The sequence below is a fragment of the Cereibacter sediminicola genome, assembly GCF_007668225.1.
In the GTDB taxonomy this organism is placed as follows: domain Bacteria; phylum Pseudomonadota; class Alphaproteobacteria; order Rhodobacterales; family Rhodobacteraceae; genus Cereibacter_A; species Cereibacter_A azotoformans.
In genome coordinates this window covers 1-56,801 of record NZ_VDEK01000008.1, presented here as the reverse complement: position 1 = coordinate 56,801, position 56,801 = coordinate 1, and the positions used below count along the sequence as shown (strand labels likewise).

Genomic DNA, 56,801 nt, shown 5'->3' with positions numbered 1-56,801 from the left:
TCCGTGGCGCACCATCGCCGGCAACATCCGCCTGCCGCTGGAGATCATGGGCTTCAGCCGTGCCGAGCAGGAGCGGCGCGTGAAGGACGTACTGCAACTGGTTGAACTGGAAGGGTTCGGCAAGAAGTATCCCTGGCAGCTGTCGGGGGGGATGCAGCAGCGCGCCTCGATCGCGCGGGCGCTGGCCTTCGATGCCGACATCCTCTTGATGGACGAGCCCTTCGGCGCGCTGGACGAGATCGTGCGCGACCGTCTGAACGAGGCGCTGCTGAAGCTCTGGGCGCAGACCGGCAAGACCATCGGCTTCGTGACCCATTCGATCCCCGAGGCGGTCTATCTGTCGACGAAGATCGTGGTCATGTCGCCCCGCCCGGGCCGGATCACCGACGTGATCGAGAGCCCCCTGCCGCGCGAGCGTCCGCTCGACATCCGCGACAGCGCCGAATTCATCGCCATCGCCCACCGTGTCCGCGAGGGCCTGCGCGCGGGGCACTCCTATGACGATTGAGGCGCGCGCATGAGGTCCATCCTGCCGGTCCTGACGGTCGTCGCGGTGATCGTTGCGCTCTGGTATGCCGCGGCGGTCGCCATGAACGCGACATGGGTGCGCGATCAGGCGGCGCGCGCGGGCACCGAGGTGAGTTTCGTGGAACTTGTCCCCCGCACGCTGGCGCTGGATCGCCCGGTGCTGCCGGCCCCGCATCAGGTGGCCAAGGGCCTGTGGGACGGGTGGGCCGGGCAGGCGATCACCTCGCGGCGCAGCCTTGTCTATCACGCCTGGATCACGCTGTCGGCCACGCTGGTGGGCTTTGGCATCGGCACGGGGCTTGGCATCCTGCTGGCGGTGGGCATCATCCACAACCGTGCAATGGACCAGAGCGTGATGCCCTGGGCCATTGCCAGCCAGACCATCCCGATCCTCGCCATCGCGCCGATGATCATCGTGGTGATGAACTCGATCGGGGTCTCGGGGCTGCTGCCGAAGGCGATCATCTCGGCCTATCTCAGCTTCTTCCCGGTCGTGGTCGGCATGGTGACGGGCCTGCGCAGCCCCGACCGGATGCAGCTGGACCTGCTCTCGACCTACAACGCCAGCCGCGGTCAGACCTTCTGGAAACTGCGGCTGCCGGCCTCGATGCCCTACCTCTTCGCCTCGCTGAAGGTGGGGATCGCGGCCAGCCTCGTCGGCGCCATCGTGGGCGAGCTGCCGACCGGCGCGGTCGCGGGCCTTGGCGCGCGGCTCCTGCAGGGCAGCTATTACGGGCAGACCATCCAGATCTGGGCCGCGCTCTTCACCGCCGCCATCGTCGCGGCGGCGCTGGTGGGGATCGTGGGGGCGGTGCAGGCCGTGGTGCTCAAGCGGATGGGGATGGCGCGATGAACCTCGTCCTTCTCGCGCTGGTCTTCTGGGTCGCCACGCTGGCGCTGAACATCCGCATCTCGCATTCGCGCGTTTCCGAGACGCGGGCCGGGCGGCTGGTGGTGCCGGCGATCTTCGGCCTGACCGTGCTGGTGGTGTGGGAGCTGATGGTGCGCGGCCTTCAGGTCTCGCCCATCATCCTGCCGCCGCCGACCGCCATCGGGGCGCGGATCTCGACAAGCCTGCCGATCCTTTGGGGCGATTTCGTCCAGACCTTCGTCAAGGGCGCGCTGACCGGCTGGCTGATCGGCTGCGGCGCGGCGGTGCTGACCGCCATCGCCATCGACCGCTCGCCCTTCCTTCAGCGGGGCCTCATGCCGGTGGGCAACTTCGTGGCGGCGCTGCCCATCGTGGGGATCGCGCCGATCCTGGTGATGTGGTTTGGCTTTGACTGGCAGTCGAAGGCGGCGGTGGTGGTGGTGATGGTCTTCTTCCCGGTGCTGGTGAACACGGTGGCGGGCCTCGCCGCGACCGAGGCCATGCAGCGCGACCTGATGAAGACCTATTCGGCCAGCTACGCCCAGACACTCCTGAAGCTGCGCCTGCCGGCCGCCATGCCCTTCATCTTCAACGGGCTGAAGATCGCCACCACGCTGGCGCTGATCGGGGCCATCGTTGCCGAGTTTTTCGGCAGCCCCATCCGCGGCATGGGCTTTCGCATCTCGACCGAGGTGGGCCGGCTCGGCCTCGACATGGTCTGGGCCGAGATAACGGTTGCCGCACTGGCGGGCTCGGCCTTCTATGGGGTGGTGGCGCTGGTCGAGCGGGGGGTGACCTTCTGGCACCCGTCCCAGAGACGTCAACGATAGCCCGAACGGGCTCAACACGGAGGTAAGGATGAAAGGACTTCTGACCGGAGCGGCGCTTCTCGCGCTCGCCGCGGGAACGGCCTCGGCCGAGGATGTGACGCTGCAGCTGAAATGGGTGACGCAGGCCCAGTTCGCGGGCTACTACGTCGCCAAGGACCAGGGCTTCTACGAGGAAGAGGGGCTGAACGTCACGATCAAGCCGGGCGGGCCCGACATCGCGCCGGTGCAGGTGCTGCTGGGCGGGGGCGCCGACGTGATGGTGGACTGGATGCCCTCGGCCTTGGCCGCGCGCGAGCAGGGGGCCGACATCGTCAACATCGCCCAGCCCTTCAAGTCGTCGGGCATGATGCTGACTTGCCTCAAGGATTCCGGCGTGGCGAGCCCCGAGGACTTCAAGGGCAAGACGCTGGGCGTCTGGTTCGGCGGCAACGAATATCCGTTCCTGAACTGGATGTCGAAGCTGGGCCTGCCCACCGACGGCTCGCCCGAGGGGGTGACGGTGCTGAAGCAGGGCTTCAACGTCGATCCGCTCTTGCAGAAGCAGGCGGCCTGCATCTCGACCATGACCTACAACGAATACTGGCAGGTGATCGACGCGGGCCTTTCGCCCGACGACCTCGTGACCTTCAAGTATGAGGATCAGGGCGTGGCGACGCTCGAGGACGGGCTTTACGTCATGGCGCCCAAGCTGCAGGACCCCGCCTTCGTCGAGACGATGGCCAAGTTCGTGCGCGCCTCGATGAAGGGCTGGAAATGGGCCGAGGAGAACCCCGACGACGCCGCGATGATCGTGCTGGAGAATGACGACACCGGCGCGCAGACGGAAGAGCACCAGAAGCGGATGATGGGCGAGATCGCCAAGCTCACGGCGGGCTCGAACGGCGCGCTGGACGAGGCCGACTACCAGCGCACCGTCGAGGCGCTGCTCGGCGGCGGCTCGGACCCGGTGATCTCGAAGGAGCCCGAGGGCGCCTGGACCGCAGAGGTCAGCGACAAGGCGCTGAACTGACGGCAGCCCGCGGGGCGCGCACAGGCGGCGCGCCCTTGCCGCAGCCTCCGGCTCCGATCCCGTATCGCGGGATCGGGGCCTTGTCCTCGGCGGCCCCAGCCCCCAAGCTGAGGGTTCGCGACAGGAGGCCTCAGAACGATGACCGACACCCGGGCCAGAAGGCGGTTCCGCTCGCAGGAGTGGTTCGACAATCCCGACAACCCCGGCATGACCGCGCTCTATGTCGAGCGATACCAGAACCAGGGGTTCACGCGGCGCGAATTGCAGGGCGACCGGCCGATCATCGGCATCGCGCAATCGGGGTCGGACCTCGCACCCTGCAACAAGATCCACCTGTTCCTGGCCGACCGGGTCAAGGCGGGGATCCGCGACGCGGGCGGGGTACCGATGGAGTTTCCCGTCCATCCGATCCAGGAGACCGGGCGGCGCCCGACGGCGGCGCTCGACCGCAACCTGGCCTATCTGGGTCTGGTCGAGGTGCTGCACGGCTATCCGATCGACGGGGTGGTGCTGACCACGGGTTGCGACAAGACCACGCCCGCGCAGCTGATGGCGGCGGCCACGGTGGACATTCCCGCGATCGTCCTCTCGGGCGGGCCGATGCTGGACGGCTGGTGGGAGGGCAAGCTCGCCGGGTCGGGCACGATCATCTGGGAGAGCCGCCGGCTCCTGGCCGAGGGCGAGATCGACTATGCCGAGTTCATGGAGCGCGCCTGCGCCTCGGCCCCCTCGCTCGGCCATTGCAACACGATGGGCACCGCCTCGACGCTGAACGCGCTGGCCGAGGCGCTCGGCATGTCGCTGCCGGGTTGCTCGGCCATTCCCGCGCCGTTCCGCGAGCGGATGAACATGGCCTATGCCACGGGGCGGCGGATCGTCGAGATGGTGCTCGAGGATCTCAAGCCCTCGGACATCCTCACCCGCAGGGCCTTCGAGAACGCCATCCGGGTCAATTCGGCGATCGGCGGCTCGACCAACGCGCCGCCGCACCTGCAGGCCATCGCGCGCCATGTCGGGGTCGAGCTTGCGGTGCAGGACTGGCAGGAGGTCGGGTTCGACGTGCCGCTGCTGGTGAACATGCAGCCCGCGGGCGAGTATCTGGGCGAGAGCTTCTTTCGCGCGGGCGGGGTTCCGGCCGTGATGGGAGAGTTGATCGCCGCGGGGCTTCTGCATGAGGATGCGCTGACGGTCACCGGGCAAAGCGTGGGCCACAACCTCCGGGGCGAGCGCAGCCGCGACCGGCGCGTGATCCGCCCCGTCGATGAGCCGCTGCGCGAAAAGGCCGGATTTCTTGTGCTTTCGGGCAATCTCTTCGAGTCGGCTCTGATGAAGACCTCGGTGATCTCGGCCGAATTCCGGCACCGCTTCCTCGCACGACCGGGACAGGAGGGCATCCACGAGGCCCGCGCCGTGGTCTTCGAGGGGCCCGAGGATTATCACGCCCGCATCAACGACCCCGCGTTGGGGATCGACGAGACGACGATCCTCTTCATCCGCGGCGTGGGCTGCATCGGCTACCCCGGATCGGCCGAGGTGGTGAACATGCAGCCGCCCGACGCGCTGCTGCGCGAGGGCGTCACGCATCTGCCGACGGTGGGCGACGGGCGGCAGTCGGGCACCTCGGAAAGCCCCTCGATCCTCAACGCCTCACCCGAGGCGGTGGCCGGCGGCGGTCTTGCGCTTCTGCGGACCGGCGACCGGGTGCGGCTCGACCTCAACCGCTGTCGGCTCGACGCGCTGGTGGACGAGGCCGAATGGGAGGCGCGGCGGGCCGCATGGCAGCCGCCCGAGCTGCACAACCAGACCCCGTGGCAGGAGATCTATCGCCGCCTCTCGGGGCAGCTGGCCGACGGGGGCTGCATCGAGCTGGCCACCGCCTACCGCCGCGTGGCGCGCGATCTTCCGCGGGACAACCACTGAAACAGCGGGTTACACGGCGAGGTTCATGTTCCGCATGAACCTCGCCCTGCGCGCCAAAGGCGCCGCGTTCAGGCGACGGGGGTCAGCAGTGGCTCGCCGGTCAGGAAGGCGCGGATGTTGGCGCGTTGCAGCTCTCCCATCGCGCGGCGCGTCTCGACCGTGCCCGAGCCCTGGTGCGGTTGCAGCAGCACGTTGGGCAGCGACAGGAACCTCGGGTCGATGTCGGGCTCGTTGCGGAAGACGTCGAGCGCCGCCCCGATCCGCCCGGCCTCCAGCGCCTCGATGAGGGCGGCCTCGTCCACCGTCGTGCCGCGCGAGATGTTCACCAGCACCGCGTCCTGCGGCATGCAGGCGATGACCTCGGCCGAGACGTAGTTTTCGGTGGCCGCTCCGCCGACCAGGGCCACCACCAGCCAGTCCACCTCGGCCGCCAGCCCCTCGGGGGTGGCGTGAAAGATCCAGCCGGCGGGCACCTCCTTGGCGCTGCGCGAATGGTAGTGGATCTCCATGCCGAAGGCCACGAGGCGATCAGCGATGACCCGCCCGATGCGCCCCAGCCCCATGATGCCGGCCCGCCCGCCCGAGAACTTGCGGTTCAGCGGAAAGTCCTCCTTTGGCCACCGCCCGTCGCGCACGAAGCGGTCTCCGTCCGGGATGCGGCGGCAGAGGGCGAGCATCATGGCCAGCGCCGTATCGGCCACGTCGTCGTTCAGAACATCGGGCGTGTTGGTCACGCGGATTCCGCGGGCGCGGGCGGCCTCAAGGTCGATGGCGTCGTAGCCCACGCCAAAGTTCGCGATCACCCCGAGGGATGGCAACAGGTCCATCGTCTCGGCCCCGAAGGGCGTGCCGCCCTTGTAGGCCACCGCGATGGCCTCGTGCCGGAGAGAGGGATCGAGGTCGGCCAGATCCGCAAGCCGCGCGACCGTGGTGAGGGCAAAGCTCTGCGCCATCGCCTCGCTGTCCCATTCGGGGTAGGAGCCCACTGCGATCACCCGTTGCCGTTTCATCCCGTCTCCTTTCGGTCCGTTGCCTGCGGCCCCGGGGGCCGCGGCGAAAGGCTGGCATATCACGAACGGATCGGCCAGCCTGCCGAGCATCATCCCGTCTCAGCCAGAAGTTCCTCTTGCGCGCCCTTCGATCAGCCGGCCCTTTTGCGCCGGCAAGGCTTGTTCTCGCATCGGGAATGCTCTTTGCTGAGGCCGAACAGGAAGCGGAGGAGACCATGGGCTCAGGCCGGCTGACCGGAAAGCGCGCGCTGGTCACGGCGGCGGGTCAGGGGATCGGCAGGGCCTCGGCCCTCGTCATGGCGCGCGAAGGGGCGCGGGTGCTGGCGACCGACGTGAACGCGGCCGCACTCGAAAGCCTCGCCGCCGAGGGGCTGGAGGTGCGCCGTCTGGACGTGCGCGATCCGGCCTTGATCGCAGACGCCGTCGAGGCGGCGGGGCCGCTCGACGTGCTCTTCAACTGCGCGGGATTCGTCGCCTCGGGCACGATCCTCGACTGCGACGAGGAGAGCTGGGAGTTCTCGGTCGGGTTGAACCTGACGGGCATGTATCGCATGTGCCGCGCCTTCCTGCCCGGCATGATCGCGGGCGGCGGCGGGTCGATCATCAACATGGCCTCGGTCGTCTCGGCGGCCATCGCAGCCCCGAACCGCTTCGTCTATGGCACCACCAAGGCGGGCGTCGTGGGGCTGACCAAATCCATCGCGGCCGACTTCATCGGTCAGGGCATCCGCTGCAACGCGATCTGCCCCGGCACGGTCGAGAGCCCCTCGCTCGAAGAGCGGCTCCGCGCGACCGGCGACTACGAGGCCGCGCGGCGCGCCTTCGTGGCGCGCCAGCCCATCGGCCGCATCGGCCGCCCCGAGGAGATCGCGGCGCTCGTCGTCTATCTCGCCTCGGACGAATCCGCCTACACCACCGGGGTCGCCCACGTCATCGACGGGGGCTGGTCCAATATCTGAGGAGACACCATGAAACTGCTGCGCCATGGGCCCGCCGGGGCCGAACGACCCGGGCTCGTCTGGACCGACGGCACCATCCGCGACCTCTCGGGCATCGTGCCGGACGTGGCGGGCGACGTCCTGTCGGACGAGGGGCTGGCCGGGCTGCGCGGGATCGACGGCGCGGGCCTGCCGGTCGTGGCCGAAGATGCGCGCCTCGGCCCCTGCGTGGGCGGGATCGGCAAGTTCATCTGCATCGGCCTGAACTATTCCGACCATGCGGCCGAGACCGGCGCGCAGGTCCCGCCCGAGCCGATCATCTTCATGAAGGCCAATTCGGCGATCTGCGGTCCGAACGATCCGATCATCATTCCGCGCGGGTCGGTCAAGACCGACTGGGAGGTGGAGCTGGCCGTCATCATCGGGCGGAAGGCCAAGTATGTCTCCGAGGCCGAGGCGCTGAACCATGTCGCGGGCTATGCGGTGGCCAACGATGTCTCCGAGCGGGCCTTTCAGGCCGAGCGGTCGGGCCAGTGGACCAAGGGCAAGAGCTGCGACAACTTCGGCCAGCTTGGGCCCTGGCTCGTGACGCGGGACGAGGTGGCCGATCCGCAGGACCTGTCGCTCTGGCTGTCGGTGAACGGGCAGAAGATGCAGGACGGCACGACGCGGACGATGGTCTATGGCGTGGCCTTTCTGGTCAGCTACCTCTCGCAGTTCATGACGCTGCATCCGGGCGACGTGATCTCGACCGGGACGCCTCCGGGGGTGGGGCTGGGGATGAAGCCGCCCCGGTTCCTGAAGGCGGGCGACGTGGTCGAGCTGGGTGTCGAGGGGCTGGGCCGGCAGCGGCAGGACGTGATCGCCGACGCCTGAGCGCGCCGCATCGGGGCCGGCAATGCCCGGCCCCCACGGCGATGCGAGGCGGGGTTGAAAAGCCCTGTGCTTCCCCCGGATAATACAGGATGATCCTGTAAAGCCGGGAGGGACGGACCATGCCGATGACGGCGCTCACGGGCAGCCGGGTGCGCGAGCGGCGCCTGCAGCTGGGGCTCCGGCAGGCCGATCTCGCGCGGTCGGCGGGGATCTCGGCCTCGTATCTCAACCTGATCGAGCACAACCGCCGCCGGATCGGCGACGAGGTGCTGGGGCGTCTGGCGCGGGCGCTGAAGATCGAGGCCCAGACGCTCTCGGCCGGGGCCGAGGGGGTGCTGGTCGAGGATCTGCGCGCCGCGGCCGCGTCGGGCGGCGACGAGCAGCCCGAACTGGACCGGGTCGAGGATTTCGTCGGCCGCTTTCCGGGCTGGGCGCGGATGCTGGCCACGCAGCACCGGAGGCTGGGCCTGCTCGAGCGCACCGTCACCGCGCTGAACGACCGCCTGACCCACGACACCCACCTCAGCCAGGCGCTGCACGAGGTGCTGTCGGCGGTGAGCGCGGTGCGCTCGACCGCGGCGATCCTGGCCGAGACCGAGGACATCGACCCGGACTGGCGGGCGCGTTTCCACGCCAACATCCACACCGACAGCGAGCGGCTGGCGGTGGGGGCCGAGGCGCTGGTGGCCTATCTCGATGCCGCTGCCGAGGACGAGGAGCAGGGCCTCGCCGCGCCGCAGGAGGAGGTGGAGGGCTGGCTTGCCGCCCGCGGCTGGCATCTGGCCGAGCTGGAGGAGCCGGGCGGCCGGGCGCTGCTCGAGCCGGAACTCGAGGGGCTGGCGTCGGCGGCGGGCCGGGCGATGGCGCGCGACTGGATCCTGCGCGCCGAGGCGGATGCGGCGGCGATGCCGCTCGATGCCTTCCGCGCCGCGATCCGCTCGGAGGGCGATCCGCTGCTGGTGGCCCGCCGCTTCGGCGTGGGGGTTCTTGCCGTCTTCCGGCGGATGGCGACGCTGCCGGGCGCGCTGGCGGGCCTCGTGATCTGCGACGGATCGGGCACGCTGGTCTTCCGCAAGCCGCCCGAGGGGTTCCTGCTGCCGCGGTTCGGCGCCGCCTGTCCGCTCTGGCCGCTCTTCGAGGCGCTGGCCCATCCGATGAGCCCGGTCGAGGCGGTGATCGAGCCCGCGGCCCGCGCCCGCCGCTCCTACCGCGCCCGAGCCTTCTGCGAGCCGCGCCATCCGGCGGGCTTTTCGGGGCCCGAACTGCGCGAGGCGGGTATGCTGATCGAGCCGGCGGTGCCCGACCCGTCGTTCGAGCCGCGCCCCGTGGGAACCTCGTGCCGGATCTGTCCGCGCGCGGGATGCCCCGCCCGGCGCGAGCCCTCGATCCTGCTGGAAGGGTCGTGACGGGGCGGTTTCCGGCGGCGCAGGGGGCGTGATCGGCGACCTCCCGCTTTGACAGCAACGCGTCTAGCATCGTAAGTTGACACGGGGCGGGGAGGCTCCGGGTGCGGGTTGCGGGGGAATGTTGCATGACGGCGCATGTGCTGCTGATCGAGGACGAGCCGAACATTGCCGAAGCGATCCGGTTCATCCTGATGCGCGACGGGTTGAAGGTCTCGACCCATTCCGGTGGCGCGGACGCGATCGAAGCGGTGCGAAGCACGCAGCCCGACCTTCTGATCCTCGACCTGATGCTGCCCGGCATGAGCGGCTTTGACATCCTCTCGGCGCTGCGGGCCGATCCCCAGACCGAGGATCTGCCGGTGCTGATGCTGACGGCCAAGGGGCAGGTGCGCGACCGGGCCGCCGCCGAACGGGCCGGGGTGGATGCCTTCATGTCGAAGCCTTTTTCCAACACCGAGATGCTGGCGTCGGTCCGGGCGCTGGTGCCGCGATGAGCCGCCGGCGCTCGCCGCTGTTTCTCGCGCGGCGATCCTACCGCAAAAGGCGGCTGCGGGATGCGGCGCGGATGCTGCCGGTGCTGGGCGCCTTCCTGTTCCTGCTGCCGATCCTGTGGGAGCCCGCCGCCACCGACCGCCGCGACACGGCGCCGGACGGGATCTATCTCTTCGCGATCTGGGCGCTGTTGATCCTGGCGGCCGCGGTCATGGCGCGGGGCCTGCGGGCCGAGCCGCGCGAGGATGGCGCGGGCGATGAGGGCGCCGGCGGAGGCGGGGCGGACTGATGCCGTTCGACATCCTCGTCCTGGCCTGCCTCTGCTACGTGATCCTTCTGTTCCTCGTGGCCTTCCTCGTCGAGCGCCGCTCGGTGGGCGAGGCGCTGCCCTGGCTGCGCTCGCCGCTGGTCTATACGCTCTCGCTCTCGATCTACTGCACCGCCTGGACCTTCTACGGCGCAGTGGGCTACGCCGCGCGTTCGGGGCTGGAATATCTGACCATCTATCTCGGGCCGACGCTGGTCTTCGTGGGCTGGTGGTGGGTGCTGCGCAAGCTGGTGCGGATCGGGCGACAGCAGCGCGTGACCTCGATCGCCGACCTGATCTCGTCGCGCTATGGCAAGTCGAACCTGCTCGGGGTTCTGGTGACGCTGCTCTGCGTGGTGGCCGCCACGCCCTACATCGCGCTCCAGCTTCAGTCCGTCACGCTGAGCTTCAGCGTCTTTGCCAGCGGCCCGCACGAGGGCTGGCAGATGCCCGACCACGACAGCACCTCGGTCTGGGTGGCGGCGGGGCTGGCGCTCTTCACCATCCTGTTCGGCACCCGCAAGCTCGACGCCAACGAGCAGCACACCGGCATCGTCACCGCCATCGCGGTCGAGGGCGTCGTCAAGCTCGTGGCGCTGGTGGCGGTAGGGGCCTTCGTGGTCTGGGGGGTGGCCGACGGCCCCGCCGACGTGATCGCGCGCATCGACCGCTCGGTCATCGCCGACTGGGATCTGGTGCCGTCTCGCTGGGCCGGTCTGACCATGCTCTCGGCCGCGGCGGTGATCTGCCTGCCGCGGATGTTCCAGGTTCTGGTGGTCGAGACCCGGGACGAGCGCCACCTCGCCACGGCAAGCTGGGCCTTCCCGCTCTACATGTTCCTCATGAGCCTCTTCGTCGTGCCGATCGCGGTCGTGGGGCTCGAGATCATGCCCGAGGGGGCGAACCCCGACCTCTTCGTGCTGACGGTGCCGCTCGATCAGGGGCAGGGTGGGCTCGCGATGCTCGCCTTCCTCGGCGGCTTCTCGTCGGCCACCGCCATGGTGATCGTGGCCGCGGTGGCGCTGGCCACGATGGTCTCGAACCACATCGTCATGCCGCTCTGGCTGTCGCTCCGGGCGACGCCGGGGGTGGCGGGGGACGTGCGGGGCATCGTGCTGCTCGCCCGGCGGATCTCGATCGCGGGCGTGCTGGGGCTGGGCTATGGCTATTACCGCCTGTCGGGCGGGTCGAGTGCGCTGGCCACCATCGGGCTGATCTCCTTCGTGGGGGTGGCGCAGATGCTGCCCGCGATGCTCGGCGGGATCTTCTGGCGCGGCGCCACCCGCACCGGCGCCCTCTGGGGGCTGACGCTGGGCTTTGCGGTCTGGGCCTATACGCTCTTCCTGCCTTCCTTCGGACCCGACGCCGTGATCCCCGCGCGCATGCTGCTCGAGGGCCCGTTCGGCATCGCGTGGCTGCGGCCGCAGGCGCTGTTCGGGGTCGAGGGGATGGACCCGCTGATCCATGCGATGTTCTGGTCGCTGGTGCTGAACGGCACCGTCTTCTGCGCCGCCTCGCTGGTGAGCTTTCCGCGCCCGCTCGAGCGGTTGCAGGGCGCGGCCTTCGTCAATGTGTTCGAGACCGGAAACCGCGGCCCGCAGGGCTGGGCGGAGGGCAAGGCCGAGGCCGAGGAACTGCTGGTGATGGCCCAGCGCATCCTCGGCGAGGAGGAGGCGCTGGCGCTCTTCCAGTCCGAGGCGCGGTTGCAGGGCAAGGAGGGCTACCTGCCCGACCCGATCCCCGCCTTCGTCGAGCGGCTCGAGCGGCGGCTTGCGGGCTCGGTCGGCGCGGCCACGGCCCACGCGATGCTGGCCCAGCTGGCGGGCCGGGCGGCGGTGTCGGTCGAGGATCTGATGGCGGTGGCCAACGAAACCGCCCAGATCATGGAATATTCCGCACGCCTCGAGGCGCAGCAGGAGGAACTGACCCGCACCGCGCGCCAGCTGCGCGAGGCCAACGACAAGCTCACGCGCCTGTCGGTGCAGAAGGACGCCTTCCTCAGCCAGATCAGCCACGAGCTGCGCACGCCCATGACCTCGATCCGGGCCTTCTCCGAGATCCTGATGGAGGGCGACCTTCCGCCCGAGATGGCCGCGCGCCACGCCCGGATCATCCACGAAGAGGCGATCCGTCTGACCCGGCTGCTCGACGACCTGCTCGACCTGTCGGTGCTCGAGAACGGATCGGTGCAGCTGAACCTCGGGCTCGCCAATCTTCAGCAGATGATCGACCGCGCGCTGCAGGCCGCGGCCCACACACGGCCCGAGCGCAGCTTCACCATCCAGCGTGATCCGGCGGCCGAGAACATCTTCCTCTACACCGACAGCGACCGGCTGGCGCAGGTCTTCATCAACCTGATCTCGAACGCGCGCAAATATTGCGATGCGGCCCATCCCGAGCTGCGGATCTCGGTCCGCCAGAAGGGCGGGCGGGTGACGGTGGATTTCGCCGACAACGGCTCGGGCATCTCGAAGGAGAGCCAGGAGCTGATCTTCGAGAAGTTCGCCCGTCTGTCGGACCAGACGCGGGCCGGGGGCGCGGGCCTCGGCCTTGCCATCTGCCGCGAGGTGATGGCCAACCTTGGCGGCACGATCACCTATCTGCCGGGGCAGGGCGGGGCCGCCTTCCGCGTGACGCTGCCGCTGCGCCTGCAACGCGCGGCCTGAGGGCGCGCGGACGTCAACCCTTTCTCAACCCTGCCATGCCAGAAGGACGGAAGGCGGTTGCGGGACAGGGCTGTGGCGGAAAGCGTGCTCAGGCGAAAGATCGAGGCAAAGGCCCGGCCGGTGGTGGCGCAGGTCACGGGGGCCGAGCGCGCCCTGCGCCTGTCGCTGGCGCGCGCGGCGCGGGATGCCTTCGCGCTGGCGCTCGATGTGGCGGGGCTTTCGTCCGCGCGCCGCTCGCTGGCCGAACTGCTCGAGATGCCGGAAGAACGCTCGCTCTACGCCATCGTCGAGGGGCCGGGGGAAGGTCTTGGCCTTGTCGCCCTGTCGCCGCCCGTCCTGTCGGCGCTGATCGAGGTGCAGACCATCGGCCGCGTCAGCGCGCTGGCCCCGGCCAGCCGCAAGCCCACACGCACGGATGCGGCCATGGTGTCGGGCTTCATCGACCAGACGCTTGCGGAACTGGAGTTCCTTCTGGCCGAGGATGAGGACCGGATCTGGGCCGGCGGCTTTCGCTATGCCTCGTTTCTCGACGATCCACGGCCGCTCGGGCTGCTGCTCGAGGATTGCGCCTATCGTGTCCTGACGGTGAATGTGGATCTGGCGCTTGGCGCCAAATCGGGCCCGCTGCTTCTTGCGCTGCCGGCCGAGGGGCGGGGCGAGCCGCCCCTTCGGCCCGAGACGCCCGAGGAGGCCGCGGCCCTGGTCTCGGATTTCGGCATGGCGCTGGCAGATCAGGTGATGGGCGCGGAATGCCTGCTTGACGCCGTGCTCGCCCGCGTCACCCTCCCGCTCGGGACCGTGATGGGCTGGCAGGTCGGGGACGTGGTGGACCTCTCCAAGGCCACGCTCGAGGATGTGGCCTTCGTCGCTCTCGACGGGCGTCAGGTGGCCGAGGGGCGGCTGGGGCAGCATCGCGGGATGCGGGCGATCCGCCTTGCCCCGGCGTCGGCGCCTGCCGCCTCGCCATCGGGCGTGGTGCCCTTCGCCATGACCGGAACCGACGATTAGCTCCCCGTGATCAGGTCCCTTGCTGGGCCAGCCGGTCGATCTCGCGCCGGAACCCTTCCAGCTGGTAGCCGTGCCGGGCCGGCAGGGCGATCAGATCGTCCGTCGGCATCCGGCCCGCGTTCGCCAGCGCCCAGACCACCGAGGAACGGTTGCCCGAGGCGCAATAGGCCAGGACCGGCCCCGTGGCCGCGTCGATGGCCTCGCGCTGCCGGTGCACGTTTTCCAGCGTGATCGCCCCGCCGATCACCGGGTTCTCGACGAAGGTGAACCCCTCCGCCTCGGCCGCCCGGCGCATCTCGGCGGCATGAAGGTCGGCCGGGATCTCGCTGTCCGGCCGGTTGTCGATGATCGTCGTGAAGCCTGCGGCGCGGAGGGCGGCCAGATCCTCGGGCGTGATCTGCGGCGCGACGGCATAGCCATCGGTGAGGGGGCGGAACGTCATGAAGATCCTCTCGAAACGGTGCCTGCGACCATAGCGCCCGGCGCCGGCCGAGGAAAGCCGTCGGCCGCGGGCGGCGCCGTGGGCGCCCCGTTGGGCTTAAATCATTGACCTGCATCAAGGAGGCATCCCGGTCCTTCGCCTAACCTCGCCCCACCACAGGAGGTGCGCCATGATCGACATCGCCAGACGCAAGAGCCAACTCGAGGCCCGGCTTGCCGATCTGGGTGCGCGACTTGAGGGGATCGAGGCAGAGCTCGACTCGCACAACTCCCGCGACTGGGAGGAACTCGCCACCGAGCGCGAGACCGAGGAGGTGCTCGAGAGCATGGGGAACTCGGGACAGCAGGAGATCCGCGCGATCATGGCGGCGCTCGCCCGCATCGAGGCGGATGAATATGGCTACTGCATGAAGTGCGGCGCCCCGATCGGCGACGCCCGGCTGGACGTGCTGCCCTACACGCCGTTCTGCCGCAATTGCGCCGGATGACCGGCGGAGGAGGAAAGATGTTGACCGCGAGAAAACCGGCCCTGGTTCCGCCCGTGCCCGAGGCCCCCGCCGCCGATCCGGCCGACGCCACGACGGAGGCTCTGGCCCACCTGCTGGCCGAGATGCAGGGGCTGGCGCTTGTGCTTCCGCCCGTGGATCGCACTGACGCCGAAATCGAGGCCGGTTTCGACAACATGCCGGTGTGACGGCGGACCTGCGGCCCGAAAGGCACTCTTGCCCGAATGCACCTCGGGGACGGCCTTCAGGCCGTCAGCCGAGCAGGATGCCCATCACCACACACATGAGGCCGATGGCCGAGACCCCCAGCGCGGCGAGGTTCAGCACCACGACGCGCTGCAGACGCTCGCGCATCTCGGCATCGGGCAGGCCCGAGCGACGCGCCGACAGCGCCAGCCAGATGCACCAGACGAGCCCGCCGACACCGGCGAGCGAGATCGCGGCTCCGATCCAGATCATCCATTCCATGCCCGTCTCCCGCTGGATTGCGTGGCGGGCCTAGCCGAGCGGACGGCCGCTGGCAAGGGTGCTCGCCCGGCGGCCGTGACCGGGGCCGTCCTTGTGCCGCTTGATCCGGCACCCCGGCCCGCGATAGGAGGGGCGCAAACGAGACCAAGAGGCAGAGAGATGAGCGACCCGCTGGATTCCTACAACGTCACCGCCGACGAGCTGCGCCAGTTCATCGAGCGGTACGAGCAGCTCGAGGCCGAGAAGAAGGACGTCACCGAGCAGCAGAAAGAGCTGATGGCGGAGGCCAAGGGCCGCGGCTACGACACCAAGGTGATGAAGAAGGTCGTGGCCCTGCGCAAGCGCAAGCCCGACGACATCGCCGAGGAGGAGACCATCCTCGAACTCTACAAGAACGCCCTCGGGATGGCCTGAGCGGCCGGCGGGCCTTCCGCCCCTGTCTCGGGCGATCAAGGCGCGCCCCGCGAAGCGCCCCGGGCCGGCTGCGGATCGCCGACGGGTTCCGCGGCGCAGGTGAAAGGGAACGGGGATTGCACGGGCTTTTCTGGACAGGAAATCCGCATTCGGCTATGCGGCAGGCATGATCGACCCCCGCCCCTCGGATCTGCGCGCCCCGCGCAAGGGCCTGCGGCTGCCTCGGCCTGACGGTTGGTCCCTGGGCGCGCTGGTCATCGCGGCGCTCGTGCTGATGCCCATCGTCTCGATCGTGTGGATTGCCTTTCACCCGGTCGAGAACATCTGGCCGCACCTGCTGTCGTCGGTTCTGCCGCGCTATCTGACCAACACGCTCGTGCTGATGACGGGGGTGGCGGTGCTGACGGCGGCGGTCGGAACGGGCGCGGCCTGGCTCGTCACCATGTATCGCTTTCCTGGCGCGCGCGTGCTGGATCATGCGCTGCTGTTTCCGCTGGCCATTCCCGCCTACATCGGCGCCTACGCGCTGGCGGATTTCTTCGACTATTCGGGCGCGCTGCAGACCACGCTTCGCGGGCTGGCCGGCTGGCAGTCGGCCCGCGACTACTGGTTCCCCGAGGTCCGCTCGCGCTGGGCTGCGATCCTGGTGCTGTCCTCGGCGCTTTATCCGTACGTCTATCTCCTGGCGCGGGCGGCCTTCCGCGAGCAGTCGGGCGCCTCCTACGAGGTGGCGCGGGCGTTGGGCAAGGGCCCCTGGGGGCTCTTCTTCCGCGTGGGCCTGCCGCTGGCCCGGCCCGCCATCGCCGCGGGCGTGGCGCTGGCCATGATGGAGACGGTCGCCGACTTCGGCACGGTCGAGCATTTCGGTGTGCAGACGCTGACGACCGGCATCTTCTCGGTCTGGTTGACAGCCGGCAACGCGGGCGGAGCGGCGCAGATCGCGGGCGTTGTGCTGGTGCTGATCTTCCTGCTGCTGGCGCTCGAGCGGATCGGGCGGCGGAACGCGCGCTTTCACCGCATGTCGCGGGGGGCGCGCCCGATCCAGCCGGTGCACCTGCGCGGCCTGCGCGGGTGGATGGCCAGCACGCTGTGCGCCCTGCCGGTGGCGATGGGTTTCCTGCTGCCGGTGGGGGTCATGCTGAACCATGCGCTGCGCAAGCCGGACGCCTGGACCTCGCCGGGTCTGACGCGCGCGCTGGCCAACACGCTGACGGTGGGAGGGGTCGCCGCGGTCCTGACGGTGGGCGGGGCGGTGTTTCTGGTCTATGGCGTGCGGCTTGCGCGGCGGGGGTTGCCGCGGCTGGTGCTGCCGCTCACGCTGCTGGGCTATGCCGCGCCGGGCGCCGTGCTGGCCCTGGGTCTGCTGATCCCGCTGGCCGCCCTCGATCACCGGCTGGCCGATGCGGTGGCCGCGGTGACCGGACGCGATCCGGGCCTTCTGCTGACGGGGACGGCGGCGGCGCTGGTGCTGGCCTACATGGTGCGCTTCTTCGGGGTGGCCCAGGGCGCGGTGGATTCGGCCTTTGGCCGGATCTCGCCCAGCCTGCCGATGGCGGCGCGGTCGCTCGGACGGGGGCCGGGCGCGGTGCTGGGCCGGGTCTATCTGCCGCTGATGCGCGGTTCGGTGGCGACGGCGCTGCTGGTGGTCTTCGTCGATTGCGTGAAGGAGCTGCCCGCGACGCTGCTTCTGCGGCCGTTCAACTACAACACGCTCGCCACGCGCGCGCATGAGCAGGCGAGCCTCGAGCGGCTGGGCGAGGCCGCGCCGGCCGCGTTGCTCGTGATGCTGGTGGGGATCGCCGCGGTGGCCCTTCTGGCGCGGGCCAACCGCGTGCGGTGAGGACTTGCGCCGCCGGCCGCGGCGCGCTATCGGGAGCGGGTGCCGCGGGCTTGCCCGTGGCGTCGGACAGCGGCCGGCAGATCGTTCCTGCCGCGCGGTCCGAGCGGAGGTTCTCCGCCTTGGCCGGTGTAGCACAGCGGTAGTGCAGCGGTTTTGTAAACCGAAGGTCGGGGGTTCGATCCCCTCCGCCGGCACCATTCTCCTCTCTGCCAGAGGGCAGGTCCAGATGCCTCGGGATTGGGTCGCCGGATCGGCAGCCGCGGCCGGCGCCCCGGCAAGGGTCACGTCTCGCCCGTCACGAACCTTCGGCAAGCGCGGTGGCGAGCAGGGACAGCGCCCGCTCGACCGACGCGCGCCGCACCTCGGCCCGTCCGAGGGGACCGAATTCCACCGTTTCCACCCGGGTCGGGCCGCCCCGGCGCGCGAGGCCGAAGCAGACCCGCCCTTCGGGCTTGAACTCGGACCCGCCTGGGCCGGCGATGCCGGTGACGGCCACCGCAAGCGTGGCCTCGGAACGGGCCAGCGCGCCTTCGGCCATCTCGCGCGCAACCTCTTCGGATACGGCGCCGACGCGGGCGAGCGTCTCGGGGGCCACGCCCAGCATCGCCACCTTCGCGGCGTTGGAGTAGGTCACGAACCCCCGGTCGAACACGTCGGACGAGCCCGCCACATCGGTCAGCGCGGCCGAGATCATGCCGCCCGTGCAGCTTTCGGCCGTGGCGATCCGCGCCGACCTCGCCCGCGCGAGCGCCAGAAGCTCGGCCGGGCTCACATCAGGACCCCATGGGCGATGCCCGCCGCGATCATCGTCGCCACGCCCGCGAAGACGCCCGCCAGCAGGTCGTCGGCCATCAGCCCCACCCAGTCCTCGCGCCGGTCGAGCCGGCCGATCGGGCCCGGCTTCCAGATGTCGAAGAGGCGGAAGAACAGGAAGGCCGCCAGCCACCCCGGATAGGGGAAGTTCCAGCTGTCGAGCCCCATCAGCCAGAAGCCGCAGGAGGGGAAGGAGAGCGCGATCCACTGGCCCGCGATCTCGTCGATCACGAACTCGGGCGGGTCGGCGTGGGGGCGCAGCTTCAGCTCTTCCCGCGCGGCCCAGAGGCCGAGCGCGCAGGCGGCGAGCGTCGCGGCCAGCAGCAGGGGGAAGCTGCCCAGCCCGTGCAGCACCAGACCCGCCGCCACCGCGACGGCGGCGGCCCAGGTGCCGGGCGCGGGCTTCAGCAGGCCGATCCCGCCGCCGATGCAGATCGCGTGCGAGACCCTCATGCCTGCAGGAGCGTGGCGGTGGCGATGCAGGCGATGCCCTCCTCGCGGCCGGTGAAGCCCAGCTTTTCCGAGGTGGTGGCCTTGACCGAGATCCGGCCCACCTCGACCCCCATGATCGCGGCCAGGGCCTCGCGCATGGCGGGGGCGACCGGGCCGATCTTCGGGCGCTCGCAGATCAGCGTCACGTCGCAGTTGGCCAGCGTGAAGCCGCGGGCCGCGATCCGGCCCATCGCATGTTCGAGGAAGATGCGCGAGGCGGCGCCTTTCCATTGCGGGTCCGAAGGCGGGAAATGAACGCCGATGTCGCCCTCGGCCAGCGCGCCATAGATCGCATCGGTCAGCGCATGCATCCCCACGTCTGCGTCCGAATGGCCGATCAGGCCGCGGTGATGCGGCACGCGCACCCCGCAGAGCCACACATGGTCGCCGGGGCCGAAGGCGTGCACGTCAAAGCCATTGCCGGTGCGGATGTCCATTCCAGTCTCCTCGTTCGTCGGTGGCCGCCGGCGGGGCCGGCGGTGTCATGGGCCGACCCATGGGGCCGGCGGTGTCCTGGCCGGCCTCCGCCCCGAGGGCCGGAGGTCCGGCGGCATCAGGGGGCCGGGCGCGCGGCCAGCAGCCGCTCGGCCCGCGCGAAATCTCCGGGGTAGGTCACTTTCAGATTGTCCTCGCAGCCTTCGACGATGGCGACCTCGAGCCCTGCGGCGCGCGCCACCTCGACATCGTCGGCCGCGCCGCCCGGATGGGTGCGGTGGGCGGCCAGGATCGCCTCGAAGCGGAAGGCCTGCGGGGTCTGGGCCCGGAAGAGGCCGGTGCGGTCCTGCGTGCCCACGACGCGCCCGCCCTCGCCGCGCCAGAGCGCATCGCTGACCGGCACCGCGGGGGCCGCACCGGGCGAGGCGTCGAGCGCCCCGATCATCCGGGCGATGAGGCTCTGGTCCACCAGCGGACGCGCGCCGTCGTGGATCAGCACGCGCCCGATGCCGCGGCCCGCCAGCGCCTCGAGCGCGTTGCGCACCGAGGCATCCCGCGAGGCGCCGCCCTCGACCAGCTCGACGGCCCCCTCGGCCACGTCGGGCAGGGCCTCGGCCCGCGCGCGATCGTCCGGGTGGATCACGAGAAGCGTTTGGTGCACGCCCGGCGCGGCGCGAAAGGCCGCAAGCGCACGGGCCACCACGGGTTGCCCGGCCAGAAGCTGCCACTGCTTGGGCAGCTCTCCGCCCGCCCTTGTGCCGCGTCCGGCGGCCACGATGATTGCGGCTGTCGTCATGATCCCGTCATTCCTCTGCCCGAACCTCTATGCGATGGCGCCGCCCGAGACAATCGACCCTCCTGTCGCGGCCCGGCTACGGAGAGTCAGCAGTTTCAGCAAAGACGCCTAAAAATGATGCAAAGCACGATTATCCGGCAGAGCTGTGACGAGCCGAATTGTCTTCCGCCTCGGCTGGCCGTAACTGAGGGCTGACGCACAAGGAATAGGCAATTGGCCCTTCGCATCGCTCAGCTTCCGGTGGATCCGCCGGTGCTCCTCGCGCCGATGGCGGGAATAACGGATCTTCCCTTTCGGCGGCTGGCCGTGCGTTTCGGCGCCGGGCTCGTCGTGTCCGAGATGGTGGCGAGCCGCGAGATGGTCTGCGCGGGCGCCGAGGCGCGGGCGCGGGCCGAGATCGGCGCGGCCGAGGGGCGGACGGCGGTGCAGCTTGCGGGCTGCGATCCGCACTGGATGGCCGAGGCCGCGCGCATGGTCGAGGCGCAGGGCGCCCGCATCATCGACATCAACATGGGCTGCCCGGCCAAGCGGGTCACGAACGGCTGGTCGGGCTCGGCGCTGATGCGCGAGCCGGACCGCGCGCTCGCGCTGGTCGAGGCGGTGGTGGCGGCGGTGACGGTGCCGGTCACGCTCAAGATGCGGCTCGGCTGGGACGAGGGGATGCTGAACGCGCCCGAGATCGCGCGCCGGGCCGAAGCCGCGGGCGTGGCGATGATCACGATCCACGGCCGCACGCGCTGCCAGTTCTACACCGGCCGCGCCGACTGGGCCGCGATCCGCCCTGTGGTCGGGGCGGTCGCGGTGCCGGTGGTGGCCAACGGCGACATCACCGGGCCGGAGGAGGCGCGGGCCGCGCTCGCGGCCTCGGGGGCGGCGGGGGTCATGGTCGGGCGCGGGGCGCAGGGCCGCCCGTGGCTGCTTGGCCGCATCGCGGCCGCGCTCGAGGGGCGGGCGCTGCCCGATGCGCCCTTCGGGGCCGCGCTCGCCGATCTGGTCGTGGCCCATTACGAGGAGATGCTCTCCTTTTACGGCCGTGACCTCGGGCTGCGCGTCGCGCGCAAGCATCTCAACTGGTATCTCGAGGCCGCGGGCCTCGCCGCGCATCGCGGCCCCATCGTGACCGGCACCGATCCGGCGCAGGTGGTCCGGCGGCTGCAGCAGGCTTTCGGCGCGCAGGAAAGGGTCGCCGCATGAGCTTTCGTTCGCCCTATCCGGTTCCCGGCGTGATCTGGGCCAGCCTGCCGCTGCCGGCGGTGCTGATCAATCCCGAGGGCCGCATCATCGAATCGAACCCCGCGGCCGAGGCATTCCTGAACGCCTCGTCCCGAAGCCTGCAGGGCCAGCCCGCCTTTGACCGGCTGACGATCGACGCGCCGGTGGAAGAGGCGGTGACGCGGGCCCGGATCAACCAGTCGCCGATCTTCATCAACGATGTGGACGTGACCTCGGGCGAGCGTCCGCCGGTCCAGTGCAACATCCAGATCGCGCCGTTGCACGACAATGCCGAGGTCGTCATGCTGCTGATCTCGCCGCGCGAGATCGCCGACCGGCTGGGGCGGGCGACGGCCGCCAAGTCGGCGGCGAAATCCGCCATCGGCATGGCCGAGATGCTGGCGCACGAGATCAAGAACCCGCTGGCGGGCATTTCGGGCGCGGCGCAGCTGATCGCCATGAATCTCGCCCCCGAGGACCGCGAACTGGCCGATCTGATCGTCGAGGAGACGCGCCGCATCGTGAAGCTGCTGGAGCAGGTGGAACAGTTCGGCAATCTGCGTCCGCCCGAGCGGCGGCCGGTGAACATCCATGACGCGCTCGACCGCGCGCGGCGTTCCGCGGCGGTGGGCTTTGCGGCCCGGATGCGGATCACCGAGGAATATGATCCCTCGCTGCCCGCGACCTACGCCGATCCCGACCAGCTGATGCAGGTCTTCCTGAACCTGATCAAGAACGCCTCCGAGGCGGCGGGCCCGCAGGGCGGCCGCATCCGGCTGCGCACCTTCTACGACATCTCGCTCCGGCTGCGGCGGAGCGACGGATCGGGCGGGGCGCTGCCGTTGCAGGTCGAGATCATCGACGACGGGCCGGGCATCTCGCCCGACATCGCCAAGGAGATCTTCGAGCCCTTCGTTTCGGGGCGCGAGAATGGCACGGGGCTGGGCCTCGCGCTGGTCAACAAGATCATATCGGATCACGGCGGGCTGATTTCCGTCGATTCAGCGCCCGGACGCACCGTCTTCCGGGTCTCGCTGCCGGTCGCGCCCCGGGAAGCGGCGCTGAATGACATGGAGGTGAAGTGATGGACGGCACTGTTCTGGTGGCGGACGACGATCGCACGATCCGCACGGTGCTGACGCAAGCCCTGACGCGGGCGGGTTGCAAGGTGCACGCGACCTCCAGCCTGATGACCCTGATGCGCTGGGTCGAGGAGGGCAAGGGCGACCTCGTGATCTCGGACGTGGTCATGCCCGACGGCAACGGGCTCGAGGCGCTGCCGCGGATCTCGAAGCTGCGTCCCGGCCTGCCGGTGATCGTGATCTCGGCGCAGAACACGATCATGACGGCGATTCAGGCGGCCGAGGCCGAGGCCTACGACTACCTGCCCAAGCCTTTCGACCTGCCCGATCTGATGAAACGTTCGGCCCGCGCGCTTGACATGAAGCGCCGCGCGCCGGTGAACAAGGCGGCCCCCCCGCGCGAGGCGGGCGATGACCTGCCGCTGGTGGGGCGCACGCAGGCGATGCAGGCGCTCTACCGCCTCGTGGCGCGGGTGATGAACACGGACCTGCCGGTGCTGATCACCGGCGAGTCGGGCACCGGCAAGTCGCTGATCGCGCGCGCGATCCACGATTTCTCGGACCGCCGGACGCTGCCCTTCGTGGTGGCGCAGGCGGCGGACCTGCAGGGGGTCGAGGGGCCAGCCTCGTTGCTGGCGCGGGCCAAGGGCGGCAGCCTCGTCTTCGACGAGGTGGCCGATTACGACGAGGAGACGCAGGCCCGCATCGTGCGGATGCTCGACATGATGGGCGACAACGCGCCCCGGATCATGTCCACGAGCCAGGTGGATCTGGCCTCGCGGCTGGAGGGCGGGTCGTTCCGGCAGGATCTCTATTACCGGCTGGGCGGGGTCACGCTGCATGTCCCCTCGCTGCGCGAGCGGGTGGACGACATCCCGCTTCTGGCCGATCACTTCCTGGCCCGCGGCGAGCGTGATCTGGGCGCGACGCGGCGGCTGTCGAACGACGCGCGCGAACTGGTGCGCGCCTACAGCTGGCCCGGCAACGTTCGCCAGCTGGAAAACACGCTGCGGCGGCTGATGGTCACCTCGGCCGAGGCCGAGATCACCCGGATCGAGGTCGAGGCGGTGCTGGGCAACCAGCCCGCGATGGAGCCCTTGAAGGGCGGCGGCGAGGGAGAGAAGCTCTCGTCCTCGGTCGCGCGGCACCTGCGGCGCTATTTCGACCTGCACGGCGGCGCGCTGCCGCCCCCCGGCGTCTATCAGCGCATCCTGCGCGAGGTCGAGGCGCCGCTGATCGAGATCGCGCTGGATGCCACCGCCGGCAATCAGGCGAAATGTGCCGATCTGCTGGGGATCAACCGCAATACCTTGCGCAAGAAGATCACCGATCTCGATATTCGCGTGACACGCCGCCGCAAGCTGATGTAAAACGGCAACAGGCGGCGTTGCACGCGGGCACGAACCCGGTCAGCGCCTGAAACGGGGAGGGCGGCCCAACCGCCCCCCGAGAGGCAGGACAGACCATCCGTGCGGACTGCTGCGCGCAGCAACACCTGGATCAAGCTGGCGCGCTGGCGCCGGCAGCGGCGTTTCCAGAATGCGGCGGCCTTCGGGCTGGTGATGCTGGGGCCGGTTCTGGCGCTGGCGACCTTCCTTGCGCTGGGGCCGATGAACCAGGGGGCGAACTCGCCCGGCCTGCGCTTCGTGCTGCTGGCCGATCTCGTCTATGTCCTCGTGGTGGCGGCGCTGGTGATCGCGCGGATCGCGCGCATGATCTCGGACCGGCGCAGCCAGTCGGCGGGGTCGCGGCTGCACCTGCGGCTCGTGGGGACCTTCGCGGTGCTGGCGCTGGTGCCCACGGTGCTGGTGGCGGTCTTCGCCATGCTGACGGTGAACGTGGGCATCGAAGGCTGGTTCTCGGACCGGGTCCGTCAGGTGGTGGGGGCGTCGCTGAACGCGGCCGAGGCCTATCAGGAAGAGCATCGCCGCGACCTGATCGAGGATGCCGAGGCGCTGGCGGCCTATCTCAACGTGGCCAAGCAATCGACCTTCTTCCTGCGCGACGACCAGTTGCGCCCGCTGCTGACGCAAGGCCAGGACCGGATCCAGCGCGGCCTGCGCGAGGCCTTCCTGATCGACGGCGGCGGCGAGCTGCGCACGCGCGGCGAGCGCAGCTATCTCTTCGACTTCGAGAAACCCGCGGCCGAGGATATCGAGCGCGCCCGTTCCGGCGAGACGGCGTTGATCCAGGACTGGGCGAACAACGAGTTCCGTGCGCTCGTGCATCTCGAGGCCTTCCCGGACCGCTTCCTCTATGTATCGCGCACGGTGGACGGCTCGATCCTGAGCCTTCTGGACGATACGCGCGAGACCGTCGTGCTCTACCACCAGCTGGAGGCCGAGCGCGGCCGGATGCTGTTCGAGTTCGGGCTGCTCTACCTCGGGTTCGCGCTGATCCTGATCCTGGCGGCGGTCTGGCTGGGCCTGTGGTTCGCCGAGCGGCTCTCGCGCCCGGTGGGGCGGCTGGCCGGCGCGGCGCAGCGCGTGGGGGCGGGGGATCTCGACGTGCAGGTGGTCGAGGAGGAGGGCGACGACGAGATCGCCATGCTGGGGCGGCTCTTCAACCAGATGACCCGGCAGCTCAAGGGCCAGCGCGACGCGCTGATGGACAACAACCGCCAGACCGAGCGGAGGCGGCGGCTGTTCGATTCGGTGCTCTCGTCGGTGACGGCGGGGGTGATCGGGCTCGACGCCGTGGGGCAGGTCGATTTCATCAACCGAGCGGCCGAGCGGCTGCTGGAGTTGCCCGAGGCGGGAAACCTGCCGCTCTCGGTCGCGGTCCCCGAGTTCGCCGCGCTTTTCGAGCGGCTGCGCGAGACGGGATCGGCCGTGCAGGAAGAGATCCGCCTGATCCGCAAGGGCCGGATGGAGAGCCTTCTGGTCCGCATGAGCCCGCGGCGCACCGAGAGCGGGCGGCTCGAGGGCTATGTGGTGGCCTTCGACGACGTGACCGATCTGGTCTCGGCGCAGCGGATGGCGGCCTGGGGCGACGTGGCGCGCCGCATCGCGCACGAAATCAAGAACCCGCTGACACCGATCCAGCTGTCGGCCGAGCGGATCAAGCGCAAGTTCCGCCCGCTGGTGGGCGAGCAGGCGAGCGATCTCGACCAATATGCCGACGTGATCATCCGCCAGACCAACGACCTGCGTCGGATCGTGGACGAATTCTCCAAGTTCGCGCGGATGCCCGAGCCGGACCGGCGCGAGGCGGATCTGGTGAAGCTGGTCCGCGATGCGGTGCTGTTGCAGGAGGCGGGCCAGCCCGGCGTGCGGATCCGGGCCGCGCTGCCCGCCGAGGCCTGGCTGATCGACATCGACACGACCATGATCGGACAGGCGTTGACAAACCTGATGAAGAACGCCGGAGAAGCCATTGAAGCGCGGGCTGAAACCGATGGGGGTAAGTGGCGGCCCGAGATCCGCGTGTCCCTTGCGGTGGACGAGGATCAGGCCCTCATTCGCATCTCGGACAATGGCACGGGCCTGCCGCCCGACCGGACGCGGCTGTTCGAGCCCTATGTGACGACGCGCGAGAAGGGCACGGGCCTCGGCCTGCCCATCGTCAAGAAGATCATCGAGGAACATGGCGGCATCCTGACCCTTGCCGATGCCGAAGCCTTTTTCGAGGACGGACACCGCGGGGCCATGGCCGAGATCCGGCTGCCCCGCATCCTGCGCAGCCGGGCGCGGGCCGCAAGGGCCGGCGAAGCGATACTGGAGGAAAAATGAGCAGCATTCTGATCGTCGATGACGAACGCGACATCCGCGAGCTTGTCGGGGATATCCTGCGCGACGAGGGCTTCCAGATCCGCCTCGCGGCCAATTCGGACGAATGCATGGCCGCGATCAACGCCGAGCCCCCCGCGCTGATGATCCTGGACATCTGGCTCAAGGACAGCCGGATGGACGGGATCGACATCCTCAAGCGGACGAAGCGCGACAACCCGGACGTGCCGGTGGTGATCATCTCGGGCCACGGCAACATCGAGATCGCGGTCGCCGCGATCAAGCAGGGCGCATACGACTTCATCGAAAAGCCGTTCAACATCGACCAGCTGATGGTGGTGGTGCATCGCGCGATGGAAACGGCGCGCCTGCGCCGAGAGAACAGCGAACTGCGCCGCCGCGACACCAGTACGGCCGAGATGCTCGGCGCCTCGCCCGCCTTCCGACTGCTGCGGTCGCAGCTCGAGAAGGTCACGAAATCGAACGGGCGGGTCATGCTCTCGGGCCCGGCGGGGTCGGGCAAGGAGATGGCGGCCCGCTTCATCCATTCCAACTCGGGCCGCGCGGGCGGGCCCTTCGTCTCGGTCTCGTCGGCCACGGTCCAGCCCGACCGGATGGAGGAGGTACTCTTTGGCCGCGAGACCCCGGACCGGGGGATCGAACAGGGGCTGCTCGAGCAGGCGCACGGCGGGATCGTCTATTTCGACGAGGTGGCCGACATGCCGCCGGGCACGCAGTCCAAGATCCTGCGCGTGCTGACCGAGCAGCAGTTCACCCGGCAGGGCGGCACCGACAAGGTGCGCGTCGATCTGCGGGTGATCTCCTCGACCACGCGCGACCTGCGGGCGGAGATCGCCGCCGGCCGCTTCCGGCAAGAGCTGTACGACCGGCTGAACGTGGTGCCGATCGAGGTGCCGGCGCTGGCCGACCGGCGCGAGGACATCCCGATGCTCGCCCGGCATTTCATCGAGATGTTCCACCGCAGTCAGGGCCTGCCCCTGCGCAGCCTGACCGGCGAGGCCGAGGCGATGCTGCAGACGATGCTCTGGCCGGGCAACGTGCGCCAGCTGCGCAACGTGATCGAGCGGGTGCTGATCCTCGGCGATGGCTCGGGCCCGATCGAGGCGCGCGAGTTGGCGGGCAACGACGCCCCGGGCGAGGAGGGGCGGCTGATCCTCGGCGGGGCGCTGGCGACCCTTCCCCTGCGCGAGGCGCGCGAGCTGTTCGAGCGCGAGTATCTTCTCACCCAGATCAACCGCTTTGGCGGCAACATCAGCCGGACGGCGGCCTTCGTCGGCATGGAACGCTCGGCGCTGCATCGCAAGCTGAAGTCGCTCGGCGTGGTCACGACGGCCAAGGGCGGCAGCCGACTTGCCCGAATCGAGGATGATTTCGAGGACGAGGAGGAGGCGCTCGGGGCGCCCGATTGACCGCGGCCAGCCATTCTGCGAAGCAGGTGGGCCTGACAGTGCGGAGTCCGTGACATGAAGGTGATCATCTGCGGCGGGGGCCAGGTCGGCTGGCAGATCGCGCGTCACCTCTCGGGCGAGCGGAACGACGTGACCGTGGTGGACATGAACGCCGACCTCGTGCGGCGGGCGACCGACACGCTCGACGTGCAGGGGGTGGTGGGCTTTGCCTCCTATCCCGATGTGCTGGAAAAGGCGGGCGCGCGCGACGCCGACATGATCATTGCGGCCACCCACTCCGATGAGGTCAACATGGTCACCTGTCAGGTGGCCCATTCGATCTTCGGCATCACGCGCAAGATCGCGCGCCTGCGGGCGCAGAGCTACCTCGACGCGATCTATTCCGACCTCTACCGCCGCGACCATCTTCCCATCGACGTGGTGATCTCGCCCGAGAAGGAGGTGGCCGAGGCGGCGCTTCAGCGCCTCGCCGCGCCCTCGACCTTCGACACCGAGAGTTTCATGGAGGGCAAGGCCCAGCTTCTGGGCGTCGCGCTCGACGAGGACTGCCCGGTGCTGAACACGCCGCTGAGGCAGCTGAACGAGCTGTTCACCAACCTGCGCGCCATCGTGGTGGGCGTGCGGCGCGAGGGTCGGCTGTTCGTGCCCGAGCCGGGCGACCAGCTTTTCGCGGGCGACGAGGTCTATACCTTCGCCCATTCCGAGGATGTGGCCCGCACGCTCGACATCTTCGGCAAGACCTCGCGCAAGCAGGAGCGGATCATCGTGATCGGGGGCGGCAACGTGGGGCTTGCCGTGGCCAAGGCGCTCGAGGCGCGGGCCGACCGGGTGCGCGTCAAGGTGATCGAGCGCAACCGCGCCAAGGCCGAGATCGCCGCCGACGGGCTGGAGCGGACCATCGTCCTGAACGGCGACGGGCTCGACATGGACCTGCTGATGGAGGCCAACATCGACCGCGCCGACGCCGTGCTTGCGGTGACGGACGACGACAAGACCAACATCCTCGCCGCGATCCGCGCCAAGCAGGCGGGCTGCCCGATGGCGATCGTCCTCGTGAACGATCCGACGCTGCTGCCGATCATGCAGGCGCTCGACATCGACGCCTACATCAACCCGCGCGCCACCACCGTGTCGTCGATCCTGCGCCACGTCCGCCACGGGCGGGTGCGGGCGATCTATTCCATCGGGGACGCCGAGGCCGAGGTGATCGAGGCGCAGGTGCTCTCGACCTCGCCGCTGGCCGGGCGGCACATCCGCGACATCGACTTCCCCGAGGGGGTGCTGGTGGGCGCGGTGATGAAGGGCGACCGGGTGCTGAAGCCCACCGGCGACCTGCGGGTGGACGACGGCGACGTGATCGCGCTCTTCTGCATGACGGCGGACGTGCCGGAGGTCGAGCGCCTCCTGCAGGTCTCGATCGACTTCTTCTGACATGGGCGGCGCGGGCTCGGTTCCCTTGATCGTCGTGCTGATGGCGGGCGGGGCCGCCGCGATGTATCTGCCCGCGGCCCATGCGCTCGTGCTGCGCGAACATGACGTCGCGCGCGCCTTCTTCTATGCCGGGACCTTCCTGCTCATCCTGATCGCCATGGTTGCGATCGCCACCCGGAACCGGCCGCCGCCGCGTGCGGCGCGGGCGCATCTGACGACGCTGGTCGGCGCCTACCTCGTCCTTCCGCCCATGCTGGCGCTGCCGTTCCTGATGGCGGTGCCGGACACGAGCTTCACCAACGCCTGGTTCGAGATGCTCTCGTCCTTCACCACGACGGGGGCGACACTCTACGACACGCCGGGGCGCCTGCCGGCCTCGGTTCATCTGTGGCGGGCGCTGGTGGGCTGGCTGGGCGGCTTCTTCGTGCTGACGGCGGCGATGGCGGTGCTGGCGCCGCTGAGCCTGGGCGGGATGGAGGTGATCTCGGGCCATGCGCCGGGGCGCGAACAGGCGAGCCAGATCACGCGCATCGCCGACCCGACCGAGCGGCTGGTGCGCCAGTCGCTCGCGCTGTTCCCGGCCTATGCGGGGCTGACGCTGGCGCTGTGGGCGATGCTGCTGCTGGCAGGCGATAGCGGGTTGGTGGGGCTGTGCCATGCGATGGGCACCCTCTCGACCAGCGGGATCTCGCCGATCGAGACGATGACGGCGGGCGGCGCGGGCTTTACCGGCGAGCTGCTGATCTTCCTGTTCCTGTTCCTCGCCGTCACCCGCCGCCTGATGCCCGGCACGGCCATGGTGGACCGCGACACGCCCATCCACCGCGATCCCGAGGTGATGATGGCCTTCTTCTTCCTGCTGGGCGTGCCCGTGGTGCTGTTCCTGCGCCACTGGATCGGCGCGATCGAGACCGAGGACACGCAGAACATCTCGGCCGCCGCGCGCGCCATGTGGGGAGGGCTCTTCACCACGCTCTCGTTCCTCACGACCACTGGCTACGAATCCCGCGACTGGGTCGCCTCGCGCTCGTGGTCGGGGCTGGGCACGCCCGGCCTGATCCTGCTCGGCCTTGCCATCGTGGGGGGCGGGGTGGCCACGACGGCGGGGGGCGTGAAACTTCTCAGGGTCTATGCGCTCTACCGCCACGCCGAGCGCGAGCTTGAAAGGATCGTCCATCCCAGCTCGATCGGCGGGCAGGGCGTGGTCGCCCGCCGGTTGCGCCGCGAAGGCGCCTATGTGGCCTGGATCTTCTTCATGCTCTTTGCCTTTTCCATTGCGGTGGTGACGGCGGCGCTGAGCCTCGCGGGGCTCGGATTCGAGCGCTCGATGGTGCTGGGCATTGCGGCCCTGACCACGACGGGGCCGCTCGCCGACCTTGCCGTCGAGACGCCGATCCGCTGGGCGGAACTGGGGCCGGCGGCCAAGATCATCGCCGGCGCGGCCATGGTTGTTGGCCGGATGGAAACGCTGGCAATCCTCGCGCTTCTGGCCCCCGCAAGCTGGCGGCGGTAAGCGGAAAAGCGGCAGGCCTGCCGCACTCAACTAAGGATCTGTTATTGGGGCTGGAATCTCCCGCGAGTCCTGCCCATACTCGATTCCGACCGTCGGATTGCAGCCGGGGGGAACGAGGAAAGACGGAAGCGTCTCAACCATAAAGGCAAGATAACGGATGGCTGCCGATAAACAAAACTTGCAGGACGCCTTTCTGAACCACGTCAGAAAGGCAAAGGTTCCGGTAACGATTTTTCTCATCAACGGTGTTAAACTGCAGGGCGTGATTACCTGGTTCGACAATTTCTGCGTCCTGCTGCGCCGGGATGGACAGTCGCAGCTGGTCTACAAGCACGCGATCTCGACCATCATGCCCGGCCAACCGATCAACCTCTACGAGGGTGACGACTGATTTGAGCGATCCCGAGGAAGGGGAGGAGGAGCCCCGCCACGAGGGTGTCGAGGGAGGCCAGCCCGAGGCTTCCGGCGGAGCGACGCGGTCGCAGCCGATGCGTGCCTTCGTGCTTCATCCCGACATACGCAGCGAGCGGTCGCGCCGGCTGCCCGAGCATCGTCTGGCCGAGGCGGTGGCCCTTGCCGCGGCGCTGCCGGACATGGAGATCGTGGGCCACGAGGTCGTGCGGCTTCCGCGGGCGCAGCCGGGGCTGCTGTTCGGAACCGGCAAGGTCGCCGAGATGAAGGCCCGCTTCGAGGCGCTCGAGGTCGGTCTCGTGCTGGTGGACGGGCCGGTGTCGCCGGTCCAGCAGAGGAACCTTGAAAAGGAATGGGGGGTGAAGCTCCTCGACCGGACGGGGCTCATCCTCGAGATCTTCGCCGACCGCGCCCGCACCCGCGAGGGTGTGCTGCAGGTCGAACTGGCGGCGCTCTCCTACCAGCGCACCCGGCTCGTGCGGGCCTGGACCCACCTCGAGCGGCAGAGGGGCGGCTTCGGCTTTGTCGGCGGCCCCGGCGAGACGCAGATCGAAGCCGACCGCCGCGCCATCGACGAGCAGGTGATCCGCATCCGCCGCCAACTCGACAAGGTGGTCCGAACGCGCGAGCTGCACCGGGCCAGCCGTCGCAAGGTGCCCTTTCCGATCGTGGCGCTGGTGGGCTATACCAACGCCGGAAAATCGACGCTCTTCAACCGCATGACCGGCGCCGAGGTTCTGGCCAAGGACATGCTCTTTGCCACGCTCGACCCCACGATGCGGGGCGTCACGCTGCCTTCGGGGCGCAAGGTGATCCTGAGCGACACGGTGGGCTTCATCTCGGACCTGCCGACGCAGCTTGTGGCGGCCTTCCGCGCCACGCTCGAGGAGGTTCTCGAGGCGGATCTGATCCTGCATGTCCGTGACATTGCCCATCCCGAGACGGCCGAGCAGGCCGCCGACGTGGCCGAGATCCTCCAGAGCCTCGGGGTCAAGGGGGCGACGCCGCAGTACGAGGTCTGGAACAAGCTCGATCTGGTGGAGGGGGCGGCCCACGAACAGCTGGTGGCGCAGGCCCAGCGGTCGGAGACGATCCTTGCCCTCTCCGCTCTTACGGGTGAAGGGCTGCCCGAGCTGCTCGAGGCGGTCTCGGCCGCCTTCGACGAGGAAAAGACCGATCGGACCCTGACCCTCGGCTTTGCCGATGGCCGCCGCCGGGCCTGGCTTCATGCCGAGGGCGTGGTGACGGCCGAGGAAGAAACCGACGAGGGCCACCGGATCGACGTCCGATGGACCGCCCGGCAGGAAAAGCGGTACCGCGATCTGTGACCGGGGTGCGCGGCGGCCTCGGCCGCGGCGCACCCCGAAAGGTCAGTCGTCCAGCGGTTCGAGGCGCGTGATCCCGACCGCCGCGGCCCGGGCGAGCGCCGGGTCGAGCGACATCGGGATATATTCGCCCCGCCGCCACAGTTCGCCGAGATTGTCGTAGAACCGCGAGAGCGGGTGGCCGGACTGCCCGGTTGACGAGATGAAGACCGAGGAATCGGGGTCCGCGAAATCGTAGACCCCGCGGTAGCCGGCGCCCGCCACATTCTCGTAGGGATTGCGCCCGGTGCCGCGGGTCATGCCGCGCATCAGCGTCTGGTCGCCCCCCGAGGTCGATTGCCGGATGTTCACGAAATAACGCAGCAGCGGCACCTCTCCAAGGGCCGGATGATCGTGGGTCGCCTGATGGGCATCGCCCCAGCGCCAGCTTTCGATGTTGGGGCCGCGGTCCTCGGTCAGCCGGATCAGCGCATCGTCGAGAGCCATGCGCGCGATGTCGGTGCAGCTTTCCACGGCGGCCGACTGGATGATGTCGCACCAGACCGCCGCGCCCTCGACGTCGCGGTAGACACGCTCGACGAAATCCGGCTGGAGATGGTTGAACTCATCGGCGAGCGGGCCCAGCTCGTCCCGGATCAGACGGTCCTGAAGTGCCCGCATCCAGGCCATGTAGATCAGCGGCTCGGGCAGGTGCTCGTTCATCTCGCCGTTCCATTCGGCGAGCAGCGTCAGCGCCCGCTGGCGCAGCCGTTCGGGCGTGCCTTCGGGCGCGGCCTCGCCGGTGAACCACAGGTCCGCCGCCACCAGCGGCAGCAGGTTGCGCGCCGTGGGCGAGACGGTATCGAGCTGCGCCTCGATGAAGCTCTCGCGGGTGTGGACCTCGCGGCTCTTCATCAGCGCGAGCCAGCGCTGGATGCGCTGCGTGTCGCCCCAGTCGAACGAGACATGCCGCGGGAAGGGCTGGTCCACCGTCTTGTTGTTCGTGTTGCCGAGGATCCCGGTCGATGGATCGACCATCCGGGGATTGTCCTCGTAGGGAAAGACGCCCTGCCAGCGGTTCTCGGCGATCCAGCCGGGCGAGGGGATGCGCCCTTTGGACTGGTGCGCCGGGTCGCGCATCGGCATGGCGCCCACGGTCTGCATGGCGATGCCGTTCACGTCGGCCAGCATCAGGTTCTGCGCCGGGGCCACGAAGAGCCGCCCGGCCTCGATCGCCTCCTCGACGGTGCGGGCCTTCATCAGCCGCATGGCGGCGCTGATCGAGGTGTCCTGATCCGAAAGCGCCGTCCAGGACAGCGAGGCCACATGACCGGGCGGCGTGATGGCGGCAAGGTCGTAATGCGTGCCCGGCAGGACCGGCCCGTTGTCCGTCCAGCGCAGGGTGACCGTGATCGGGCGTGCGTCCTTTACGTTGATGATCGAGCGCCGGGTCTCGAACCGCTTCCAGCCCTCGGGGGTGCGGTATTCCTCGCGGTTGTCGGGGTTCAGCTCCTCGATATGGACATCCTGATCGTCCATGTAGGCCGAGGTCAGCGCCCAGCCGAGCCGGTTCGAGCGGCCGAGCAGCACCGCCGGAATGCCCGGAAGCGTGGCGCCGATGACCCCGCCCGAGGCCAGCTGGAGGCGCGCCAGATACCAGATCGAGGGGGCGGTGAAGGCCAGATGCGGATCATTGGCCAGAAGCGAGCCGCCCGCCGCCGAGCGCGACGGAGCGGCGGCCCAGGCGTTCGACGCCCCCGACAGGGCCTTGGGGTGGAAGGGGGAGAGCGGATCCTCGCCCAGCCCCACCTTGCGCAGCGCGGGGAAGGGACCGGGCACGAGGCTCGCATAGGAGGGCAGTGCGATGACCCCCTCGCCCGGAGCGTCGGGCAGGATGTCGGACACCCGCGCATCGGGCAGAAGCAGCGACACCCGCGCCCGCAGAACCTCGGATTGCAGATGCGAGGACAGCTGCAACGCCATCAGCTTGATCAGCGCGATGCTGTCGGCCGGCCGCCAGACCGCGATCTCGTTCGAGAAAAGGAAGAACTCCGGCGCGCCGCGGCCGCGGGCATCGGCGTTGACCTGCCCGATCCAGGCGTTGACGCCGCGGGAATAGGCCTCGAGCGCGGCCAGAACCTCGGGATCCTGGGCCTCGACCGATGCCTGCGCCAGACCGTAGAGGTCGTAGCGGCGCATCAGCTCGTCGATCTTCAGCGTGCGCTCGCCAAAGACCTCGGACAGCCGGCCCTGCGCCGTGCGCCGCATCGTGACCATCTGCCAGAGCCGATCCTGGGCATGGGCGAATCCGAGGGCGAAATAGACGTCCTCGTCCGTCGGGCCGAAGATGTGCGGAACGTTGGCATCGTTGCGCACGATCTCGACCGGCCCGGACACCCCCTCGAGCCGGAAGCTCTCGTTGTAGTCGGGCAGCGAGCGCGACAGGAAATAATAGGTGATCAGCACGGCCACCAGCGCGAGAACCACGAGGCCGGTGAAGATGCGCAGCAGCCAGCGGAAGACGACGATCATGGGGCCCGTCCTTGACGCGAGAGGTCGGAATGGTTCCTAGTCGATCCGGAACATGACGGCAATCGGGAGGAAGATCATGGCCAAGCTGGCATTTCTGGGACTGGGGGTCATGGGCTTCCCGATGGCGGGGCATCTGGCCGCCCGGGGGCATGAGGTGACGGTCTACAACCGCAATGGCACCAAGGCCGAGGCATGGGTGGGCCAGCACGGCGGGCGCTCGGCGCCCACGCCGGCCGAGGCGGCGGCGGGGGCCGAGTTCGTGATGGCCTGTGTGGGCAATGACGACGATCTGCGCGCGATCTGCCGCGGCGAGGCCGGCGCCTTCGCGGGCATGGAGAAGGGCGCGATCTTCGTCGATCACACCACCGTTTCGGCGCAGGTCACGCGCGAGCTGGCGGCCGAGGCGGACGGGCTTGGCCTGGGCTTCGTCGATGCGCCGGTGTCGGGCGGGCAGGCCGGGGCCGAGAACGGGGCGCTCTCGATCATGTGCGGCGGCTCGGAGGCGCATTACGCCCGGGCGGAGCCGGTGATGGAGGCCTATGCCCGCATCTGCCGCAGGCTGGGCGAGAGCGGCTCGGGGCAGGTCGCCAAGATGATGAACCAGATCTGCATCGCGGGGTTGGTGCAGGGGCTGGCCGAGGCGCTGGCCTTTGGCCAGAAGGCCGGCATGGACGGCAAGGCCGTGGTCGAGGTCATCAGCCAGGGGGCGGCCGGAAGCTGGCAGATGGCGAACCGCCATGCGACCATGCTCGAGGACCGGTTCGACTTCGGCTTCGCCGTGGACTGGATGCGCAAGGATCTGGGGATCTGCCTGCGGACCGCCGACGAGGTGGGCGCAAGCCTGCCCGTCACGGCCCTCGTCGATCAGTTCTACAAGGAGGTTCAGCAGATGGGCGGCGGCCGCTGGGACACGTCCGCGCTCATCAAGCGCCTGACCCGCTGACGGACGGGCCCCGGGAGATGACTCCCGGGGCCCGTCCGTGACGGATCACGGGATGATGCGCGAATATTTCACGCCGCCCAGAGTCGCCCCGGCGATCAGGCCCGACTGTCCGAAGACCAGCGCCACGACGGGCTGGATCTCGGTCGTCTCCTTGCCGATGCTGGCGCCCTGATCGGGTGTGGCGTAGCGCACGTCGGCGCCCACGGCCCAGCCCGAGCCCGCCCGGAAATCGGCCAGCGCCTGCTCGGTCATGAAGAAGAGCGCATGGGCATATTGCTGTGCGCCGATCTGGAAGCCGATGGTCGCGCGGGTGGCCGAATAATAATCCACCGTGATGTCGTTGATCCGAAGCGCCCCGCGCCCGTAGGCGCCGCCCACGCCAAAGCCCGCCTCGGTCACGAGCGGCATGTAGAGAACGCCCTTGGCGTCCCGCGCCAGGTCGCGCGTGCCGGGATAGCGGTCGAAGAGATAATCCCGCGTGGCATCCACCCGCGCGTCGATCACCGCCGCGTTGTTGTTGCCGACGCCGTTGGCGCAGGCCGCAGTCAGAAGAACCGCCGTGCCTGCGGCACCGAGAAATGCCCGTCTCGAATAATCAGCCATGAAACCCTCTTTCCGCCCCGAACCGTGGATCGGGGATCTTTCGCCCCCCTGACACGAGGTTATACCGCGTTCTTCGCCCGTTGTCAGCCCGGAGCGGCCCGGCCATGGCGGCCGGACGCTCACCCAGGGGCCGAAGCGTCAGGCGTCGCGCAGAAGCCGCGCGGCCTCGGGGGCGAAATAGGTCAGGATCCCGTCGCAACCCGCCCGCTTGAAGCAGAGCAGGCTCTCCATCATGGCGGCCTCGCCCTTGATCCAGCCGCGCTCGGCCGCGCCCCTGATCATCGCGTATTCGCCCGAAACCTGATAGGCGTAGGTCGGCACGCCGAAGGCGTCCTTCACCCGGCGGCAGATGTCGAGATAGGGCATCCCGGGCTTGACCATCACCATGTCGGCGCCCTCGCGCAGGTCGCGCTCGATCAGACGCAACGCCTCGTCGCTGTTGCCCGGGTCCATCTGATAGGTCTTCTTGTCACCCTTCAGCGCGCCCGAGGCGCCCACCGCATCGCGGAACGGGCCGTAGAAGGCCGAGGCGTATTTCGCCGAATAGCTCAGGATCGCCACATCCTTGTGGCCCGCGGCTTCCAGCGCCGAGCGCATCGCGCCGATCCGCCCGTCCATCATGTCGGAGGGCCCCAGGATGTCGGCGCCGCATTCGGCCTGCACCAGCGCCATCTTCACCAGCGCCTCGACGGTCTCGTCGTTGAGGATGATCCCGTCGCGCACAAGGCCATCGTGGCCGTTCGCGTTGTAGGGATCGAGCGCCACGTCGGTCATCACCGCAACCTCGGGCACCGCCGCCTTGATCGCCCGGATCGCCCGGTTGGCGAGGTTGTCGGGGTTCCAGGCTTCCTCGCAGGCTTCGGTCTTCAGCGAGGGGTCGGTGTAGGGAAAGAGGCAGACCGCCGGGATGCCGAGGCTCGCCGCCTCTTCCGCCGCCTTCACGATATTGTCCACCGAGCGGCGCACCACACCGGGCATCGAGTGGATCGGCTCTTCGACATTTTCCCCGTCACGCACGAACAGCGGCCAGATCAGATCGCCCGCCGTCAGCGTGTTTTCCTGCGTCAGCCGGCGCAGGGCGTCGGTGCGGCGGACGCGGCGGAAACGGGCGTGGGGGTAGGCGGCTTGGATCGGGCGCATGGCTGTCCTCGAGTGGCGCAGGCCCGGCGGGCCTGAGCGGGCTTGGAAAATTTCCTTCTGCCTGCCATGGAAAGACCCTCATCTCAAGGGTAGGAATGCCGCAAGGGCGGTGGGATGAGCCGCCCGGGCGAGAGGAAGGTGCTTGTGGATTTCTATGCCCGTGTCTCGGAAGTGATCGACCTGCGGTCCTTTTCCAACCTGTGGTTCTGGATCGCGCTGGCGGTCATGTGGTCCACGGCGAGTCACTGGGTGATCGGCGTTCCCTGGGATCTCGTGCAGCGCGCCCGGCGCCGGGGCGGCGCGGCGGGCGAGGACGTGAACCAGCTGTCGCGCATCTATGCCGGGCGGCTCCGCCACATCGGCACGAGCGCCGGGCTCTGGATCGTGGCCTTGGCCGCCTTCCTTCTGACCTCGCTCGGCCTTCTGGGCTTTCGCTACGGGATCGAGTTCGCGCAGGCGCTCTTCTGCCTCGGCTTTCCCATGATGCTGGTGGGCGGGCTCAGCCTGCGCACTGCCTTCCGCATCGAGGACCTCTCGGGCCGCGAGCTTTACCGCGCCCTCGCCGCGCACCGCAGGCAGGTGCAGGGGCTGGGCGTGGTCTCGATCTTCGTGACCGCCATGTGGGGCATGTATCAGAACCTGCGCATCGGCGTGCTCTGACCGCTTCGGTGCTGGAGGCGGCGCAGAGGCCGTTGACGCCGCGGTGCGCCCTGTTAAGTGAGCCTCATGCAGAATGGAACGCGGATCCTCCTCGGCGGTGCGCCCGAGGGCTACGACGCCCGCCTGGTCGCCAAAGAGCTCGACCGCGGTGCCCCTGTCATCCATGTCGCGCGCGACGACAAGCGGCTCGAGGCGATGCGCGCGGCCCTGGCCGTCATGGCGCCGCAGGCCGTCGTGCTGGAGCTGCCCGCCTGGGACTGTCTGCCCTACGATCGGGTCTCGCCCAACCCCGAGATCTCCTCGCGCCGGATGGCGACGCTGGCCGCGCTCGCGCACGGGATGCCGGGGCCGTTCGTGCTGCTGACGACGCTGAACGCGGCGACGCAGCGCATCCCGGCGCGGGATCTGCTGCGCGCGGCCTCCTTCACGGCCCGCGTGGGCGACCGGGTAGATGAAGGACGGCTCCGAACCTACCTGTCCCGCATGGGCTTTTCGCTGACCGACACGGTGACGGAACCCGGCGACTACGCGATCCGCGGCGGCATCGTGGACATCTTCCCGCCGGGTGTGGCGGGGCCGGTGCGGCTCGACTTCTTCGGCGACGTGCTCGACGGCGCGCGCCGCTTCGATCCCGAGACCCAGCGCACGGTCGAGAAGCTCGACCTTGTCGAGCTGGCTCCGGTGTCCGAGGTGATGCTGGACGAGGGCTCGATCACCCGCTTCCGCCAGAACTACCGGATCGAGTTCGGCGCGGCGGGCACCGATGACCCGCTCTACGAGGCGGTCAGCGCGGGGCGCAAGCATCAGGGGATGGAGCACTGGCTGCCCTTCTTCCACGAGCGGCTGGAGACGCTGTTCGACTACCTGCCCGAGGCGGCGGTGATGCTCGACGATCAGGTGACGCCCGCCCGGATTTCGCGCTGGGAGGGGATCGCCGACCAGTATGACGCCCGGCGCGAGGCGATGACGGCGAAGGGGGGTCGTCTCGACACGGTCTACAAGCCCTCGGCGCCCGAGCTTCTCTATCTGGACGAAGCCGCCTGGGATGCGGCGGTGGCGGGGCACCGGGTGATCCAGCTGTCACCGCTGGCCCAGAGTCCGGGACCGGGCGTGCTGGACGCGGGCGGCCGCATGGGCCGCAATTTCGCGCCGGAGCGGCAGGCGGAGAATGTCAGCCTTTTCGGGGCTCTGGTCGATCATGTTCGCGCGTTGCGCGAACAGGGTCAGGTGGTGATCGCCAGCTGGTCCGAAGGCGCGCGCGAGCGCCTCAAGGGGCTGCTGGAGGATGCGGGGCTGCAGGGCGCGAAGCTCGTCCGCGACATCCGCGACGTCCCCGAAGGGCGCGGCGGCACGCATCTGATGGTCTGGTCACTGGAGCAGGGCTTTACCGCGCCGGGCCTCGCCGTGATCTCGGAACAGGACGTGCTGGGCGACCGGCTGATCTCGAAGCCGAAGAAGCGCCGGAAGGCCGAGAACTTCCTGCGCGAGCATGACACGCTGACGCCGGGCGATCTGGTGGTGCATGTCGAGCATGGTGTGGGCCGCTACATGGGGCTCGAGACGCTGCGCGTGCCGCAGCCGCCCTCGAACAAGCCGGGGCCGCCGCACGACTACCTGCATCTCGTCTACGCCGAGGAGGCGAAGCTCTACCTGCCGGTGGAGAACATCGAGCTTCTCAGCCGTTACGGGCACGAGGAGGGGCTTCTCGACAAGCTCGGCGGCGGGGCGTGGCAGGCCAAGAAGGCCCGGCTGAAGGAGCGCATCCGCGAGATCGCCGAACGTCTCATGCGGATCGCCGCCGAGCGGCACCTGCGCCACGCGCCGATCCTCGAGGCGCCGCATTCGCTGTGGGAGGCCTTCTCGGCCCGCTTCCCCTATCAGGAGACCGACGACCAGCTGTCGGCCATCGCGGATGTCATCAAGGATCTGGAATCCGGCAGCCCGATGGACCGGCTGGTTGTGGGCGACGTGGGCTTCGGCAAGACCGAGGTGGCGATGCGCGCGGCCTTCGTGGCGGCGCTGGCCGGGATGCAGGTGGCGGTGATCTGCCCGACGACGCTGCTGGCGCGGCAGCATTTTCGCAGCTTTTCTGACCGTTTCCGCGGCTTTCCGATGAAGGTGCGTCAACTGTCGCGCTTCGTCTCGGCCAAGGAGGCGGCGGACACGCGGGCGGGTCTGGCGGACGGGACGGTGGACATCTGCATCGGCACCCACGCGCTGCTGGCCAAGGGCGTGAGGCTGAAGAGCCTCGGCCTTCTCATCATCGACGAGGAGCAGCATTTCGGCGTCTCGCACAAGGAGCGGCTGAAGGAGATGCGCTCGGAGGTGCATGTGCTGACCCTGACCGCGACGCCGATCCCGCGCACGCTGCAACTGTCGCTTACGGGCGTGCGGGATCTGTCGATCATCGCGACGCCGCCGGTGGACCGGCTGGCCATCCGCACCTATGTGTCCGAGTTTGACACGGTGACGATCCGCGAGGCGCTGCTGCGCGAACGCTACCGGGGCGGGCAGAGCTTCTTCGTCGTGCCGCGCCTGTCGGACCTGCCCGACATGGAGGCCTTCCTGCGCGAGCATGTGCCCGAGGTGAGCTATGTCGTGGCCCACGGGCAGCTGGCGGCGGGCGAGCTCGATGAGCGGATGAATGCCTTTTACGACGGCAAGTTCGACGTGCTTCTTGCCACGACGATCGTGGAATCCGGCCTCGACATCCCGACGGCCAACACGATGATCGTGCACCGCGCGGACATGTTCGGCCTCTCTCAACTCTACCAGATCCGCGGCCGCGTGGGCCGGGCCAAGACGCGGGCCTACTGCTACCTGACCACGAAGCCCCGCGCGCCGCTGACGCCGCAGGCAATCAAGCGGCTGCGGCTGCTGGCCTCGCTCGACAGCCTCGGCGCGGGCTTCAATCTGGCGAGCCACGACCTCGACCTGCGCGGGGCGGGGAACCTTCTGGGCGAGGAACAATCGGGCCATATCAAGGAAGTGGGCTACGAACTTTACCAGCAGATGCTGGAGGAGACGATCCAGAAGCTGCGCTCGGGCGAATTGCAGGGCCTGACCGAGCAGGACGACCAGTGGGCGCCGCAGATCAACCTCGGGGTGCCGGTGCTGATCCCTGAGGAGTTCGTGCCGGATCTCGACGTGCGGCTGGGGCTTTACCGCCGGCTCTCGGGGCTGACGACCAAGGTCGAGCTGGAGGGCTTCGCCGCTGAGCTGATCGACCGCTTTGGCCCGTTGCCCAAGGAGGTCAACACCTTGCTCCTCGTTGTTCGCATCAAGGCCATGTGCAAGCGCGCCGGGATCTCCCGGCTGGAAACCGGGCCTCGGGGGGCCACGGTCCAGTTCCACAACGACAAGTTCGCCAATCCGGTGGGGCTTGTGGATTTCATCAAGGCGCAGGGGGATACGGCGCGGGTGAAGGACAACAAGATCGTGCTCGCGCGCGATTGGAAGACGGAAGGTGACCGGATCAAGGGCGCCTTTGCCATCGCACGCGATCTGGCCGAAAAGCTGGTGAAGCCCGAAAAGGCCAGGGCCAAGGCACCCTCCGCCTGAGGCGGCGAGCGGAAAGGCGGTTCCCGCCGCCTTTCCTGCAAAGCCGGATCAGGTCTTCGGCAGGGACCGGATCAGCAGGAAGCCCACCCCGGCAAAGGACGCCACACCCAGCATCAGGGGCAGAGGCGTGCCGTCGAAGGCGAGGCCCAGAGGCGCCGCGAGCCCAACCGCGAGCACCGTGGCGATGGAGCCGATCACCGAGGCCGCCATGCCCGCGATGTGGCCCACCGGCTCCATCGCCATGGCGTTTAGGTTGCCAAGCGTCAGGCCCGCCATGAAGAAGACCCCCGTCGTCCAGAGAACATAGGCCGGAAAGGCCAGCGCCGCGGGCCAGAGGTCGCTCGCCGTCATCCCCCACATGCCGAGCGACAGCAGGAACTGCATCCCGAGCGCCACCGTCACCAGAAAGCGCATCCCGAGCCGCATGACGAGGGCCGCGTTGACGAGGCTCGCCGTGCCCGCCATCAGGGCGATGACGGCGAACCAGAGCGGAAAGCTCTCTCCGCGCCCCCAGGTCACGTCGAACACCTGCTGGGTCGAGGACAGCGTACCGAAGAGTGCGCCGAAGACCAGCGTCTGCACACCGATGGCCGTCAGGATCACCCGATGCGAGAGCACCTCGCGGAAGGCCGAGCCAAGGCCCGCGACGGAAACCGGGCGGCGCGCTTGCGGTGGCAGCGTCTCGGGCTGTCGGATCGAGAGCCACAGCATGGACACGGCCGAAAAGGCGAGGAACGACAGGAAGATGCCCCGCCAGCCGAGGGCGTCTATGATCACCGTCCCCATGAGCGGCGCCACGGCCGGCACCAGCGTGAAGATCAGCATGGCAAAGCTCATGATCCGCGCCATCTCGCGCCCGCGGTAGAGGTCGCGGACGAGGGCCAGCGACACGACCCGCGGGGCCGAGGCGCCGAGCCCGCCCACCACGCGGGCGATCAGCAGAAGCTCGAGCGTCGGGGCGGCCCAGGCGCAGAGGGCAGCGAGGCAGTAGAGGACCGCGCCGCCCATGATGACGCGCTTGCGGCCGAACCGGTCCGAGAGCGGGCCCGCCACGAAGGTGCCGATCCCCATGCCGAGCACGAAGCTCGTCAGGATCAGCTGCGCCCGGTTCGGGGCGTCGGGGCTGAGTTCGCCGGCGATCTCGGGCAGGGCGGGCAGCATCGAGTCGATGGAAAAGGCCACGGTCGCGAAGAGCATCGCGATCATGCCCACGAACTCGGGCCGCGAGAGCCGGCCGCTCTCGGGGACGTCGGTGGTGGAGGTCATGCGTCCGCCCCGTCCTGGCCGGCCAGTTCGTCGATGACCTGCTGCCACAGCTCGACCGGCTGCGCCCCCGGCACCACATGGCGGCGCGCGACGAGGAAGGTCGGCACCGCTCGCACGCCCTTGGCCCGCGCGTCGGCATCGCGCGCGGCCAGATCCTCGCGGTCGGAGTCGGAGGCCAGCAGCCGCAACGTCAGCGCCCGGTCCATCCCGCAGCGGCCGGCGATGTCGGCCAGCACCTCGGGGTCGCCGATGTCCAGCCCTTCGCGGAAATAGCTGCGGAAAAGGGCCGAGACCACCGGCGTCTGGCGCCCCTCGAGCCCCGCCCAGTGGATCAGCCGGTGCGCGTCGAGCGTGTTCGGCGTGCGCTCGATCGCGGCCAGATCGATCTCGAGGCCGGCGGCCTCGGCGGCGCCCTGGACGCGGGTGTAGGCTTCGGCGGCGGCCTGCCGGCTGCCGAACTTCGTCTCGAGATAGGTGCGCCGGTCCATGCCCTCGGGGGGCATCTCGGGATTGAGCTGGAACGGATGCCACTCGATCGCGAACGGATGATCGGGCCGCGTTTCGAGCGCGCGATCAAGCAGGGCCTTGCCGATGTAGCACCAGGGGCAGATCGGGTCCGAAAAGATGTCGAGACGGATCATGGCCGCTCCTTCGGTGGTTCGGAATTGGGGGCACCGGCGGCCTGCGGCGATGCGCCGCCTCGTGCTACGCCTGCCCGGCGGGCGATGCAAGCGGCGGGGTCTCACGGCCTCTTGATCTTGCCGGGCCTGCGCCTATGTGCGAATGAACGTTCATTCGCCATCCGCCCGAGGCCCCATGCCCGACAGCTTCGCCCCCATTCCGCGGGGGGACGAGATCCTCGACCAGATCCGGGGCACCTTTGCCGAAAAGGGCTTCGACGGCGCGTCGATGCAGGATCTTGCGCGTGCCGCGGGCATGAGTGTCGGCAACTTCTACCGCTACTTCCCCTCCAAGGCCGCCATCGTCGAGGCGATCGTGCGCCGCGACCTTGAAAGCGTCGAGCGCGACTTTGCCGCGGTGGTCTCGTCCGAAACCCCGATGGCGCGCCTGCGTGAGATCCTGCGCTACCGGATCGAGGTGAAGCTCTGCGAGGAGGATGCGCCGCTCTGGGCCGAGATCACGGCCATGGCGCATCGCAACGCCGAGATCGGCGCGGTCTGCGACCGGATGGAGGCCGAGATCCGCGCGGCCTTCCTCGGCATCTTCGCGCGCGTCACGGGTTTGCCGCCTGCGGAGGCGGAACGGCGCTTTGCTGCCCATGCCGCCTTCCTCGTGATGCTCGTGCGGGCATGGGCGCTCGACTGGCCGCAGAAAAGGGCCGGGGCGCTTGAACTGAAATCCCTTCTGCTGCGTACCATCGACACCACCCTCGATGAGGTGGCCCGATGCGACGCGAACCGTCTCCCATGAGCGAAAGGTCTGCCATGCGGCGCTTGATGACGATTGCCCTTCTTGCCGGTCTGCTGCCCCAGGTGGTCCTCGCGCAGGAGACGGGGCCGAAGCCCGGACAGGCCGCGCAGGCGCTGCCCGCGATCACGGTCTCGACGGTGGTGCGCCGGCCGATGCGCGACCGGGTCATCGCCTCGGGGCTGATCGGCGCGGTGGAGCTGGTCCAGGTCCAGCCGCTGATCGAGGGCCAGCCGATCGAGGCGCTCGAGGCGGATGTGGGGGACATGGTGGCCGAGGGGCAGGTGCTGGCACGGCTCTCGGTCTCGACGCTGGAGTTGCAGAAGAGCCAGTTCACCGCCTCGCTGGCCTCGGCACGGGCCACGATCGCACAAGCCGAGGCGCAGGTGCTCGAGGCGCAGTCCTCGGCCGACGAGGCCGAGCGGGTGAACCGCCGGACGGCGCAGCTGCGCGAGCAGGGAGCCGCCTCGCAGGCGGCCGCGGACACGGCGCGGGCCTCCTCGGTCTCGGCCAACGCGCGGGTGATGGTGGCCCGCCAGACGCTCGAGGCGGCCCGCGCGCAGGTGGCGCTGGCCGAGGCGCAGCTGGCCAATGTGGAGCTGCAGCTGAAGCGCACCTCGGTCGTGGCGCCGGTGGCGGGAGAGATCGTCTCGCGCAATGCCAAGGTTGGCGCCATCGCCTCGGCGCAGGGCGAGCCGATGTTCACGCTGCTGCGCGAAGGGCGGCTCGAGCTTTTCGCCGATGTGGCCGAGCAGGATCTGCTGCGGCTGCGGCCGGGGCAGTCGGTCAGGATCCGCACGCTGGGCGCGGCCGAGCCGATCCCCGGCTCGGTCCGGCTGGTCGAGCCCGCCATCGACACGGCGACGCGGCTCGGACGGGCACGGATCGCCATAGACCGGATCGACGCGGTGCGATCGGGCATGTTCGCCGAGGCCGAGATCCTCGTGACCGAGCGCGAGTCGCTGGCGGTGCCGGTCACGGCGGTCAGCGGCGGGGCCGAGGGCGCGACGGTGCTGCGCATCCGTCAGGGCGGCACGGTCGAGCGGACCCCCATCGTGACCGGCATACGCGACGGCGGCATGGTCGAGGTGGTCGAGGGGCTCTTTTCCCACGATCTGGTGGTGACGAAGGCCGGCGCCTTCGTCCGTCCCGGCGACCGGGTCAATCCGGTTCCGGCGGAACCCGTGAACTGAGGCGCGCGCGATGAACTTCTCCGCCTGGTCGATCCGCAATCCGGTCGCGCCGATCCTCGGCTTCGTGCTGCTGATGGTGCTGGGCTGGCAGTCCTTCAACACCCTGCCGATCACGCGCTTTCCCAACATCGACGTGCCGCTTGTGGCGGTGACGGTCGATCAGGCGGGCGCGGCGCCCGCCGAGATGGAGACGCAGGTCACCAAGGAGATCGAGGACGCCGTGGCGGGCATCACCGGGGTGAAGAACATCACCTCGACCGTGGTGGACGGCCGCTCGACCACGGTGGCCGAGTTCCGCATGGAGGTGCCGACCGACAAGGCGGTGCAGGACACCAAGGATGCGATCGACCAGATCCGGGGCGACCTGCCGGGCGACATCGAGGCGCCCATCGTGACCCGGATCGACGTCGAGGGTCAGGCGATCATGACCTTTGCCGTCTCCTCGCCGAACATGACCATCGAAGAGCTGTCGTGGTTCGTGGACGACACGATCACGCGCTCCCTGCAGGGCAGGCCCGGAATCGGCCGGGTGGACCGCTACGGCGGGGCCGAGCGCGAGATCCGGGTCGAGCTTGATCCGGTGAAGCTGGACAGTTTCGGCATCACCGCGCCTCAGGTGAACGCCCAACTGCGCGCGACGAACGCCAACCTCGGCTCGGGCCGGGCGGAACTGGGGCAGGGCGAGCAGGCGATCCGGGTTCTGGGTGATGCGGCCACGGCGGACCGGCTGGCCCTGACCACGATCGCGCTGCCCTCGGGGCGCTTCGTGCGGCTGTCGGATCTGGGCACGGTGGTGGACAGCTACGAGGAGCCGCGCTCCTTCTCGCGCTTCAACGGCGAGCCGGTGGTGACCTTCGCGGTCTTCCGCGCGAAGGGGGCGAGCGAGGTCTCGGTCGCCGAGACGGTCAATGCGGTGCTGGCCGATCTCGCCGCCGCCCATCCCGAGGTGCGGACCGAGTTGGTCGATGACACGGTCTTCTACACCTACGGCAACTACGAGGCAGCCCTTCACACGCTGCTCGAGGGGGCGCTGCTGGCCACGCTCGTGGTGCTCGCCTTCCTGCGGAACTGGCGCGCGACCCTCATCGCGGCGCTGGCCCTGCCGCTCTCGGCGGTGCCCACCTTCTTCGTGATGGATCTGCTCGGCTTCTCGCTGAACCTCGTGAGCTTCCTTGCGATCACGCTGGCCACGGGCATCCTCGTGGACGATGCCATCGTCGAGATCGAGAACATCGCGCGGCACATCCGCATGGGCAAGTCACCCTTCCGGGCCGCGATAGATGCCGCCGACGAGATCGGCATGGCGGTCATCGCCACCTCGCTCACCATCGTCGCGGTCTTCGTGCCGGTCTCGTTCATGCCGGGCATACCGGGGCAGTATTTCGCGCAATTCGGGCTGACGGTGGCGATTTCGGTGCTGTTCTCGCTGATGGTGGCGCGGCTCATCACGCCGATGATGGCCGCCTATCTGATGCGCCCGAAGGACGCCGACGAGAAGCCGCATCAGGATGGCATGATCATGCGCGGCTATCTGGCGCTGGTGAAGCAGACGCTGCGGATGCGCTACGTCACGCTTGTGGCGGCCATCGCCGTGTTCGCGCTGTCGATGTTCTTCATGCTGCGCATTCCCGGCAGCTTCATCCCGCCCGAGGACGTGAGCCGTATCCCGCTCAGCGTCGAGCTTGCGCCGGGCACATCGCTCGACGAGACCGACCGCACGACGCTGGCGATGCTGGAAAGGATCCGCGGCGTCGGGGGCGTCGAGAATGTCTTCGTGCTGGGCGGCGCCTCACCCACGGGCGAGCGCGACATCCGCCGGGCGGCGGTGACGGTGCTGCTGGAAAAGCTCGACCACCGGCTGAGCTACCGGATCGTCTCGCTGGCGGGCCGGCTGCCGCTGGTGGGGCCCTTCGTGCCGCAACTGGATCCTGTGGGCCGGGTCCGGCCGCAGAACGAGATCGAGGCCGAGATCTTCCGGCTGCTGTCCGACATTCCCGACGCACGGGCCTTCAAGCTGAACGACCGGGGTGAGCGCGACCTGAGCTTCTCGATCCTCTCGACCAACGAGGCGGACCTGAACGAGGCCGTGGCGCGGCTGGAATCGGCGCTGCGTGGCGATCCGCTGCTGGCCGACGTGGCCTCGGAAGGGGCGCTGCCCCGTCCCGAACTGCAGATCACCCCGCGGACGGACGAGGCGGCCCGGCTGGGTGTCACCACCGCGCAAATCGCCGAGATCCTGCGGGTGGCCACCATCGGCGACATCGACGCAAGCCTTGCCAAGATTTCGCTCGACGGCCGGCAGATCCCGGTCCGGGTGCAGCTTGCCACCTCGGCGCGGGGCGATCTGGCGCGGATCGCGGCGCTCAAGGTCACGACGGCCTCGGGCGTGCAGGTGCCGCTCTCGGCCGTGGCGGATCTGCGCATCGCGGAAGGGCCGAGCGTGGTGGACCGCCTCAACCGCGAGCGGCGCGCGACCATCGGGGCGAACCTGCCGGTGGGCGTGGCGCTGGGGACCGCGTCGGCGCGCTTCAAGGAGATCACCGAGAGCACCGAGCTGCCGCCCACCGTCCGCATCCAGGAGGCGGGCGACGCCGAGGTGCAGCAGGAGCTGATGACGAGCTTCGGCAATGCAATGATCCTCGGGCTGATGCTTGTTCTGACGGTGCTGATCCTGCTCTTCCGCTCGGTGCTGCAGCCCTTTACCATCCTGCTGTCGCTACCACTGGCCATCGGCGGCGTGGCCGCGGCGCTGATCCTGACCGGCTCGGCCCTGTCCATGCCGGTGCTGATCGGGATCCTGATGCTGATGGGGATCGTGACCAAGAACGCGATCCTGCTGGTGGATTTCGCGGTCGAGATGCGGGCGCGCGGGATGGACCGCTTCTCCGCGATCATGGAGGCCGGTCACAAGCGGGCGCGGCCGATCGTGATGACCTCGATCGCCATGTCGGCCGGGATGCTGCCCTCGGCGCTGGGTGTGGGCGAGGGCGGGCCGTTCCGCGCGCCGATGGCCACGGCGGTGATCGGCGGGATCATCGTCTCGACCGTCCTGAGCCTCGTGATCGTGCCCTCGTTCTTCCTGATCATGGACGATCTCTCGCGGCTGATCGCCCGGCTCTTCAGCGGGATCGCCGGCGCGCGCGAGCATGAGCCCGAGCCGCCCACGGCCGAAGAACTGGCGGAACGGCTGGCCGCGCGCGAGGCCGATCTCGAGGCGCTGCAGGCGCGTGTGGCCGATCTCGAGAAGGCGCCGCCCCGCATCTTCGTCGCCCAGTAGGGCGGCGAGAGCGGACCGCTCAGTATCCGGGGCCGAGGATCCAGTTGCCGACGCGGTTCGCGCCCCCCGTGATGTCCTGACCGACGCCCGCCACCGTGTTGCAGCCCTGAAGGACGGCCGCCACGGCCGCCAGAACCACCAGTTTCTTCATCTTGTCTGCTCGCTCTCAGTTTTCTTGCCACCAGACGTCCGGCAGGAACCCCGGCCAGTCGCCATAGATGGGTGTGGTCGCCGGATAGCGCAGGTGCCTGTCATGCGCCAGCCGCGAAACCCGAGGATACCACATCGGAATGACATATCTACCGGCCGTCAGGATCCGGTCGAGCGCCCTCACGGAGGCTTGAAACTCGGCCGGGTCGTCGGTGGCCAGCATCCCGCGGATCATCGCCTCGGCCGCCGGGCTCTCCATCCCCATCAGGTTGCGCGAGCCGGGGGCGTCCTTGCCCTCCGCCGCCCAGTAGAGCATCTGCTCGTTGCCCGGCGAGAGCGAGAGCGAGCGCAGGAAGCTCGTCATGTCGAACTGCTGGTTGTCCACCCGCTGCTTGAATTGTGCCGGATCCACCGCCGCGATGCTGACCGAGATGCCCAGCCGCGCCAGCGCCTGCCGGTAGATGTTGGCGGCCGAGATCATTGCATCGGCCCCCTGCGGCAGCAGGATCTCGAACTGGAAGGGCCGCCCGTCGGCGCCTGTCAGCACCCCGTCCTCGACCCGCCATCCCGCCTCGGAAAGAAGCCGCGTCGCGACCCTCAAGCCCTGCCGGTTGGCTTCGCCGCCGTCCGAGACCGGCAGCGCGTAGCCCTCGAGGGTGCCGGGCAACAGATCGGCCGCGTAGGGTTCGAGCAGCGCCCGTTCGCGCCCCTCGGCCGGCGCACCCACCGCCATCCCGAGGTCGGAGTTCGAGAAATAGGAGGCGATGCGCGGCTCGGCCCCGCCGGTGAGGGTGCGGTTGATCAGCTCGAAGTTGAAGGCCTGGATCAGCGCCTCGCGCACGCGCCAGTCGGCGAAGATCGGCCGACGGGTGTTCATCACCAACCCCTCCATGCCCGAGGGGCGCCCGTGCGGGATCTCGGACCGGACGATCGCGCCGCTTCGCACGGCGGGAAAATCGTAATGCGTCGCCCATCTGGCCGCGCTGGTCTCGCGGAAGACCGAGAGGGCGCCCGCCTTGAAGGCCTCGAACGCGACGCTGCTGTCGCCGAAATATTCGACCGTCACCTCGTCGAGGTTGTGAAGGCCGCGGTTGAAGGGCAGGTCCTGCCCCCACCAGTCGGGGTTGCGCCGGTAGCGCAGCGAGCGGCCCGGCTCGAAGCTCTCGAGGATGTAGGGCCCCGAGCCGATCGGCGCCTCGAACCCCGAGGCCGCGAAGTCGCGCCCCTCCCACTGGGCCTTCTTCAGGATGGGACGCAGGCCCAGCACCAGCGGCAGTTCGCGGTCCTGTTCGGTGAAGGTGAACCGCACGGACCGCGAGCCGGTCTGCTCGGCCGAGGCGATCTTCTGCCAGGCGATCCAGTAGCGCGGCATGCCCCGGGTGCCCAGTTCCTCGAAGGACCACAGGACATCCTCGACCGTCACGGGCGATCCGTCGGAGAATCGCGCGCCCTCGCGCAGGGTGAATTCGACCCAGGTCCGCTCCGGGTCGGTCTCCACCGATTCGGCAAGAAGGCCGTAAAGGGTGAAGGGCTCGTCGATCGAGCGCCCCATGAGGCTCTCGACGGTGAGCGGGGCAAGCGAGTAGGGCGCGCGGCCCTTCACGATGTAGGGGTTGAGGGAATCGAATCCGCCCGTCTCGCCCAGCACGATCCGCCCGCCCCTGGGGGCTTCGGGATTGGCATATGGCAGAGACACAAAATCCGGTGGAAGCGCAGGCTCGCCATACATAGCTATGCCGTGGCGCGGTTCCGAGGCGGCCGCGAATCCCCAGACCGCAAGCCCCGCTGCTGCCATGAGACCCCGGAGGGCGGGCCGAAAATCCTGTATCATTCGGGCAACAACTCCTCGATGGCCGGTCCGCAGGGCGCCAGATTTAGCGGCGGGCGGTAACCTTTTCAAACTTTTACCTTGGACACCGGCGGAGAAGGTCGTATAAGTATCCTACTGCTCGATAGGTTTCTTGCCTGTATGAAACCTGCCTCAACGACTGAACGCCGGCTTCGTGCCGGCGTTTTTTTTCGCGCTTCGTGAATGACAGCCGTCGGGTCGCGCGCGTTCCGTCTCGCCATCGCTGCGGCGCCCGGCTAGTTCTGGCGCAGGTGGAAACGACGGGAGGCAGGATCATGGATCTGAAAGGCAAGAGGGCCATCGTAACCGGCTCGAACTCGGGCATCGGGCTTGGCTGCGCCGAGGAACTGGCGCGGGCAGGGGCCGAGGTGATCATCAACTCCTTCACCGACCGCGACGAGGATCATGCTCTGGCCGAGAGGATCGGCCGCGAGCATGGCGTCCCGTGCCGCTACATCGCCGCCGACATGTCGAAGGGCGAGGAGTGCCGGGCGCTGGTCGAAACGGCGGGCGGTTGCGACATCCTCGTGAACAATGCGGGCATCCAGCATGTCGCGTCGATCGAGGAGTTTCCGGCCGGAAAGTGGGACGCGATCCTTGCGATCAACCTCTCGTCGGCCTTCCACACCACGGCGGCCGCCCTGCCGGGGATGCGTGCGGCGGGCTGGGGGCGGATCGTCAACATCGCCTCGGCGCATGGCCTGACGGCGAGCCCCTACAAGTCGGCCTATGTGGCGGCCAAGCACGGGGTGGTGGGCTTCACCAAGGTGACCGCGCTGGAGACGGCCGGAAAGGGGATCACCTGCAACGCGATCTGCCCCGGCTATGTGCTGACGCCGCTCGTCGAGGCCCAGATCCCCGACCAGATGAAGGCGCATGACATGGACCGCGAGACGGTGATCCGCGAGGTCATGCTGCAGCGCCAGCCCTCGCGGCAGTTCGCGACGACGGCGCAGATCGGCGGGACAGTCGTGTTCCTGTGCTCGGCGGCGGCGGAGCAGATCACCGGCACCACGATCTCGGTCGACGGCGGCTGGACGGCGCTCTGAGGGCCGGCCGCGGCCGGGGGCGGCTGCCCCCGGACCCCCGCGGATATTTGGGCGAGAATGAAGGGGCCGCGGATTCAGCCTTTCGCCAGCGCGCGGGCTATGGAGGCGGCGAGGCGGGCGTTCGACAGGACGAGGGCCCGGTTGGCGGCAAGCGAGCGGCCGTCGGTCAGGTCGAAGATCAGGTCGAGCAGGAAGGGCGTGACCGATTTGGCGGCGACGCCCTGCGCCTCGGCGGTGGCGATGGCGCGCGCCACCACAGCCTCGATCTCGGCGAGGGGGATCTCGGCCTCGGCGGGGATCGGGTTCGTAACCAGCTGTCCCCCGGGCAGGCCCAGCCGCGCGCGCATGAGGTGGGCGGCGGCAATGTCTTCGGGGCTGTCGAGGCGGATCGGCGCCCGCAGCCCCGACTGGCGCGACCAGAAGGCGGGGATCTCGTCCTGCCCCACGGCGATGACCGGCACGCCCAGCGTCTCGAGCAGTTCGAAGGTCTTGGGCAGGTCGAGGATGGCCTTGGCGCCCGCCGAGACCACCGTCACGGCGGTCTGGGCAAGTTCGTGCAGGTCCGCCGAGATGTCGAAGCTCTGCTCGGCGCCGCGATGCACGCCACCGATGCCGCCGGTGGCAAAGACGGCGATGCCGGCCAGCCGGGCGGCGATCATGGTGGCCGCGACTGTGGTCGAGCCGGTTGCCCTTGTCGTGAGGCAGACGGCGAGATCGGCGCGCGAGAGCTTCATCACCTCGTCGGCCAGGGCCAGCCGCTCCAGTTCGGCATCGTCGAGGCCCACGCGGATCCGGCCCTCCATCACCGCGATGGTGGCCGGCACGGCGCCGGCCGCACGGACCTCGGCTTCGACCTCGCGCGCAGTTTCGACATTCTGCGGATAGGGCATGCCGTGGGTGATGATGGTCGATTCCAGCGCCACGACGGGCTGTCCTGCGTCCAGCGCCTCGGCGACCTCGGGATGAAGGGCAAGCGGTGCGGTCATGGGCTGAGATCTCCTGAGACAAGGGATGCGGCGGCGGCGAGGGCGGCCGCGAACGCGGCCTCACGTCCCGCGCCGCGATGTTCGGCGGCAAGATGGGCGGCGAGGAAGGCATCGCCCGCCCCGGTGGCCCGGCGGCCGACGACGGCGGGCGGGCAGGCCTGCAGAAGGCCGCGCAAGGCGCAGCCGTCGGTGGCGGGCAGAGCGCCGTCGGTCACGATCGCGCGGCGCACGCCCGCCTCCAGAAGCGCCTCGGCGGCGGCCAGCGAGGTCGGAAAGGTGGCACCGCAGATCATGCCCGCCTCGGCGCGGTTGAGGTGGAGCACCGCGCGCGGGTGGCCCATGAGCGGCGCTAGGCGCGGCGCCTTGGCGGGGCTTGCGGGCGCCAGCCGCAGGCTCGCGCAGGCGCGGACGGAGGCTGCGAGCCGGTCCAGAACCGCCTCGGGCAGGTTCGCGTCGATCACCAGCGGGCCGGCGAAGGGCAGGGCGGGCGCGGCCAGGCGCCCGTCGAGGAGCGGCGCCAGCACGGCCTCGCCGGCCTCTTCCAGGGCACGGGCATCGGCCACCGCGGCCACCAGCGCGCCCTGCGACTCGAGCGCGAGATAGAGGTCGGTCGCCGTGCCGCGGTGGAGGAAGCGCATGTCGATCCCGGCCGCCGCACCGGCCCGCGCCAGCCCTTCGCCCTCGGCATCCGCCCCGACCGCGGACAGCAGCGCCACCGAGAGCCCCTCGTGGGCGAGGGCGCGGGCGATGTTGAAGGCCACGCCCCCCGGCATCCGCGACACGGTGCCCGGCACGTCGGCGCCCGCCGGAAGCGCATGGGCCGTGTGGCCGATCAGATCCCAGTGGGCGGAACCGATGCAGAGGATGTCGGGCAGGCTCATACCGGCTTGATGCCCGCTCCGGCGCGCGCGGGCAAGCGCCTCTCCTCGCCGGAACGTCGCGGGGCTTGCAATCCCCGCACGGGAGGGCTAAAGCGCGCGCACTTCACAGGCGAAGCCCGGGCCCTCGGGGGAGACATCCCCGTGGGTCCACCGGTTGGGGGCACACCCTCTACAAGGCTTCGCCGAGGCGCAAACCGGAAAGGACAGGACCATGGCGCTCCCCGAGTTTTCCATGCGTCAGCTGCTTGAAGCTGGCGTTCACTACGGCCACCAGACCGCTCGCTGGAACCCGAAGATGGCAGAGTTCATCTACGGCGACCGCAACGGCATCCACATCGTCGACCTGACGCAGACGGTCCCGATGCTGGACCAGGCGCTCAAGGTCGTGCGCGACACCGTCGCCAAGGGCGGCCGCATCCTCTTCGTCGGCACCAAGCGTCAGGCCCAGAAGCCGATCGCCGAAGCCGCCGAGAAATGCGCGCAGCACTACATGAACCACCGCTGGCTGGGCGGCACGCTCACCAACTGGAAGACCGTCTCGCAGTCGATCCAGCGCCTGAAGAACCTGGACGAGCTGCTCGCCCACGGCGCCGAAGGCCTGACCAAGAAGGAACGGCTGAACATGGAGCGTGAGCAGCAGAAGCTGCAGGCGTCGCTCGGCGGCATCCGCGAGATGGGCGGCACCCCGGACCTGATCTTCATCATCGACGTGGGCAAGGAAGACCTCGCCATCGCCGAGGCGCAGAAGCTGGGTATCCCGGTCGTGGCCGTGGTCGATACCAACAACTCGCCCAAGGGCGTGGATTACATCATCCCGGGCAATGATGACGCGGCCCGCGCCATCGCGCTTTACTGCGATCTCGTGTCGCGTGCGGCCCTCGACGGCATGAGCGCCCAGATGGGCGCCGCCGGCATCGACCTTGGCGCGCTCGACGTGGCCCCCGAGGAAGAGACGCTCGAGGCCTGATCGGCCGTTCGTCGCAATCCCGTTACCGGGCGGGGGGTACACCCCGTCCGGGTTTTTCCAATTCACTGAGGAGAGCCGCAATGGCAATCACCGCCCAGATGGTGAAGGAACTGCGCGAATCGACCGGCGCAGGCATGATGGACGCCAAGAAGGCGCTGACCGAGACCGACGGCGACATGGAAGCCGCCGTGGACTGGCTGCGCACCAAGGGTCTGGCGAAAGCGGCGAAGAAGGCCGGCCGCACCGCGGCCGAGGGCCTCGTCGGCGTCTTCGTCGATGGCGGCACCGGCGTGGCGGTCGAGGTGAACTCGGAAACCGACTTCGTGGCCAAGAACGCGGACTTCCAGGCGATGGTGATGGGCTTCACCAAGGCCGCGCTGTCGGTCGATGAGGTCGAGGCGCTGAAGGCGGCCGACATGGGCGGCAAGACGGTCGAGACCACGCTGCAGGAAACCATCGCCGTCATCGGCGAGAACATGACCCTGCGCCGGATGGCCAAGATCTCGGGCGACTCGGTTGCGGCCTATGTCCACAACGCGGCGGCCGATGGCCTCGGCAAGATCGGCGTTCTTGTGGCCGTGAAGGGCACCGACACCGGCATCGCCAAGCAGATCGCCATGCACATCGCCGCGACCTCGCCGATGGCGCTGTCGGAAGCCGATCTCGACCCGGCCGTGGTCGAGCGCGAGCGCACCGTCCAGACCCAGAAGGCGCTGGAGGAGAACGCTGCCTCGGCCAAGCCGAAGCCGGATTCGGTGATCGAAAACAACATCATCCCGGGCCGGATGAAGAAGTTCCTCGAAGAGAACACGCTGCTCGGCCAGAAGTTCGTGATCAACCCGGACCTGACCGTGGCCGAAGCCGCGAAACAGGCCGGTGTGGAGATCCTGGGCTTTGTCCGCATGGCCGTGGGCGAGGGCATCGAGAAGGAGAAAGAGGATTTCGCCGCCGAGGTCGCCAAGACCCTCGCCGGCTGATCCGGTCCTGATCCCGTTCCAGGGGCGCGGCCTTCGGGTCGCGCCTTTTTCATGTCCTCGGGGTGCCGGCGCTCCCTGGTGCCAGCCCCCGGAACGGAAACGAGCGGCCGGGCCGCTCGCTGACTTCGGATCATGGTTGAGCCGCGGGCGGCAACCCGCTGCCTGCAATGATTATTTCGCGGCGAACGTCTGGGCGAGGGCGCCTTCGGCCGCCTCGCGGATCGCGCGGATGTTGGCGCCGTATGGTGCGGGATTGTCCACCGAGCCGCCCTTGAAGACGGCCGAGCCCGCCACCAGCACGTCGGCGCCTGCGGCCGCCACCCGAGGCGCGGTCTCGGGCGTCACGCCTCCGTCGATCTCGATATGGATCGGCCGATCCCCGATCAGGGCCCGCAGATCGCGCACCTTGTCCACCTGGCTCTCGATGAATTTCTGCCCGCCGAAGCCGGGGTTGACGGTCATGACGCAGACCAGGTCGAGCAGGTCGAGCAGATGCGCCACCGCGTCGAGGCCGGTGCCGGGGTTCAGCGCAAGACCGGCCTTGCAGCCTGCGCCGCGGATGGCCTGAAGCGTGCGGTGAATGTGCGGACCGGCTTCGAGATGGGCGGTGATGACATCGGCGCCGGCGCTGGCAAAGGCGTCGATGTAGGGATCGACCGGCGCGATCATCAGGTGGACGTCCATCGTGCCCTTGATGTGCGGCCGGATCGCCGCGCACATGGCCGGCCCGAAGGTCAGGTTGGGCACGAAATGCCCGTCCATGACATCGACATGCACCCAATCGCAGCCCTGGGCCTCGATGGCGCGGCATTCGGCACCAAAATTGGCGAAATCTGCGGAAAGGATCGAGGGGGCGATCTTGATACGGCGATCGAAGGACATGACAACGCTCCTACAGGGTATGGATCGCTTAGCCCAAGGCGGCGGGCCGCTTCAAGGCACTCTTAAGTCGGATCACTTTTATTACATAACATTGCTTACCAGAACTTTGCTACTGAAAGCGGTAGTTTTGTTGACCTTCTGGTGTAATTGCAGACACTTAGCAGACATTGTTGATTTCCACGCAGAACTGACCCGGGATTTCCATTGAGAAGTGACCCGGCTTGGCTATTGGGTCGTAGGTCTCAGGCCGGTGTCAAGATGGTGGTGCCCTCCTTCTTTT

General features: G+C 69.1%; 51 protein-coding genes and 1 tRNA gene (1 of these 52 running past the window's edge). 35 read left to right on the top strand and 17 right to left on the bottom strand.

The features are described 5' to 3' along the window. From FG154_RS07715 to FG154_RS07695, 5 genes are all read left to right on the top strand, one after another. Positions 1-508 carry the 3' portion of an ABC transporter ATP-binding protein gene (locus tag FG154_RS07715; protein WP_145106245.1) on the top strand. The gene continues 290 nt to the left of window position 1, outside the view, so the window shows 508 of its 798 coding nt (coding positions 291-798); the start codon falls outside the window, past its left edge; the stop codon is at positions 506-508. Positions 509-517: 9 nt separating this feature from the next. After that, positions 518-1,381, top strand: a complete 864-nt coding sequence (locus tag FG154_RS07710; RefSeq protein ID WP_145106243.1) for an ABC transporter permease — start codon at positions 518-520, stop codon at positions 1,379-1,381. Beyond that, positions 1,378-2,229, top strand: coding sequence for an ABC transporter permease (locus FG154_RS07705; RefSeq protein ID WP_145106241.1), 852 nt, complete (start codon positions 1,378-1,380; stop codon positions 2,227-2,229). The genes FG154_RS07710 and FG154_RS07705 overlap by 4 nt, the downstream gene beginning before the upstream one ends. Positions 2,230-2,257: 28 nt before the next feature. Then, the gene (locus tag FG154_RS07700) at positions 2,258-3,238 is read left to right on the top strand and encodes an ABC transporter substrate-binding protein (protein ID WP_145106239.1); all 981 of its coding nucleotides are present in this window, start codon (positions 2,258-2,260) and stop codon (positions 3,236-3,238) included. Positions 3,239-3,376: 138 nt separating this feature from the next. Further along, positions 3,377-5,158, top strand: coding sequence for an IlvD/Edd family dehydratase (locus FG154_RS07695; RefSeq protein ID WP_145106237.1), 1,782 nt, complete (start codon positions 3,377-3,379; stop codon positions 5,156-5,158). A gap of 68 nt (positions 5,159-5,226) precedes the next feature. Here the strand turns inward: FG154_RS07695 and FG154_RS07690 are convergent, their stop codons facing one another. Next, entirely contained in the window at positions 5,227-6,168 is a 942-nt protein-coding gene (locus FG154_RS07690; protein WP_145106235.1) for a 2-hydroxyacid dehydrogenase, read from the bottom strand. A gap of 215 nt (positions 6,169-6,383) precedes the next feature. On the opposite strand from FG154_RS07690, the gene FG154_RS07685 reads away from it, so the two are divergent. The 7 genes from FG154_RS07685 (at position 6,384) to FG154_RS07655 (ending at position 13,861) form a co-directional block, all read left to right on the top strand. Continuing rightward, positions 6,384-7,127, top strand: coding sequence for an SDR family oxidoreductase (locus FG154_RS07685; protein WP_145106233.1), 744 nt, complete (start codon positions 6,384-6,386; stop codon positions 7,125-7,127). Between the two features lie 9 nt (positions 7,128-7,136). Beyond that, complete coding sequence (locus FG154_RS07680; RefSeq protein ID WP_145106231.1) at positions 7,137-7,982, top strand: fumarylacetoacetate hydrolase family protein; 846 nt, start codon at positions 7,137-7,139, stop codon at positions 7,980-7,982. A gap of 119 nt (positions 7,983-8,101) precedes the next feature. After that, positions 8,102-9,388, top strand: coding sequence for a helix-turn-helix domain-containing protein (locus FG154_RS07675; RefSeq protein ID WP_145106228.1), 1,287 nt, complete (start codon positions 8,102-8,104; stop codon positions 9,386-9,388). Positions 9,389-9,513: 125 nt separating this feature from the next. Then, on the top strand, positions 9,514-9,882 hold the full coding sequence (locus tag FG154_RS07670; protein WP_145106226.1) for a response regulator transcription factor: 369 nt from the start codon (positions 9,514-9,516) through the stop codon (positions 9,880-9,882). After that, entirely contained in the window at positions 9,879-10,169 is a 291-nt protein-coding gene (locus tag FG154_RS07665) for a hypothetical protein (protein ID WP_145106223.1), read from the top strand. The genes FG154_RS07670 and FG154_RS07665 overlap by 4 nt, the downstream gene beginning before the upstream one ends. After that, on the top strand, positions 10,169-12,853 hold the full coding sequence (locus FG154_RS07660) for a sodium:solute symporter family transporter (RefSeq protein ID WP_145106221.1): 2,685 nt from the start codon (positions 10,169-10,171) through the stop codon (positions 12,851-12,853). The genes FG154_RS07665 and FG154_RS07660 overlap by 1 nt, the downstream gene beginning before the upstream one ends. A 57-nt stretch (positions 12,854-12,910) precedes the next feature. After that, positions 12,911-13,861, top strand: a complete 951-nt coding sequence (locus FG154_RS07655) for a FliM/FliN family flagellar motor switch protein (protein ID WP_246100167.1) — start codon at positions 12,911-12,913, stop codon at positions 13,859-13,861. Positions 13,862-13,871: 10 nt separating this feature from the next. On the opposite strand, the gene FG154_RS07650 is transcribed toward FG154_RS07655, so the two are convergent. Next, positions 13,872-14,303, bottom strand: a complete 432-nt coding sequence (locus FG154_RS07650) for a protein tyrosine phosphatase family protein (protein ID WP_145106218.1) — start codon at positions 14,301-14,303, stop codon at positions 13,872-13,874. Between the two features lie 169 nt (positions 14,304-14,472). On the opposite strand from FG154_RS07650, the gene FG154_RS07645 reads away from it, so the two are divergent. Together FG154_RS07645 and FG154_RS07640 are read left to right on the top strand one after the other, a co-directional pair. Next, complete coding sequence (locus FG154_RS07645) at positions 14,473-14,790, top strand: TraR/DksA family transcriptional regulator (RefSeq protein WP_011908502.1); 318 nt, start codon at positions 14,473-14,475, stop codon at positions 14,788-14,790. Positions 14,791-14,807: 17 nt separating this feature from the next. Next, complete coding sequence (locus FG154_RS07640; RefSeq protein ID WP_145106215.1) at positions 14,808-14,996, top strand: hypothetical protein; 189 nt, start codon at positions 14,808-14,810, stop codon at positions 14,994-14,996. Positions 14,997-15,060: 64 nt separating this feature from the next. On the opposite strand, the gene FG154_RS07635 is transcribed toward FG154_RS07640, so the two are convergent. Continuing rightward, positions 15,061-15,276 carry a hypothetical protein gene (locus FG154_RS07635; RefSeq protein ID WP_145106212.1) on the bottom strand — a complete coding sequence of 72 codons (216 nt, stop codon included), beginning with the start codon at positions 15,274-15,276 and terminating at the stop codon, positions 15,061-15,063. A 159-nt stretch (positions 15,277-15,435) separates the two neighbouring features. Here FG154_RS07635 and FG154_RS07630 point away from each other — a divergent pair, with 159 nt between their 5' ends. The 3 genes from FG154_RS07630 to FG154_RS07620 all read left to right on the top strand — a co-directional run bounded on the left by FG154_RS07630 (position 15,436) and on the right by FG154_RS07620 (position 17,727). Then, a complete protein-coding gene (locus tag FG154_RS07630) occupies positions 15,436-15,690 on the top strand; it encodes a DUF2312 domain-containing protein (protein ID WP_011908505.1) in 255 nt (84 codons plus the stop codon). Between the two features lie 166 nt (positions 15,691-15,856). Further along, complete coding sequence (locus FG154_RS07625) at positions 15,857-17,530, top strand: ABC transporter permease (protein WP_145106210.1); 1,674 nt, start codon at positions 15,857-15,859, stop codon at positions 17,528-17,530. A 122-nt stretch (positions 17,531-17,652) separates the two neighbouring features. After that, a tRNA-Thr gene (locus FG154_RS07620) sits at positions 17,653-17,727 on the top strand. 98 nt (positions 17,728-17,825) lie between these two features. Here FG154_RS07620 and FG154_RS07615 read toward each other — a convergent pair. The 4 genes from FG154_RS07615 to ispD form a co-directional block, all read right to left on the bottom strand. After that, positions 17,826-18,302, bottom strand: coding sequence for a CinA family protein (locus FG154_RS07615; protein ID WP_145106208.1), 477 nt, complete (start codon positions 18,300-18,302; stop codon positions 17,826-17,828). Next, on the bottom strand, positions 18,299-18,796 hold the full coding sequence (locus tag FG154_RS07610) for a phosphatidylglycerophosphatase A family protein (protein ID WP_145106206.1): 498 nt from the start codon (positions 18,794-18,796) through the stop codon (positions 18,299-18,301). Before FG154_RS07610 ends, FG154_RS07615 begins: the two co-directional genes overlap by 4 nt. Further along, complete coding sequence (ispF, locus tag FG154_RS07605; RefSeq protein WP_145106204.1) at positions 18,793-19,272, bottom strand: 2-C-methyl-D-erythritol 2,4-cyclodiphosphate synthase; 480 nt, start codon at positions 19,270-19,272, stop codon at positions 18,793-18,795. Before ispF ends, FG154_RS07610 begins: the two co-directional genes overlap by 4 nt. Before the next feature lie 116 nt (positions 19,273-19,388). Then, on the bottom strand, positions 19,389-20,066 hold the full coding sequence (gene ispD / locus FG154_RS07600) for a 2-C-methyl-D-erythritol 4-phosphate cytidylyltransferase (protein ID WP_145106201.1): 678 nt from the start codon (positions 20,064-20,066) through the stop codon (positions 19,389-19,391). A gap of 213 nt (positions 20,067-20,279) precedes the next feature. Here ispD and dusB point away from each other — a divergent pair, with 213 nt between their 5' ends. From dusB to hflX, 9 genes are all read left to right on the top strand, one after another. Continuing rightward, positions 20,280-21,260: a tRNA dihydrouridine synthase DusB gene (dusB, locus tag FG154_RS07595; protein WP_145106197.1), complete on the top strand. Its 981-nt coding sequence runs from the start codon at positions 20,280-20,282 to the stop codon at positions 21,258-21,260. Beyond that, the gene (locus FG154_RS07590) at positions 21,257-22,363 is read left to right on the top strand and encodes a two-component system sensor histidine kinase NtrB (protein WP_145106195.1); all 1,107 of its coding nucleotides are present in this window, start codon (positions 21,257-21,259) and stop codon (positions 22,361-22,363) included. Before dusB ends, FG154_RS07590 begins: the two co-directional genes overlap by 4 nt. After that, the gene (locus FG154_RS07585; RefSeq protein WP_145106193.1) at positions 22,363-23,730 is read left to right on the top strand and encodes a response regulator; all 1,368 of its coding nucleotides are present in this window, start codon (positions 22,363-22,365) and stop codon (positions 23,728-23,730) included. The genes FG154_RS07590 and FG154_RS07585 overlap by 1 nt, the downstream gene beginning before the upstream one ends. 99 nt (positions 23,731-23,829) lie before the next feature. Further along, entirely contained in the window at positions 23,830-26,091 is a 2,262-nt protein-coding gene (locus FG154_RS07580) for a sensor histidine kinase NtrY-like (protein WP_145106190.1), read from the top strand. Next, complete coding sequence (gene ntrX / locus FG154_RS07575; RefSeq protein WP_145106188.1) at positions 26,088-27,518, top strand: nitrogen assimilation response regulator NtrX; 1,431 nt, start codon at positions 26,088-26,090, stop codon at positions 27,516-27,518. The genes FG154_RS07580 and ntrX overlap by 4 nt, the downstream gene beginning before the upstream one ends. A 54-nt stretch (positions 27,519-27,572) precedes the next feature. Then, on the top strand, positions 27,573-28,949 hold the full coding sequence (trkA, locus tag FG154_RS07570; protein ID WP_145106186.1) for a Trk system potassium transporter TrkA: 1,377 nt from the start codon (positions 27,573-27,575) through the stop codon (positions 28,947-28,949). A gap of 1 nt (position 28,950) precedes the next feature. Continuing rightward, positions 28,951-30,462, top strand: a complete 1,512-nt coding sequence (locus FG154_RS07565) for a potassium transporter TrkG (protein ID WP_145106184.1) — start codon at positions 28,951-28,953, stop codon at positions 30,460-30,462. Positions 30,463-30,619: 157 nt separating this feature from the next. After that, positions 30,620-30,853, top strand: a complete 234-nt coding sequence (hfq, locus tag FG154_RS07560; RefSeq protein WP_002719962.1) for an RNA chaperone Hfq — start codon at positions 30,620-30,622, stop codon at positions 30,851-30,853. A gap of 1 nt (position 30,854) precedes the next feature. Then, positions 30,855-32,201 carry a GTPase HflX gene (gene hflX / locus FG154_RS07555; protein WP_145106181.1) on the top strand — a complete coding sequence of 449 codons (1,347 nt, stop codon included), beginning with the start codon at positions 30,855-30,857 and terminating at the stop codon, positions 32,199-32,201. A 42-nt stretch (positions 32,202-32,243) separates the two neighbouring features. Here hflX and FG154_RS07550 read toward each other — a convergent pair whose 3' ends face one another. Further along, positions 32,244-34,709, bottom strand: a complete 2,466-nt coding sequence (locus FG154_RS07550) for a penicillin acylase family protein (RefSeq protein ID WP_145106179.1) — start codon at positions 34,707-34,709, stop codon at positions 32,244-32,246. Between the two features lie 76 nt (positions 34,710-34,785). Here FG154_RS07550 and FG154_RS07545 point away from each other — a divergent pair, with 76 nt between their 5' ends. After that, positions 34,786-35,652 (top strand): NAD(P)-dependent oxidoreductase, encoded by an 867-nt coding sequence (locus FG154_RS07545; protein WP_145106176.1) that lies wholly within the window; start codon positions 34,786-34,788, stop codon positions 35,650-35,652. Between the two features lie 45 nt (positions 35,653-35,697). On the opposite strand, the gene FG154_RS07540 is transcribed toward FG154_RS07545, so the two are convergent. Both FG154_RS07540 and hemB read right to left on the bottom strand, forming a co-directional pair. Then, on the bottom strand, positions 35,698-36,255 hold the full coding sequence (locus FG154_RS07540; protein ID WP_145106174.1) for a lipid-binding SYLF domain-containing protein: 558 nt from the start codon (positions 36,253-36,255) through the stop codon (positions 35,698-35,700). A gap of 138 nt (positions 36,256-36,393) precedes the next feature. Then, positions 36,394-37,395 carry a porphobilinogen synthase gene (hemB, locus tag FG154_RS07535; protein ID WP_145106171.1) on the bottom strand — a complete coding sequence of 334 codons (1,002 nt, stop codon included), beginning with the start codon at positions 37,393-37,395 and terminating at the stop codon, positions 36,394-36,396. 144 nt (positions 37,396-37,539) lie between these two features. Between hemB and FG154_RS07530 the strand changes: the two genes are divergently transcribed. Both FG154_RS07530 and mfd read left to right on the top strand, forming a co-directional pair. Next, entirely contained in the window at positions 37,540-38,055 is a 516-nt protein-coding gene (locus FG154_RS07530; RefSeq protein ID WP_145106394.1) for a component of SufBCD complex, read from the top strand. 66 nt (positions 38,056-38,121) lie between these two features. Continuing rightward, positions 38,122-41,616: a transcription-repair coupling factor gene (gene mfd, locus FG154_RS07525; RefSeq protein WP_145106168.1), complete on the top strand. Its 3,495-nt coding sequence runs from the start codon at positions 38,122-38,124 to the stop codon at positions 41,614-41,616. Positions 41,617-41,664: 48 nt separating this feature from the next. Here the strand turns inward: mfd and FG154_RS07520 are convergent, their stop codons facing one another. Together FG154_RS07520 and FG154_RS07515 are read right to left on the bottom strand one after the other, a co-directional pair. Next, positions 41,665-42,882, bottom strand: coding sequence for a multidrug effflux MFS transporter (locus FG154_RS07520; protein WP_145106165.1), 1,218 nt, complete (start codon positions 42,880-42,882; stop codon positions 41,665-41,667). After that, positions 42,879-43,523 (bottom strand): DsbA family oxidoreductase, encoded by a 645-nt coding sequence (locus FG154_RS07515; protein ID WP_145106162.1) that lies wholly within the window; start codon positions 43,521-43,523, stop codon positions 42,879-42,881. Before FG154_RS07515 ends, FG154_RS07520 begins: the two co-directional genes overlap by 4 nt. Positions 43,524-43,698: 175 nt before the next feature. On the opposite strand from FG154_RS07515, the gene FG154_RS07510 reads away from it, so the two are divergent. Genes FG154_RS07510 through FG154_RS07500 form a run of 3 tightly spaced genes read left to right on the top strand, consistent with a single transcriptional unit; the run spans position 43,699 to position 48,780 of the window. After that, entirely contained in the window at positions 43,699-44,313 is a 615-nt protein-coding gene (locus FG154_RS07510; RefSeq protein WP_145106160.1) for a TetR/AcrR family transcriptional regulator, read from the top strand. Between the two features lie 14 nt (positions 44,314-44,327). Then, positions 44,328-45,503, top strand: a complete 1,176-nt coding sequence (locus tag FG154_RS07505) for an efflux RND transporter periplasmic adaptor subunit (protein WP_186312311.1) — start codon at positions 44,328-44,330, stop codon at positions 45,501-45,503. Between the two features lie 10 nt (positions 45,504-45,513). Beyond that, positions 45,514-48,780, top strand: a complete 3,267-nt coding sequence (locus FG154_RS07500) for an efflux RND transporter permease subunit (protein ID WP_145106154.1) — start codon at positions 45,514-45,516, stop codon at positions 48,778-48,780. Positions 48,781-48,799: 19 nt separating this feature from the next. Here the strand turns inward: FG154_RS07500 and FG154_RS07495 are convergent, their stop codons facing one another. Then, positions 48,800-48,931, bottom strand: coding sequence for an entericidin (locus FG154_RS07495; RefSeq protein ID WP_044248039.1), 132 nt, complete (start codon positions 48,929-48,931; stop codon positions 48,800-48,802). A gap of 15 nt (positions 48,932-48,946) precedes the next feature. After that, the gene (locus tag FG154_RS07490; RefSeq protein ID WP_145106153.1) at positions 48,947-50,761 is read right to left on the bottom strand and encodes an extracellular solute-binding protein; all 1,815 of its coding nucleotides are present in this window, start codon (positions 50,759-50,761) and stop codon (positions 48,947-48,949) included. Between the two features lie 293 nt (positions 50,762-51,054). On the opposite strand from FG154_RS07490, the gene FG154_RS07485 reads away from it, so the two are divergent. Next, positions 51,055-51,828: a 3-hydroxybutyrate dehydrogenase gene (locus FG154_RS07485; protein WP_145106150.1), complete on the top strand. Its 774-nt coding sequence runs from the start codon at positions 51,055-51,057 to the stop codon at positions 51,826-51,828. Positions 51,829-51,902: 74 nt separating this feature from the next. Here the strand turns inward: FG154_RS07485 and FG154_RS07480 are convergent, their stop codons facing one another. Both FG154_RS07480 and FG154_RS07475 read right to left on the bottom strand, forming a co-directional pair. Further along, positions 51,903-52,814, bottom strand: a complete 912-nt coding sequence (locus FG154_RS07480) for a pseudouridine-5'-phosphate glycosidase (protein ID WP_145106148.1) — start codon at positions 52,812-52,814, stop codon at positions 51,903-51,905. Further along, complete coding sequence (locus FG154_RS07475; RefSeq protein WP_145106145.1) at positions 52,811-53,695, bottom strand: PfkB family carbohydrate kinase; 885 nt, start codon at positions 53,693-53,695, stop codon at positions 52,811-52,813. The genes FG154_RS07480 and FG154_RS07475 overlap by 4 nt, the downstream gene beginning before the upstream one ends. A 211-nt stretch (positions 53,696-53,906) precedes the next feature. On the opposite strand from FG154_RS07475, the gene rpsB reads away from it, so the two are divergent. Continuing rightward, on the top strand, positions 53,907-54,662 hold the full coding sequence (gene rpsB, locus FG154_RS07470) for a 30S ribosomal protein S2 (RefSeq protein WP_145106142.1): 756 nt from the start codon (positions 53,907-53,909) through the stop codon (positions 54,660-54,662). A gap of 80 nt (positions 54,663-54,742) precedes the next feature. Then, positions 54,743-55,639 carry a translation elongation factor Ts gene (gene tsf, locus FG154_RS07465; protein ID WP_145106139.1) on the top strand — a complete coding sequence of 299 codons (897 nt, stop codon included), beginning with the start codon at positions 54,743-54,745 and terminating at the stop codon, positions 55,637-55,639. A 171-nt stretch (positions 55,640-55,810) separates the two neighbouring features. On the opposite strand, the gene rpe is transcribed toward tsf, so the two are convergent. After that, positions 55,811-56,521, bottom strand: coding sequence for a ribulose-phosphate 3-epimerase (gene rpe, locus FG154_RS07460; RefSeq protein ID WP_145106136.1), 711 nt, complete (start codon positions 56,519-56,521; stop codon positions 55,811-55,813). Between the last annotated feature and the right edge of the window lie 280 nt (positions 56,522-56,801).

Coding starts and splice junctions, on each gene's coding strand:
- FG154_RS07710 (WP_145106243.1), top strand. CDS start 518: ATGAGGTCCATCCTGCCGGTCCTGACGGTCGTCGCGGTGATCGTTGCG.
- FG154_RS07705 (WP_145106241.1), top strand. CDS start 1,378: ATGAACCTCGTCCTTCTCGCGCTGGTCTTCTGGGTCGCCACGCTGGCG.
- FG154_RS07700 (WP_145106239.1), top strand. CDS start 2,258: ATGAAAGGACTTCTGACCGGAGCGGCGCTTCTCGCGCTCGCCGCGGGA.
- FG154_RS07695 (WP_145106237.1), top strand. CDS start 3,377: ATGACCGACACCCGGGCCAGAAGGCGGTTCCGCTCGCAGGAGTGGTTC.
- FG154_RS07690 (WP_145106235.1), bottom strand. CDS start 6,168: ATGAAACGGCAACGGGTGATCGCAGTGGGCTCCTACCCCGAATGGGAC.
- FG154_RS07685 (WP_145106233.1), top strand. CDS start 6,384: ATGGGCTCAGGCCGGCTGACCGGAAAGCGCGCGCTGGTCACGGCGGCG.
- FG154_RS07680 (WP_145106231.1), top strand. CDS start 7,137: ATGAAACTGCTGCGCCATGGGCCCGCCGGGGCCGAACGACCCGGGCTC.
- FG154_RS07675 (WP_145106228.1), top strand. CDS start 8,102: ATGCCGATGACGGCGCTCACGGGCAGCCGGGTGCGCGAGCGGCGCCTG.
- FG154_RS07670 (WP_145106226.1), top strand. CDS start 9,514: ATGACGGCGCATGTGCTGCTGATCGAGGACGAGCCGAACATTGCCGAA.
- FG154_RS07665 (WP_145106223.1), top strand. CDS start 9,879: ATGAGCCGCCGGCGCTCGCCGCTGTTTCTCGCGCGGCGATCCTACCGC.
- FG154_RS07660 (WP_145106221.1), top strand. CDS start 10,169: ATGCCGTTCGACATCCTCGTCCTGGCCTGCCTCTGCTACGTGATCCTT.
- FG154_RS07650 (WP_145106218.1), bottom strand. CDS start 14,303: ATGACGTTCCGCCCCCTCACCGATGGCTATGCCGTCGCGCCGCAGATC.
- FG154_RS07645 (WP_011908502.1), top strand. CDS start 14,473: ATGATCGACATCGCCAGACGCAAGAGCCAACTCGAGGCCCGGCTTGCC.
- FG154_RS07640 (WP_145106215.1), top strand. CDS start 14,808: ATGTTGACCGCGAGAAAACCGGCCCTGGTTCCGCCCGTGCCCGAGGCC.
- FG154_RS07635 (WP_145106212.1), bottom strand. CDS start 15,276: ATGGAATGGATGATCTGGATCGGAGCCGCGATCTCGCTCGCCGGTGTC.
- FG154_RS07630 (WP_011908505.1), top strand. CDS start 15,436: ATGAGCGACCCGCTGGATTCCTACAACGTCACCGCCGACGAGCTGCGC.
- FG154_RS07625 (WP_145106210.1), top strand. CDS start 15,857: ATGATCGACCCCCGCCCCTCGGATCTGCGCGCCCCGCGCAAGGGCCTG.
- FG154_RS07610 (WP_145106206.1), bottom strand. CDS start 18,796: ATGAGGGTCTCGCACGCGATCTGCATCGGCGGCGGGATCGGCCTGCTG.
- ispF (WP_145106204.1), bottom strand. CDS start 19,272: ATGGACATCCGCACCGGCAATGGCTTTGACGTGCACGCCTTCGGCCCC.
- ispD (WP_145106201.1), bottom strand. CDS start 20,066: ATGACGACAGCCGCAATCATCGTGGCCGCCGGACGCGGCACAAGGGCG.
- FG154_RS07590 (WP_145106195.1), top strand. CDS start 21,257: ATGAGCTTTCGTTCGCCCTATCCGGTTCCCGGCGTGATCTGGGCCAGC.
- FG154_RS07585 (WP_145106193.1), top strand. CDS start 22,363: ATGGACGGCACTGTTCTGGTGGCGGACGACGATCGCACGATCCGCACG.
- ntrX (WP_145106188.1), top strand. CDS start 26,088: ATGAGCAGCATTCTGATCGTCGATGACGAACGCGACATCCGCGAGCTT.
- trkA (WP_145106186.1), top strand. CDS start 27,573: ATGAAGGTGATCATCTGCGGCGGGGGCCAGGTCGGCTGGCAGATCGCG.
- FG154_RS07565 (WP_145106184.1), top strand. CDS start 28,951: ATGGGCGGCGCGGGCTCGGTTCCCTTGATCGTCGTGCTGATGGCGGGC.
- hfq (WP_002719962.1), top strand. CDS start 30,620: ATGGCTGCCGATAAACAAAACTTGCAGGACGCCTTTCTGAACCACGTC.
- FG154_RS07550 (WP_145106179.1), bottom strand. CDS start 34,709: ATGATCGTCGTCTTCCGCTGGCTGCTGCGCATCTTCACCGGCCTCGTG.
- FG154_RS07545 (WP_145106176.1), top strand. CDS start 34,786: ATGGCCAAGCTGGCATTTCTGGGACTGGGGGTCATGGGCTTCCCGATG.
- FG154_RS07540 (WP_145106174.1), bottom strand. CDS start 36,255: ATGGCTGATTATTCGAGACGGGCATTTCTCGGTGCCGCAGGCACGGCG.
- hemB (WP_145106171.1), bottom strand. CDS start 37,395: ATGCGCCCGATCCAAGCCGCCTACCCCCACGCCCGTTTCCGCCGCGTC.
- mfd (WP_145106168.1), top strand. CDS start 38,122: ATGCAGAATGGAACGCGGATCCTCCTCGGCGGTGCGCCCGAGGGCTAC.
- FG154_RS07520 (WP_145106165.1), bottom strand. CDS start 42,882: ATGACCTCCACCACCGACGTCCCCGAGAGCGGCCGGCTCTCGCGGCCC.
- FG154_RS07515 (WP_145106162.1), bottom strand. CDS start 43,523: ATGATCCGTCTCGACATCTTTTCGGACCCGATCTGCCCCTGGTGCTAC.
- FG154_RS07510 (WP_145106160.1), top strand. CDS start 43,699: ATGCCCGACAGCTTCGCCCCCATTCCGCGGGGGGACGAGATCCTCGAC.
- FG154_RS07505 (WP_186312311.1), top strand. CDS start 44,328: ATGCGGCGCTTGATGACGATTGCCCTTCTTGCCGGTCTGCTGCCCCAG.
- FG154_RS07500 (WP_145106154.1), top strand. CDS start 45,514: ATGAACTTCTCCGCCTGGTCGATCCGCAATCCGGTCGCGCCGATCCTC.
- FG154_RS07495 (WP_044248039.1), bottom strand. CDS start 48,931: ATGAAGAAACTGGTGGTTCTGGCGGCCGTGGCGGCCGTCCTTCAGGGC.
- FG154_RS07490 (WP_145106153.1), bottom strand. CDS start 50,761: ATGATACAGGATTTTCGGCCCGCCCTCCGGGGTCTCATGGCAGCAGCG.
- FG154_RS07485 (WP_145106150.1), top strand. CDS start 51,055: ATGGATCTGAAAGGCAAGAGGGCCATCGTAACCGGCTCGAACTCGGGC.
- FG154_RS07480 (WP_145106148.1), bottom strand. CDS start 52,814: ATGACCGCACCGCTTGCCCTTCATCCCGAGGTCGCCGAGGCGCTGGAC.
- FG154_RS07475 (WP_145106145.1), bottom strand. CDS start 53,695: ATGAGCCTGCCCGACATCCTCTGCATCGGTTCCGCCCACTGGGATCTG.
- rpsB (WP_145106142.1), top strand. CDS start 53,907: ATGGCGCTCCCCGAGTTTTCCATGCGTCAGCTGCTTGAAGCTGGCGTT.
- tsf (WP_145106139.1), top strand. CDS start 54,743: ATGGCAATCACCGCCCAGATGGTGAAGGAACTGCGCGAATCGACCGGC.
- rpe (WP_145106136.1), bottom strand. CDS start 56,521: ATGTCCTTCGATCGCCGTATCAAGATCGCCCCCTCGATCCTTTCCGCA.